Annotated in this window: 51 protein-coding genes and 1 riboswitch; of the genes, 21 read left to right on the top strand and 30 right to left on the bottom strand. The window is 66.1% G+C overall.

The window, feature by feature from the left end; genetic code table 11:
* Nucleotides 1–96 precede the first annotated feature (96 nt).
* Together ACFTR6_RS04550 and cycA are read right to left on the bottom strand one after the other, a co-directional pair.
* A complete protein-coding gene (locus ACFTR6_RS04550) occupies nt 97–816 on the bottom strand; it encodes an SAM-dependent methyltransferase (protein ID WP_377957029.1) in 720 nt (239 codons plus the stop codon).
* A 177-nt stretch (nt 817–993) separates the two neighbouring features.
* Nucleotides 994–2490, bottom strand: coding sequence for a D-serine/D-alanine/glycine transporter (gene cycA, locus ACFTR6_RS04555; RefSeq protein ID WP_377957030.1), 1497 nt, complete (start codon nt 2488–2490; stop codon nt 994–996).
* A gap of 697 nt (nt 2491–3187) precedes the next feature.
* Between cycA and ACFTR6_RS04560 the strand changes: the two genes are divergently transcribed.
* The gene (locus ACFTR6_RS04560; protein WP_377957031.1) at nt 3188–5074 is read left to right on the top strand and encodes a DEAD/DEAH box helicase; all 1887 of its coding nucleotides are present in this window, start codon (nt 3188–3190) and stop codon (nt 5072–5074) included.
* Between the two features lie 84 nt (nt 5075–5158).
* On the opposite strand, the gene ACFTR6_RS04565 is transcribed toward ACFTR6_RS04560, so the two are convergent.
* From ACFTR6_RS04565 to ACFTR6_RS04585, 5 genes are all read right to left on the bottom strand, one after another.
* Nucleotides 5159–5809, bottom strand: coding sequence for an MBL fold metallo-hydrolase (locus tag ACFTR6_RS04565; protein WP_377957032.1), 651 nt, complete (start codon nt 5807–5809; stop codon nt 5159–5161).
* Nucleotides 5810–5836: 27 nt separating this feature from the next.
* On the bottom strand, nt 5837–6205 hold the full coding sequence (locus ACFTR6_RS04570) for a DMT family transporter (protein ID WP_377957195.1): 369 nt from the start codon (nt 6203–6205) through the stop codon (nt 5837–5839).
* The gene (locus ACFTR6_RS04575) at nt 6205–6528 is read right to left on the bottom strand and encodes a DMT family transporter (RefSeq protein WP_377957033.1); all 324 of its coding nucleotides are present in this window, start codon (nt 6526–6528) and stop codon (nt 6205–6207) included. The genes ACFTR6_RS04570 and ACFTR6_RS04575 overlap by 1 nt, the downstream gene beginning before the upstream one ends.
* Nucleotides 6529–6537: 9 nt before the next feature.
* A riboswitch (guanidine-III (ykkC-III) riboswitch) is annotated at nt 6538–6603 on the bottom strand.
* 116 nt (nt 6604–6719) lie between these two features.
* Nucleotides 6720–7250: a ferritin gene (locus tag ACFTR6_RS04580; RefSeq protein ID WP_076799833.1), complete on the bottom strand. Its 531-nt coding sequence runs from the start codon at nt 7248–7250 to the stop codon at nt 6720–6722.
* Nucleotides 7251–7292: 42 nt separating this feature from the next.
* Nucleotides 7293–7868: a HutD family protein gene (locus ACFTR6_RS04585; RefSeq protein ID WP_087874059.1), complete on the bottom strand. Its 576-nt coding sequence runs from the start codon at nt 7866–7868 to the stop codon at nt 7293–7295.
* Nucleotides 7869–7973: 105 nt separating this feature from the next.
* Between ACFTR6_RS04585 and ACFTR6_RS04590 the strand changes: the two genes are divergently transcribed.
* The 3 genes from ACFTR6_RS04590 (at nt 7974) to ACFTR6_RS04600 (ending at nt 10242) form a co-directional block, all read left to right on the top strand.
* Nucleotides 7974–8570, top strand: coding sequence for a phosphoribosylanthranilate isomerase (locus tag ACFTR6_RS04590; protein ID WP_377957034.1), 597 nt, complete (start codon nt 7974–7976; stop codon nt 8568–8570).
* Between the two features lie 20 nt (nt 8571–8590).
* Nucleotides 8591–9766 (top strand): MFS transporter, encoded by a 1176-nt coding sequence (locus ACFTR6_RS04595; protein WP_377957196.1) that lies wholly within the window; start codon nt 8591–8593, stop codon nt 9764–9766.
* A gap of 74 nt (nt 9767–9840) precedes the next feature.
* On the top strand, nt 9841–10242 hold the full coding sequence (locus ACFTR6_RS04600) for a YccF domain-containing protein (RefSeq protein WP_076799840.1): 402 nt from the start codon (nt 9841–9843) through the stop codon (nt 10240–10242).
* A gap of 24 nt (nt 10243–10266) precedes the next feature.
* On the opposite strand, the gene ACFTR6_RS04605 is transcribed toward ACFTR6_RS04600, so the two are convergent.
* From ACFTR6_RS04605 to ACFTR6_RS04640, 8 genes are all read right to left on the bottom strand, one after another.
* Nucleotides 10267–11136 carry a DUF4031 domain-containing protein gene (locus ACFTR6_RS04605; protein WP_377957035.1) on the bottom strand — a complete coding sequence of 290 codons (870 nt, stop codon included), beginning with the start codon at nt 11134–11136 and terminating at the stop codon, nt 10267–10269.
* A 148-nt stretch (nt 11137–11284) separates the two neighbouring features.
* Nucleotides 11285–11455 carry a hypothetical protein gene (locus ACFTR6_RS04610; protein WP_172411802.1) on the bottom strand — a complete coding sequence of 57 codons (171 nt, stop codon included), beginning with the start codon at nt 11453–11455 and terminating at the stop codon, nt 11285–11287.
* A complete protein-coding gene (locus ACFTR6_RS04615) occupies nt 11452–11859 on the bottom strand; it encodes a hypothetical protein (RefSeq protein ID WP_377957036.1) in 408 nt (135 codons plus the stop codon). The genes ACFTR6_RS04610 and ACFTR6_RS04615 overlap by 4 nt, the downstream gene beginning before the upstream one ends.
* A complete protein-coding gene (locus ACFTR6_RS04620; RefSeq protein ID WP_377957037.1) occupies nt 11849–13774 on the bottom strand; it encodes a hypothetical protein in 1926 nt (641 codons plus the stop codon). The genes ACFTR6_RS04615 and ACFTR6_RS04620 overlap by 11 nt, the downstream gene beginning before the upstream one ends.
* Nucleotides 13771–15891, bottom strand: a complete 2121-nt coding sequence (locus ACFTR6_RS04625) for a glycosyltransferase (RefSeq protein ID WP_076799845.1) — start codon at nt 15889–15891, stop codon at nt 13771–13773. Before ACFTR6_RS04625 ends, ACFTR6_RS04620 begins: the two co-directional genes overlap by 4 nt.
* Nucleotide 15892: 1 nt before the next feature.
* The gene (locus ACFTR6_RS04630) at nt 15893–16993 is read right to left on the bottom strand and encodes a hypothetical protein (protein WP_076799847.1); all 1101 of its coding nucleotides are present in this window, start codon (nt 16991–16993) and stop codon (nt 15893–15895) included.
* A gap of 70 nt (nt 16994–17063) precedes the next feature.
* The gene (locus ACFTR6_RS04635; protein ID WP_076799848.1) at nt 17064–18062 is read right to left on the bottom strand and encodes a glycosyltransferase; all 999 of its coding nucleotides are present in this window, start codon (nt 18060–18062) and stop codon (nt 17064–17066) included.
* 1 nt (nt 18063) lies between these two features.
* Nucleotides 18064–18927: a glycosyltransferase family 2 protein gene (locus ACFTR6_RS04640; RefSeq protein WP_335633060.1), complete on the bottom strand. Its 864-nt coding sequence runs from the start codon at nt 18925–18927 to the stop codon at nt 18064–18066.
* Nucleotides 18928–19151: 224 nt separating this feature from the next.
* Between ACFTR6_RS04640 and ACFTR6_RS04645 the strand changes: the two genes are divergently transcribed.
* Together ACFTR6_RS04645 and ACFTR6_RS04650 are read left to right on the top strand one after the other, a co-directional pair.
* The gene (locus ACFTR6_RS04645; protein ID WP_377957038.1) at nt 19152–20306 is read left to right on the top strand and encodes a family 16 glycosylhydrolase; all 1155 of its coding nucleotides are present in this window, start codon (nt 19152–19154) and stop codon (nt 20304–20306) included.
* A gap of 130 nt (nt 20307–20436) precedes the next feature.
* Nucleotides 20437–21216 carry a S1 family peptidase gene (locus ACFTR6_RS04650; protein ID WP_377957039.1) on the top strand — a complete coding sequence of 260 codons (780 nt, stop codon included), beginning with the start codon at nt 20437–20439 and terminating at the stop codon, nt 21214–21216.
* 86 nt (nt 21217–21302) lie between these two features.
* Here the strand turns inward: ACFTR6_RS04650 and ACFTR6_RS04655 are convergent, their stop codons facing one another.
* Nucleotides 21303–21638 carry a YciI family protein gene (locus tag ACFTR6_RS04655; protein ID WP_087874051.1) on the bottom strand — a complete coding sequence of 112 codons (336 nt, stop codon included), beginning with the start codon at nt 21636–21638 and terminating at the stop codon, nt 21303–21305.
* Between the two features lie 297 nt (nt 21639–21935).
* On the opposite strand from ACFTR6_RS04655, the gene clpB reads away from it, so the two are divergent.
* Nucleotides 21936–24593 (top strand): ATP-dependent chaperone ClpB, encoded by a 2658-nt coding sequence (gene clpB / locus ACFTR6_RS04660; RefSeq protein ID WP_377957040.1) that lies wholly within the window; start codon nt 21936–21938, stop codon nt 24591–24593.
* A 29-nt stretch (nt 24594–24622) separates the two neighbouring features.
* Here the strand turns inward: clpB and ACFTR6_RS04665 are convergent, their stop codons facing one another.
* Complete coding sequence (locus ACFTR6_RS04665) at nt 24623–25390, bottom strand: septum formation family protein (RefSeq protein WP_377957041.1); 768 nt, start codon at nt 25388–25390, stop codon at nt 24623–24625.
* 324 nt (nt 25391–25714) lie between these two features.
* Between ACFTR6_RS04665 and ACFTR6_RS04670 the strand changes: the two genes are divergently transcribed.
* On the top strand, nt 25715–25948 hold the full coding sequence (locus ACFTR6_RS04670) for a DUF3073 domain-containing protein (RefSeq protein WP_076799856.1): 234 nt from the start codon (nt 25715–25717) through the stop codon (nt 25946–25948).
* A gap of 294 nt (nt 25949–26242) precedes the next feature.
* A complete protein-coding gene (locus tag ACFTR6_RS04675) occupies nt 26243–27037 on the top strand; it encodes a VOC family protein (RefSeq protein ID WP_377957042.1) in 795 nt (264 codons plus the stop codon).
* Between the two features lie 74 nt (nt 27038–27111).
* Here the strand turns inward: ACFTR6_RS04675 and purM are convergent, their stop codons facing one another.
* Genes purM through uraD form a run of 6 tightly spaced genes read right to left on the bottom strand, consistent with a single transcriptional unit; the run spans nt 27112 to nt 32174 of the window.
* Nucleotides 27112–28275 (bottom strand): phosphoribosylformylglycinamidine cyclo-ligase, encoded by a 1164-nt coding sequence (gene purM, locus ACFTR6_RS04680; RefSeq protein ID WP_377957043.1) that lies wholly within the window; start codon nt 28273–28275, stop codon nt 27112–27114.
* On the bottom strand, nt 28272–30035 hold the full coding sequence (gene purF / locus ACFTR6_RS04685; RefSeq protein WP_076799861.1) for an amidophosphoribosyltransferase: 1764 nt from the start codon (nt 30033–30035) through the stop codon (nt 28272–28274). The genes purM and purF overlap by 4 nt, the downstream gene beginning before the upstream one ends.
* Before the next feature lie 47 nt (nt 30036–30082).
* A complete protein-coding gene (locus tag ACFTR6_RS04690; RefSeq protein WP_377957044.1) occupies nt 30083–30439 on the bottom strand; it encodes a hypothetical protein in 357 nt (118 codons plus the stop codon).
* Between the two features lie 45 nt (nt 30440–30484).
* Nucleotides 30485–31330: a fumarylacetoacetate hydrolase family protein gene (locus ACFTR6_RS04695; protein WP_377957045.1), complete on the bottom strand. Its 846-nt coding sequence runs from the start codon at nt 31328–31330 to the stop codon at nt 30485–30487.
* An 11-nt stretch (nt 31331–31341) separates the two neighbouring features.
* Nucleotides 31342–31680, bottom strand: a complete 339-nt coding sequence (gene uraH, locus ACFTR6_RS04700) for a hydroxyisourate hydrolase (RefSeq protein ID WP_377957046.1) — start codon at nt 31678–31680, stop codon at nt 31342–31344.
* Entirely contained in the window at nt 31677–32174 is a 498-nt protein-coding gene (gene uraD, locus ACFTR6_RS04705) for a 2-oxo-4-hydroxy-4-carboxy-5-ureidoimidazoline decarboxylase (RefSeq protein ID WP_076799867.1), read from the bottom strand. The genes uraH and uraD overlap by 4 nt, the downstream gene beginning before the upstream one ends.
* 524 nt (nt 32175–32698) lie before the next feature.
* On the opposite strand from uraD, the gene ACFTR6_RS04710 reads away from it, so the two are divergent.
* The 7 genes from ACFTR6_RS04710 (at nt 32699) to ACFTR6_RS04740 (ending at nt 43467) form a co-directional block, all read left to right on the top strand.
* A complete protein-coding gene (locus ACFTR6_RS04710) occupies nt 32699–33382 on the top strand; it encodes a response regulator transcription factor (protein ID WP_087874041.1) in 684 nt (227 codons plus the stop codon).
* Complete coding sequence (locus ACFTR6_RS04715; RefSeq protein WP_377957047.1) at nt 33379–34779, top strand: ATP-binding protein; 1401 nt, start codon at nt 33379–33381, stop codon at nt 34777–34779. Before ACFTR6_RS04710 ends, ACFTR6_RS04715 begins: the two co-directional genes overlap by 4 nt.
* Nucleotides 34780–35053: 274 nt before the next feature.
* Nucleotides 35054–36190 (top strand): S-(hydroxymethyl)mycothiol dehydrogenase, encoded by a 1137-nt coding sequence (locus tag ACFTR6_RS04720; RefSeq protein ID WP_076799872.1) that lies wholly within the window; start codon nt 35054–35056, stop codon nt 36188–36190.
* Entirely contained in the window at nt 36187–36807 is a 621-nt protein-coding gene (locus ACFTR6_RS04725; RefSeq protein ID WP_377957048.1) for an MBL fold metallo-hydrolase, read from the top strand. The genes ACFTR6_RS04720 and ACFTR6_RS04725 overlap by 4 nt, the downstream gene beginning before the upstream one ends.
* A 102-nt stretch (nt 36808–36909) precedes the next feature.
* On the top strand, nt 36910–39270 hold the full coding sequence (locus ACFTR6_RS04730; RefSeq protein WP_377957049.1) for an FdhF/YdeP family oxidoreductase: 2361 nt from the start codon (nt 36910–36912) through the stop codon (nt 39268–39270).
* Between the two features lie 195 nt (nt 39271–39465).
* The gene (locus ACFTR6_RS04735) at nt 39466–41286 is read left to right on the top strand and encodes a calcineurin-like phosphoesterase C-terminal domain-containing protein (protein ID WP_377957050.1); all 1821 of its coding nucleotides are present in this window, start codon (nt 39466–39468) and stop codon (nt 41284–41286) included.
* A gap of 231 nt (nt 41287–41517) precedes the next feature.
* Nucleotides 41518–43467 carry a BCCT family transporter gene (locus tag ACFTR6_RS04740; protein WP_377957051.1) on the top strand — a complete coding sequence of 650 codons (1950 nt, stop codon included), beginning with the start codon at nt 41518–41520 and terminating at the stop codon, nt 43465–43467.
* 266 nt (nt 43468–43733) lie between these two features.
* Here the strand turns inward: ACFTR6_RS04740 and ACFTR6_RS04745 are convergent, their stop codons facing one another.
* Both ACFTR6_RS04745 and ACFTR6_RS04750 read right to left on the bottom strand, forming a co-directional pair.
* Entirely contained in the window at nt 43734–44858 is a 1125-nt protein-coding gene (locus ACFTR6_RS04745) for a mandelate racemase/muconate lactonizing enzyme family protein (RefSeq protein WP_377957052.1), read from the bottom strand.
* 34 nt (nt 44859–44892) lie between these two features.
* Nucleotides 44893–46044, bottom strand: coding sequence for an alcohol dehydrogenase family protein (locus ACFTR6_RS04750; protein ID WP_377957053.1), 1152 nt, complete (start codon nt 46042–46044; stop codon nt 44893–44895).
* Between the two features lie 266 nt (nt 46045–46310).
* Between ACFTR6_RS04750 and ACFTR6_RS04755 the strand changes: the two genes are divergently transcribed.
* Together ACFTR6_RS04755 and ACFTR6_RS04760 are read left to right on the top strand one after the other, a co-directional pair.
* Entirely contained in the window at nt 46311–48032 is a 1722-nt protein-coding gene (locus ACFTR6_RS04755) for a dihydroxy-acid dehydratase (RefSeq protein ID WP_377957054.1), read from the top strand.
* Nucleotides 48033–48081: 49 nt separating this feature from the next.
* Nucleotides 48082–48396 (top strand): hypothetical protein, encoded by a 315-nt coding sequence (locus tag ACFTR6_RS04760; protein ID WP_377957055.1) that lies wholly within the window; start codon nt 48082–48084, stop codon nt 48394–48396.
* A 23-nt stretch (nt 48397–48419) separates the two neighbouring features.
* On the opposite strand, the gene ACFTR6_RS04765 is transcribed toward ACFTR6_RS04760, so the two are convergent.
* Nucleotides 48420–49202, bottom strand: coding sequence for a FadR/GntR family transcriptional regulator (locus ACFTR6_RS04765; RefSeq protein WP_377957056.1), 783 nt, complete (start codon nt 49200–49202; stop codon nt 48420–48422).
* Between the two features lie 378 nt (nt 49203–49580).
* Here ACFTR6_RS04765 and ACFTR6_RS04770 point away from each other — a divergent pair, with 378 nt between their 5' ends.
* Nucleotides 49581–49790, top strand: coding sequence for a hypothetical protein (locus ACFTR6_RS04770; protein ID WP_076799888.1), 210 nt, complete (start codon nt 49581–49583; stop codon nt 49788–49790).
* Here the strand turns inward: ACFTR6_RS04770 and ACFTR6_RS04775 are convergent.
* The 4 genes from ACFTR6_RS04775 to ACFTR6_RS04790 form a co-directional block, all read right to left on the bottom strand.
* Nucleotides 49780–50517: a cache domain-containing protein gene (locus tag ACFTR6_RS04775; protein ID WP_377957057.1), complete on the bottom strand. Its 738-nt coding sequence runs from the start codon at nt 50515–50517 to the stop codon at nt 49780–49782. The genes ACFTR6_RS04770 and ACFTR6_RS04775 overlap by 11 nt on opposite strands.
* 45 nt (nt 50518–50562) lie before the next feature.
* Nucleotides 50563–51150 carry a TetR/AcrR family transcriptional regulator gene (locus tag ACFTR6_RS04780; protein WP_377957058.1) on the bottom strand — a complete coding sequence of 196 codons (588 nt, stop codon included), beginning with the start codon at nt 51148–51150 and terminating at the stop codon, nt 50563–50565.
* A gap of 232 nt (nt 51151–51382) precedes the next feature.
* Nucleotides 51383–52801 (bottom strand): NAD(P)-binding domain-containing protein, encoded by a 1419-nt coding sequence (locus tag ACFTR6_RS04785; protein WP_377957059.1) that lies wholly within the window; start codon nt 52799–52801, stop codon nt 51383–51385.
* Nucleotides 52802–52874: 73 nt separating this feature from the next.
* Nucleotides 52875–53252, bottom strand: coding sequence for a cupin domain-containing protein (locus ACFTR6_RS04790; protein WP_377957060.1), 378 nt, complete (start codon nt 53250–53252; stop codon nt 52875–52877).
* 508 nt (nt 53253–53760) lie between these two features.
* Here ACFTR6_RS04790 and ACFTR6_RS04795 point away from each other — a divergent pair.
* Nucleotides 53761–54099, top strand: coding sequence for a cupin domain-containing protein (locus ACFTR6_RS04795; RefSeq protein ID WP_377957061.1), 339 nt, complete (start codon nt 53761–53763; stop codon nt 54097–54099).
* Nucleotides 54100–54359: 260 nt separating this feature from the next.
* Entirely contained in the window at nt 54360–55856 is a 1497-nt protein-coding gene (locus tag ACFTR6_RS04800) for an APC family permease (RefSeq protein WP_377957062.1), read from the top strand.
* The last annotated feature ends 122 nt before the right edge of the window (nt 55857–55978 follow it).

Here is a 55978-nt window from a genome sequence, read left to right on the forward strand (position 1 = left end):
GTGGAATTGGACTCTAGACAAGCCCCACTCCACCCGGAGGTCTTCTTCATGTCACCGAACCACGCCGAGCGTCACTAACGTCCGTGGTCAATACATCTAGGCGGGTGGGGGCTGCAGGCGGGTGGCGCGCAGGACGGCATCTGCGAGTACGGCCGTCTGCCCGTCCGGGCCCGTGGCCTCCCGTTCCCGGCTGGCCGCCACCTCTATCCGCCATTCGGGCGGCGCGATGCCGAGTTCGGCTGCTGCCTGCTCCGCCGTGAAGAGCATCTCCGGGCCACTGTGTGCACCGCCGCCGGCGTTGGCGCCTCCGTCAGCGTGGCCGGTTCCGTGCGAGTGGCTGCCCTGGCCAGACATGCTCCGCCACGGCGGCAGCCCCTCGGGATGGTGGCCGACGATCAGCAGCGTCCCGCCAGGCCGCACCGCGGCAGCGGCCACCCGGTGCGGCCTTTGCCATGGCGCGTCAGTGGAGTGCAGAAACTGGGCGGACACGAGGTCGAACTGCTCCTCAGGCGCCCACGCGTCAAGGTCGCGCTGCAGCCAGGTGATGCGGTCCCGGACCGCCGAGCCGGCGGCATGCTGCTCGGCCCGTTCCAGCGCGACGGCGGAGACATCCACCGCGGTCACCGTCCAGCCCTGCTCCGCGAGCCAGAGGGCATCGGCGCCCTCGCCGCAGCCCAGGTCCAGGGCAGTGCCGGGCTGCAGCCCGCTTGCTTCGGCCACCAGTTGCGGGTTGGGCCGGCCGCTCCACACCCGCGGGCGGCTCCGGTACATTTCGTCCCAATGGCGTGCGGCGCCGTCGTGCCCCTCGTGGTCCATGGGGAATACCCTGCCACAGAATACAGGGGGCAACTAGGGCGTGCGACGCCACAGAAAAGGCATCAGGCACAGAAAAAGCATCAGGCACAGAAAAACCGCGCTGCGGCCACCGGGGTGGCCGCAGCGCGGTTTCTGGTTCGCGCGGCTTTTGTCGTGCGGAACTAGGAGTTGGCCGAACTAGGAGTTGGCGGAGCTGACGGCAGCAGCCGGGCTGGTGCTGTTCGCGGCCTTCCATTCCTCGATCCGGGCCTGCTGCAGCGGCGTCTGGCGGTTGAAGTACCAGGCGGCACCCAGGAGCAGGAACCACAGCGGGGCAACCACCAGTGCGAGGCGCGTGTCCTCGGCCTGGGCCAGGGCCACAAGCATGAACACGAAAAAGCCCAGGACCACGTACGGCATGAAGGCCGAGCCCGGCATCTTGAAGGCGGACGCCTCGTGCAGCTCCGGCCGGCGGCGGCGGAACACGATGTAGCTGATGAGGATCATCGACCAGACGAACATGGTCAGCACCGAAGCCACGGACGTGACGATGGTGAATGCGCCGATCACGGAATCACCCGCATACAGCAGGACCAGGCCGGCCAGCAGGAAGATGCAGGAGAACAGGAGCGCGTTCTGCGGAACCTTGCGGACGCTCAGCTTGCCGAAGGCCTTCGGTGCGTTGCCGTCCTGCGCGAGCCCGTAGACCATGCGGGAGGTGGAGTAGATGCCGGAGTTGGCGCTGGAGGCGGCCGAGGTGAGGACCACAAGGTTGATCACGACGGCGGCGATGCCCAGGCCGGCGAGGGTGAACATGCCGATGAACGGGCTGCTCGCGGGATCGATGCTGCGCCACGGGTTGACGGCCATGATGACCACCAGGGCGCCCACGTAGAAGAGCAGGACGCGGACCGGGATGGAGTTGATGGCCCGGGGGAGGTTCTTTTCCGGATCCTTGGTTTCGGCGGCCGCCGTGCCCACGAGTTCGATGCCGGCGAAGGCGAAGATGGCGATCTGGAAGCCGAGGATGAAGCCGAACAGGCCGTGCGGGAACATGCCGCCGTCGTTCCACATGTTGGCCAGGTTGGCCACTGCGCCGCTCGGCGAGGTGAAGTTGGTGGCGATCATGACGATGCCGGTGACGATCAGGGCGATGATGGCCACCACCTTGATGATGGCGAACCAGAATTCAGCCTCACCGAAGGCCTTGACGGTGGGCAGGTTCAGCAGGATCAGGACCACGGGCGTGATCAGGGCGGGAATCCAGAGGGGAGTGCCCGGTGCCAGCTTGTCCACGTAGCCGGCGATGGCTACGATGTCGGCCACGCCCGTCACCACCCAGAAGAACCAGTAGGACCAGCCGGTGAAGAAGCCTGCCCACGGGCCAAGGATGTCGCCGGCGAAGTCGCTGAACGACTTGTAGTTCAGGTTGGAGAGCAGGATCTCGCCCATGGCGCGCATGACGAAGAACAGCATGAAGCCGATGATCATGTACACGAAGATGACGGACGGGCCGGCGAGGGAGATGGTCTTGCCGGAGCCCATGAACAGGCCGGTGCCGATGGCTCCGCCGATGGCCAGGAGCTGGATGTGGCGGTTGCCAAGCCCGCGGGTGAGGTGCGGTTCCCTGCTCTGGCCGGGGTCGGCATGCTCTGTGGACGGTGGAACGGAAATGCTGGTGGTGCGTTCAGACATCAAGTCTTCTTCCTTGTCACAGGTGCCGGCACATGCGGATAGGTGGCGTGCCGGCCGCGTCGTTCCGCAGCAGATGTGACGGAACTAACAGTTGGGATGGTGTTAAGACTAAGAGCGGCGGAAGGCGGCCGGTGCGCGCAGCCGGCCGTGCCGCCTCAAGTGGGGCTGCGGGAATGCCTGTCCGACGGGCGCGGTGGAGCGGCCGGAAAAGCGCGTTCCCCCAGCCCCGGCGGGAATCCGGCCGCGTCAGCAGGAAATTCGCAGTGACCACGAAACGCCGCAATAGTCTTCGACATATGTCCAGTTTGCCAGCCCCAAATGTCGTCCATTGTTGTCCGTGAGCTGCGTCACGCACTTTTCGGCGGGTTGGACGTGCAGCAGAGTCCTCCGGCTGCCGCCCAAATGAGCTGCGCGGAAGCTGCTCCGGAAACCGGGACGGGCGTGCAAGGCCCGGATGGTAGACTGGTGGCACTTGATGTGCAGTGATGCCCGCTTTGCTCTGTAATTTGGAGGCGGGCTTTTTTCATGTGAGAGGCACATCCTGCGTCGATGAACGCTATTGGTCCCGGCGGCCGTTGCCTGAACACGGGCAGCAGCCCGGTTGACCACCTGACTTTTCTTCGGCGACCCCCTGAGCCAACCGGCGTCGGGGGCCGATATCCGCTGGATACCGCCTGAAAGACCCTGATAAACCAATATGACTACTTTTGCTGCCCTCGGTACGCCCAAGGCACTCTCCGAAACCCTGGCCGCCCAGGGCATCGAATTCCCGTTCCCCATCCAGGTCAAGACGCTGCCCGACACCCTCGCCGGCCGCGATGTCCTGGGCCGTGGCCGCACCGGTTCCGGCAAGACCATCGCCTTCTCCATCCCCCTCGTGGCACGCCTCGCCGAGCGCGAAGCCGCCTACTTCCGCAAGCCCGGCCGCCCGCTGGGCCTGGTCCTGGCGCCCACCCGTGAACTGGCCACCCAGATCAACGCCACGATCGAGCCGCTGGCCAAGGCCATGGGCCTGAACACCACGGTGATCTACGGCGGCATCTCGCAGGCGCGCCAGGAAAAGGCGCTGCGCGCCGGCGTCGACATTGTCATTGCCTGCCCCGGCCGCCTGGAGGACCTGATCCGCCAGCGCATCCTGACGCTCGAGGCCGTCGAGGTGACGGTCCTGGACGAGGCAGACCACATGGCCGATCTCGGCTTCCTGCCCGTGGTCAAGAAGCTCATGGACATGACCCCGAGCCAGGGCCAGCGCCTGCTGTTCTCCGCCACCCTGGACAACGGCGTGGACAAGATCGTCCAGCGCTACCTGTCCAACCCGCTGACCCACTCCGTGGACGATCCGCAGGCGGCGGTGACCACCATGGAGCACCACGTGCTGGTGGTCAACGACCAGACCGTCAAGAAGCAGCTGATTGTTGAACTGGCTTCCGGCGCAGGCCGCCGCGTGCTGTTTATGCGCACCAAGCACCATGCCCGCAAGCTGGCGAAAACCCTGACCGACGCCGGGATCCCCGCCGTCGACCTGCACGGCAACCTGTCGCAGAACGCCCGCGACCGCAACCTTGCCGAGTTCTCCTCCGGTGACGTCCGCGTCCTGGTGGCCACCGACGTCGCCGCCCGCGGTGTGCACGTCGACGACGTCGAGCTGGTCATCCACGTCGACCCGCCCACCGAGCACAAGGCTTACCTGCACCGCTCCGGCCGCACCGCCCGTGCCGGCTCCGACGGCACCGTGGTGACGCTGACCCTGCCCGAGCAGCAGACGGACGTCAAGAAGCTGATGAAGGCTGCCGGCGTCGACGTCACCTTCGAGCGGGTCACCGCAAACTCACCGGTTGTGGCTGAGCTGGTGGGCGAGATCGCGGAGAAGGTGGATCCCCGGACCCGCGCCGCGCTGCTTGCGGCCAAGCTGCCGCAGCAGGGCGGCGGCAAGTCCACCGGCGCCAACGCCGAGCGCAAGCGTGCACGCCGCCAGGCATCGCCCACGGCCGGCGGCCGGGGCGGGCGCGGCGGCCGTGGGCGGGTTTCCGCCGAGGCTCCGCGCACGGACCTGCCCCGCGCCGAGCGCCGTGCCGCGGCCTACGAGGGCCGCGCTGCTGCCCGTGACGCCGCAGAGCGCGTGATCGAGGAGCGGCAGGACCGCGCGGATGCCGAGCGCGCCGCACGCCGCAACTCCCGGGGCCGGGGCCGCCCCACCGCCTATGCGCACCACAACGACGTTCCGTCCGCCGGCGGCCGTGCCTCGGCCGGACGCGGTTCCGACGGCCGCACCGCCGAAGGCCGCGGTGCCGGGCGCCCGGCAGGCACGGGCCGTCCCGCGTCAGGTGCCGGCCGCTCCGCAGCAGCCGGCGGAGGCCAGCGCAGCGGACGTCCGGCCACCGGCCAGCGCGCCGCGGGCGGCCAGGGCAACGGGGGCTCAAGGGCTGTCTGGTCCTCCACCACCGGCGGCACGTCCGGCGGCTCGTACGGTTCCTCCACGGGCGGCGGCAACGGCGGCAGCGGCCGCTCGGGCGACGGACGTCCGGCCCGTAAGGCCCCGCGCCGCGCATCGGCTCCGGCCTCGAACGAACGCCGCGGCCGCTAAAACAGACATCGAGTGCTCCGAAAACGCCGTTATGAACGCTCATAACGGCAGTTACGGAGCACTCGATGTGTTTTTAACGGGAATTCACCAGCCGCGGGCGCGCCACTCCTCAAGGTGCGGGCGTTCGGCGCCCAGGGTGGTGGGCTTGCCGTGGCCCGGGTGCACCACGGTGTCGTCCGGATAGACGCTGAAGATCCGCTCGGTGACATCCGTGATCAGCTGGTTGAACCGCTCCGGGTCCTTCTGCGTGTTGCCGACCCCGCCCGGGAACAGGGAGTCGCCGGAAAAGATGTGCGCCGGGCCCTCGGGGTCCTGGTAAACCAGCGCCACCGAACCGGGGGTGTGGCCACGGAGGTGGACCGCCGTGACGTCGAACCCGTCGAAATTGCCGACGTCGCCGTGGTCCAGCAGCACGTCCACCGGCACGGGAAGCTCCGGGGCATCATCGGTGCCGGCAGCCGTCTTGGCCCCGGTGGCTTCAACGAGGCCCGGCAGCGCGCGGACATGGTCCCAGTGCTGGTGCGTCGTGGCGATGAGTGCCAGCTTCGGCTCGCCCGAGGTGTCGCCGGCGGCATCCGCCAGCAGGCCCTGGATGGCCGGCAGGTCGTCCGCGGCGTCGATCAGCAGCTGCGCCCCGGACTCCCTGGCCGTCAGCAGATACACGTTGTTGTCCATCTCGCTGACCGAGATGCGGCGGATGGTGATGTCCCGAAGTGAATGAATGAGCGTGTCCATGGGCCCAGTCTAGGGAGCGGAACCAGTCTAGGGAGCCGAATCAGCCCCGCGCCGGTCCCGGCCGGCCGGCAGCATCTTCAGCCCCGCCGCGCATCCCACAATGCCCGCGATGAACAGCACCTTGAGCGGGCTGAAGGGCTCGACGCCGGTGGCCATCGCCCAGCCGACCGTCAGTGCCGCTCCGATCCCCACCCAGACGGCGTAGGCCGTGCCGAGCGGGATGTGCTTCACCGCCATGCCCAGGCCCTGCATGCTGAGCGCGGCCGTCACGATGAAAACTACCGTGGGCAGCGGGCGGGTCAGGCCGTCTGAGAGGCCCAGCGCCGTGGCCCATACGGCTTCCAGGATTGCCGAGGCGAGCAGGATGATCCACGCTGTGGCGGGCTTTGCGAGCATCACGCCACCGCCTTCAGGCCAACCACGCACGCGGCGATTCCCGCGAGCAGCAGCAGCCGCACCGCCGTCGGCCGTTCAACTCTGGCGGCGATGGCGTAAGCCGATGTCAGCACCACGCCCACGCCGACCCACACCGCGTAGGCGGTGCCGGTGGGAATGGACTGCATCGCGATGCCAAGACCCGCGGTGCTGGCCACGACGGCGACGAGGAAGAGGGCCCCGGCCGCGAGCCGGCGCCGGCCGGTCGACTGGGACGCCCGGTGCAGCGCTGCCGCCCACACCGCCTCAAGGGCGCCGGAAAGAATGAGGATGAACCACGACATGACAGATCCTTTGGCCAGTCTTGTCGCGCACCGGGTACTGAACCGTCGTCCGGAGGTCCGGAAGGGGGACCTTGGTTTTTACCATAGCAACGCCCGACGGCGGTGGCCACCGTTGGTGGCAAGAGTCACCGCCGGCGGGCGCCGGGGTTAGGGTGCCGCCGTCAACGTGCGCTGCGGTTCAAAGGTTCCGGTCAGAGCCTGCCTCCGGCTGCCTCCGGCGCCGCGGCGTCACGGCCGCCGTCGCCGATGGTTTCACGGGCAACGAAGTTTTCGATGTCGAAGGTGTTGTCCGCGCGTTCGGCGATGTTCAGGAGGGTGGTCATCGAGGCGACTTCCTCAACCTGCTCCTTGAGGAACCAGAGCATGAACTGCTCACCGAGGGCGTCGTCCTCGGCCCTGGCCGCCCGGAAGAGGCTTTCGATGCTGCGGGTGACTTCCTTTTCCTGCTGCAGCGCGAGGGACAACGGGTCGGTTACGGAGGTGAAGTCGTTGCGGACGGCGGGCACGCCCGGGATGCTGACGGAAACGCCGCGGTCCACCATGTACTGGACCATCATCATGGCGTGGTTGCGTTCCTCCACCGACTGCCGGTAGAAGTACTTGGCCAGCTGGGGGAGGTCCTGGTTGGCGAACCAGACCGCCACGGCAATGTACTGCTGGGAGGCCGCGAATTCGTTGCCTATCTGCAGCAGCAGGAGGTCACTGAATTTTGACTTGCTCATGGCCCCGAGTCTAGGTTCCGGCGCGGGGTGTGGCTAGAGCCGTTAACTAGTCACCGGATCGATTGACACTACGGCCAGGAACCCGCGGCCCAGGATCTCCGGCGTCTGGGTGTCCGAACCCACCACCACGTCGTAGCGGTCGAGTGCGGTGGGAGTTTCCGCCGGATCAGCATCGCCGGGGGTGACGCTGGCCTGCCCCTGCAGCAGGATCCCCAACTGGCCCTTGAACACCGGATGGGCACGCTTCTTGGACAGCTCCACGATGGAGGTGTACGCCTTGAAGGTGCCCTCCCTGGTGATGACGTTGAGGTTGCGGATATCCCCGGTGGGCAGCGCAGAGAAGGATTCCGCGCCGCCGGGGAACCGGAAGGGACGGTACTTTTCCAGCGGGTGCTCGGTTCCCTCCACTGAAAGCAACAGCAGTTCGCCTTCGATGACGGTCAGCAGGCGTTCCATTCCCGGGAAAGCGGAGTACGCCCCGGCCTTGGTGACGTCGGCAATGCTGACCCGCCAGTCCCATTCGCCCTCTTCGGGGGAGTGGCTGGCCAGTTCGCGGGTGACGCCGCCGCCGTTGCGCCAGGGCTGGGGTTTGATGTCGGCGAAGCGGATGATCTGCATCAGCCCAGCCTATCCGCGCGTTGCCCGCACACTCCCTCCCCGCGTAAAGTCGGCGACGGATCGCTGCGGTCAGGGGCGACGCTTTCAACAACAAGGAGCCGGTCAATGTTCGTCAAAGTCTGCGGCCTGAGCACGCCAGAATCAATCCGGGAGGCCGTGGAAGCCGGAGCGGACGCGGTCGGCTTTGTCCTGACGGCCAGTCCCCGGGTGGTTTCACCGCACCAGGTTACCCAGCTCGTAAAGTCCGTACCTGAGGGCGTCGCCGCGGTAGGCGTCTTCCGTGCGGAACCGGCTGCCGACGCGGTGGCCATCGCCCGCGCGGCGGGGTTGAGCTGGATACAGCTTCATGGGGAACGCACCCCGGACGATGTGAAAACAGCGCACGACGCCGGCATGAAGGTCATCCGTGCCGTCACCATGGGTGACGCGCCGGACGCGTTTGCCGACTGGGGAGAGGAACTGCTGCTGATCGACGCTGCGGTTCCCGGTTCCGGTGAAGCCTGGGACTACGGTTCCGTACGCGAGAAAGGCCTGGAAGGACGGCAGTGGCTCCTGGCGGGCGGGCTTGACTCCGAGAACGTGTCCCAGGCCGCGCGCGATGCCGGGGCGTGGGGCGTGGACGTGTCATCCGGCGTCGAGCAAAGCAGGGGAGTGAAGGATCTGGCCAAGATCAGGGCGTTTGTGACGGCAGCCAAGGGCTGAAACTGCCCGTGACTTCGTCGATGACAGTCCACGGCGCCAAGACGCCCGCCGCACCCCTCTATGCCGCCGGATTCGTGACGGCATTCGGTGCCCACAGCATTGCCGCCGGCATGGGCGCGCAGAGTGGCAACATCGGACTGACCCTGCTCAACCTGGGAATCCTGCTGGCGGTCTACGACATCTCCGAAGTGTTCCTCAAGCCGGTCTTCGGGGCGCTGAGCGACCGGATCGGGGCCAAGCCGGTGATCGTTGGAGGACTCATCGGCTTCGCCGCCCTGTCCCTGATCGGCCTGTGGGGCGCCAATCCGCTGATGCTGGGCATGGCCCGCCTTGGCCAGGGTGCCGCCGCCTCGGCCTTCTCCCCGGCGTCCTCGGCGATGGTGGCGCGGCTCTCGGCAGGGAAGAACGCCGGGACCTTCTTCGGCAGGTACGGATCCTGGAAGAGCCTCGGATACGTGATCGGCCCGCTGCTCGGTGCCGGGCTGATCGCCGCCGGCGGCTTCGCGCTGCTGTTCGGGGTGCTGTCAGCGCTTGCCGCGGCCACCGCCCTGTGGGTCCTTCTCGCCGTGCCGCACCTGCCGCCGCTTCCGCGCCAGCGGTACACCGTGCTGGACCTGGCACGCCAGGTGGCCGAGCGCAGGTTCCTGGTCCCCACCCTGGTGCTGGCCGCATCGATGGCGGCCATGGGGGCGGCCATCGGTTTCCTGCCGGCCCTTGCCGTGCAGCACGGCCTGGACCCGGTGGGCGCCACCGCCGCGGTGAGTGTACTGGCCGTCGCCTCCCTGCTGGTCCAGCCGCGCGTCGGGGCGATGCGCGACAGGCACGGCATCGGTGACGCCGGCGGGATGCGCACCGGTCTGCTCCTCACCGCCGCCGGGGTCGCCCTCGTGGCGGTGGCACCGGGTCCGGCCACTATCTTCATCGCGGCTGCGGTGATTGGCGCGGGCGTCGGCGCGGCCACGCCGCTGGGCTTTGCGCACCTGGCGGACGGCACGCCCAAGGAAAGGATGGGGCGGACCATGGGCTCGGCCGAGCTGGGACGCGAACTCGGCGACGCCGGCGGCCCGCTCGCGGTGGGAGCCGTCGCCACGGCCGCCTCGCTGCCGCTGGGCCTCGGGCTGCTCGCGCTCCTGGTCGCCGCGGCCGCGGTCCCGCGCCTCACCCCCATCGTCAAGGTGCCAGAGCCTGAAGGCTAAGCGGCTGGGGATTAAGGGTTAAATCAGGGCACATCCCGGGTCATGTCAGGCTCCCCGACCGGCAGAATGGACGGATGAAGACACTCCTGAACATCATCTGGCTGGTTTTCGGCGGTTTCTGGCTGGCGCTCGGTTACTTCGCCGCGGGCGTCGTCTGCTGCCTGCTCATCGTGACCATCCCGTGGGGGATTGCCTCCTTCCGGATCGCGTCCTACACCCTCTGGCCTTTTGGACGGATGGTGGTGGACAAGCCGGGCGGGAACGGGGTGTTCTCGCTGCTCGGCAACGTGATCTGGCTGCTGGTGGCCGGCATCTGGATCGCAGTGGGCCACGTGGTCACGGCGGTGGCCATGGCGCTCACCGTCATCGGCATCCCGCTTGCCATTGCCAACCTGAAGCTGATCCCGGTTTCCCTGATGCCGCTCGGCAAGCAGATTGTCCCCACCGACAGGCCGTTCATCACCGCCTACCGCTGACCGGCGCTGCACGCGGCCAGCTCGTCAGGCCAGTTCGCCCTGCAGATTCCGCCGTGCGGCTTCCTGCCACAGCTGCCGGGCCCGCTCGGTGTGGAAGAGCGGGTCCAGTGCCAGCAACTGGCGGACGACGGCGGCCCGTCCGGCCGCGAAATCGGCGTCGCCGATGTGCGCATAATCTTTCCGGACGGCCGCCACATACCGGGCGTAGGGCTCCGGTTCCCCGCCCAGAACGGACAGGTCGGCGTCGCAGAGGAGGGCGCCGTCGTCGTCCCCTTCTTCCGGCCGGTGATCGGAGGTGAGCCGGACCAGCCGGGCCACTTCCTCGACCTCCGCGTCCGGGAGGCCGGTCTGGCTGAGCCGCATTTCGGCGAGCCGGGCGGATTCCTCCTCGTCCTGGCCCGCGGTTCCCCGGTAGACGGCGTCGTGGAACCAGGCCGCCAGCACCACTGTGCGCGGCGGCCTGGCGGGTTCGGTGAGCAGGTCCAGTGCCTCCAGCACCGCGAGCAGGTGCGTGCAGCCGTGGTATTTGCGGTGGCTCTCGCTCCAGCGGTCCAGCAGGTCCAGGAACAGGGCGTCGTGGCCCGGCATCACCGTATTCCAGCGGTTGAAGAGCGGAGTCTTGAGGGACTTTGTGCGGCTGCGCGCCGGAATCCGCAGCCCGCTGGCGATGAGTTTCCGGACCAGGACGCGGGCCTCCACCGGAATGGCACCGGCGGCAACCAGATCGTCATAGCGGCGCTGCGGGACGTCGTAGTGGTCGCCGTCGAAGGCCCGCTCCGGGATGCCAGCCGCGGCGGCGAACGCGTGCAGCTCCGCCAGGGAGGTGTCCGAAATCAGGTGCGAAAACAGTGTTTCGTGGGCAGGCCACAGCGGCGGATCGAGGTAGATGGCCATGGGGAGAGTCTAGTGCGCGCCGGCACAGCACGGCGTAGCAGCACGGCGCAGCCCTGCCGTGCTGCCTACGGCACGGCAGGCGTACTACCGGCCACCGTCTGCCGTGCCGTAAGACCGGATTCAGCTGTGACGAAGGAGCGAAACAACGTCAAAGCAGCTGGGTGAGCCTGGTCGCAATGGAAACACACACTATGGCAAGGAGGGCCGCTGCGGTGTACACCGCAACCTTCGGCACGCGGGCATCCGGTCGAGCTATGCGCATGGCATCGCACGTCACCACTGCTACGACGGTGGCAACACCGGTCAGAAAGACGATCATGACGCACCTGCCGTCGAAGCCTGGGTCCTCCTGGCGCCAAGGACCAGAAGGAGGAGCGTGATCAGGGACAGCACGAGCACGGCCACGGGCGGGGACCACACCCGGGCAAAGACCATGGCTGTGGACACGATCGTGGAGAGGGCCAGGCTTGCTGCCACGGCGATGGAGACGGCCAGCGGAAGGGTGCCGTGCCCGCCCGAGCGGTGGGCGCGGGCGCCGTCCGCGACGTCTGCGTCTCCGGCGCCGAGCCGGAGGCAGAGAACCAGGGCTGTTCCGGGCCCGGCGAGCATCAGGAGGCCGATGACCACCATCCGCAGTCCCTCCGGACCGAAATATGACAGCGGCACCGCTGCGACGGCAATGGCCGCCGCAGCCCATGCGATGTATCTGCGATCAATTGACATTGCCTACTCCTTGGATATGGAAGACCACGCCGCCGGCATTCTCAAACAGTTTCGACCAGTGCGGCAAACTGCCACAGGTGGCGATGAAGCGGTCAAGATCCCCCGGTGGCGTTGTTTCGAGAAGGTCCGAGGCCAGTTTCTGGCTTGTGGTGACGATCAGATAGGCGCCGGACTTCTCGGCGATCTTGTCGGGCACGTCGCAACTCAGTGGCTGCGGGTCGGGCATGGGCTCGGACGGCAGCAGGGCACGGTAGTCGTAATCGGCGTACTTCCGGAACTGCCAGGGCGTGTTGCCGACCGCCTCGATGAGGATTGAGCCGTTCGGTGCTGTCGCGTAGAGCTGATTGACCAGTGCGATTTCATCGGTCGTGAACTTTTCCATGCTGGTGTTGCCGTAGCGGCTGACCACGGTGGCGGACGCCAGGACGGATCCCACCGCCAGCAGGGCCAGCGCGCGCTTCCAGCCGGGGGCGCCGCGATGATCCGGCAGGAATGTCAGCACTGCCAGGCAGGCGGCGAACGGCAGGCTGAACAGGTAGAGGCGCATCAGCAGCTCGCCCCCGTATGGCTGGCCCGGGATCAGAAGCAGCGGGGCCAGGGCGCCGAGTGCGGCGGTAAGCCAGGCGGTGCGCCTCCGATGAGCCAGGAATGCCCCCAGGGCGGCGAGGAGCCATACCAGTGCCACTTCGGCCATTCGGATGGCGACGACCAGCACGTGCGGAGGGCTGCCGGCCACCCGCTCGGAAAGCGCGCCGAGGGTATGCGCCTCGATGTCGCCGAAGGATCCGAACAGGTGGGTCAGGTGGCCATCGGTGAAATCGCTTGCCACGAACACCAGCCACCCGACGGGCAGCACCAGGGCGAGGATCGGTAACGATGGCATCCGGAGCCGCCCGCTCAGGAGGAACAGGGCCAGAATCGGGATGGCGGCGAACGGCGTGAGCTGGTGGGACGCCGTCGTGGCCACGAGAAGTCCTACGCTGACCACGAGCAGGATGACCGCGTCCAGCGGCTGCGGGCTCGACATGCCCTGGTGGGGCACAGTGGGATCAAGACGGGTGGCGGTCCGGGCCAGGAACCGGGTCAGCGGGTTGCTGCCTGTCGGCCAGGCCCAGCCGCTGAAGGCGCTCAGCAGGCATGCCAGCAGGGTGACCAGGAGCAGGAAGCCGTACGCCTGGGGCGCGAGGTAGTCCTGCCCCACCCAGCTGGTCAGGTAGAAGAGCCAGACGGCCGCCCACGCCTGCCGCGGCTGCGACGTCAGCCTCCGGGCCAGCGCCAGGAGCGGTGCCAGCAGCAGCAGATTCGTTGCCAGCGGTGCCCAGGTGGCGAGGCCCATCAGGTCACTGACGCCGGTGGCGCCGGACAGCAGGACCAGCAGGTTGAAGAACCCGGGCCAGTTGAAGTAGGCGTCGATGGTGGTGTCCAGCTGACCGGACTGCGAGATGTAGTCGGCTATGCCAAGATGCCGGTAGCTGGCCTGCAGCCGGGGCAGGCCGTGGATGATCGGATCGGCGGCATGCAGGATCACCACCAGCACCAGTACCTGGGTGGCCAGCAGCGCGGGCGTATGCCGGCGCAGGTTGAGAGTGGCGACGAACGCGGTCAGGCTCAGGAGGATGGCAATGAAGAAGGCCGGGGGCACCGCTTCCACGAGCCCGGTCCCGCCGATCCGCGCGGGATCGACGGCGAGCAGGCTCCAGATCCCAAGGGTAAGGGCTGCTGCCGCCATCGCGGCCAGGGTGATCAGCTTCCAGCGCGGCGTGGGGCCGTGGTGTACGACGGCGGGGGGTTCTGTCCCGCCGTGCCTGGCACCGCTGTGCTTGGGCTCGGCGTGTTCGCCGTGCCTGGGCTCGGCGTGCCGGTGCGGGGTATGTGACGGCGGCGCCGACGCCGTGGACGTAGGTTCTGGTGTCATGGCTTCTCGATTCCGGTCGGCTGGTGAAGGGGCAGTGCAACCTGGACTACGTGGGCGGTGGGCCTGGCGGAGGTCAGCATCCTGAGGCGCCAGACGGCCATCAGGGCAGCAGTGGCCTGCGCGGCGGAGCAGAGAACGGAGACGCCGGTGAGGCCGAACTGTTGGGCGGTGAAGGCGGCCGGGGCGACGATGAGGACAGCGGCGGACACCGCCACTGCCGTAGCTTCGGCGATGCGGCCCTCGGCCCGGCACAGGCCGAAGTAGATCTGGGTGACGCAACTCAGCAGCAGAGCCGGCACCAGGATGGGGAGCAGGATCGCCGCCGCGGCGTACTCCGGTCCAAGGACACGAAGAAGGAACGGGCCGACGGCCAGCAGCAGCACTCCGGTTACCAGCGTGAGGCCGAGGCTGGCCTTGAGCGCCGTGGAGATAAGCCCCGACCGGGACCTGCCGCTGGCCAGTGCGGTCTGCAGGGAGAGCCCTGCCGACTGCGGTACAAAGAACACTGCGGAGGCCATCATCCACACCATGTACCAGGAAGCCGTTGCGGCATGGCCGAGGACGGCGGCGACGATCAGCGGGAGGAGGTAGCCGGGGGCATGGTCGGCGAGCATCAGCGCATGGTTGGGCAGGCCCGGCTTCAGCAGCCGCAGGGCCGGACCGGGTCTGAGCCCGTGTTTCCAGTCCGGCGCCACCCCGGCACGCCTGAGCTGGCGCAGGCCGAGGATCACGCTGGCTGCGGCGCCGGCGCCAACTGCTCCGACCACCACGGCTACTTCCCGGATTCCGGTGGCCAGCGCAAAACCCAGTACTGCCAGCTGCACCACGCTCTGGGCAAGGCTCCTGACGAGAGCGCGGTCGGCACGTTCCTGTGCCACGCCCACATGATCCAGCTGGTACGCGAATGCGGCGAACAAGGCAGTCGTGGCGAACAACGGCGTCATGAGCGGATCATGCCAGGCCAGCCCCAGGCCGGACCCCAGCACATAGGTCACGCCAATGATGGCGCCGGCCAGAACAAGTGTGGAAACCCCGACGCTGAGAAAACTGCCGGCAATCAGCCGCCGGCCGCCGTCGGACTGTTCAGGAAGCAGGGTCAGGGTGGCCTGCCCTACTCCCAGCATTCCCAGCTGCACCGTCAGGTGCGCCGCAGCCGCAACGGCGGAACCCATGCCGAGCTGCTCGGGAGGCAACATGAGGGCTGCCACTGCCCAAAACAGGAACCCGATGGCCATCGGTGCCACCCGCGCCGCGGTCAGCCAGGCCGCGTTCCCGCCCACGGAGAGACCGGTGCCGGGCGGGCGCAGGAGTTCCCCGAACATCGATCTGTAGTTGTACACGAGGAAGCAGACCCAGTAGGCGAGGAAACGGGGTGCCTGCAGCAGCGACAAGCCGACGCCCCGGATCGTGGCCAGCAGCGGCAACACCAACAGCCAGCCGGCGCGGCCGGGGTGCTTGCGGATGGTGCGTGCGAGCCCGGCTCCGTCCTGGAGCCACTGGTCACGCGCGGTGTCGAAGGAGTCCGTGAACCGGTGCCGCACAGCTGTGGTGCTGGAAACGCCGAGCCGGTAGCCGGCATCTTCAAGCCGGATCCTGAGCTCGATGTCCTCGCCGGAGCGGAAGGCGTCGTCGAATGGCACGGACAGCAGCACGTTCTTCCGCATGAGCGTGGCGGAGACGCCGAACCACGAGCGGACCCGGCTGTGGATGTGGTGCCAGGCCAGGGCAGCGCCCCAGTACCCGGGCCCATCTGCCTCGCTCACCAGGCCGAACTGCAGGCCGTCGTAGCCGCAGGCCTTGAACTCGTCCAGAAGCCCGGCCAGGGCACCAGGGGGAAGAATGACATCGGCGTCGATCAGCGCAACCAGGTCAGAGCGTGCGCTCTGGACGCCGAGCATCCGTGCTGCCGGAAGCCCGCGGCCCCCGTCAGAGATGACCCGGGCGTCCATGGACTGCGCGATCTCCACCGTATCGTCCGTGGAACAGCCGTCCACCACGATGATCTCCCGCGGATTTTGGGCGCGGATCGATTCCAGGCAATCGCCGATCCAGTGGGCCGCATTGCGCGCGGGAACCACAACGGACACCTCGAGGTTGCTGACGTGGGCACCGCCCATGTCACTCCTCCAGTTTGGAGCCGATCAGGCCCGCAACGTAGTCAGACGTCCGGTCGGCGGACCACGCGGCGGGGATCCTGAGAAGGGAGCACGGCACGCCCTCCAGGGCCCGGCGCACCACGGCTGCCTTCTGGCTGAAGAATTCGTCCAGCGGAACCAGGCCGGTTGCGCCGAGGGCCTCGATCAGCCGCCGCGAGACTACCGGGAGCTCCGAATGGAAGTTTCCGACGATGCGGGAGGTCATCCATTCACGGCTGCGCGTCTCCAGCCGGGCTTCGGATCCGTCGTAGCGTTCCAGGAAGATTGCCAGCCGGGTGGGCGCCGCCGGCGAGATGCCGGCCTGCCCGAAGACGAGTTCCGGATGGACCATCCGGTGTTCGGGGGACCAGCGGCGCGTGAAGGCGGCTGTCTTCGGATAGCGGACGATCACCGGATGGACGGCCGTCGCGAGGTGGGCCACCGTATTCGTGAGCCAGCCCGGGGCGAGGGGTTTGCGGGCACCGCTGAACACCTCGGGGTAGATCCTGCGGTGGTGCGGCTTGAGGAACATCGGCTTCGCATAGCCCAGGAGCATGCCGTCGGCGTCAAGGAACGCCCAGTCATCTGCCATGAACCGCACGCCGGGCATGGCCACAAGTTTGGCAACCGTGCTGGTCTTGCCTACGCCGCCCCACGCGGGAAGGAGGACTCCCGAGCCACGGAAATCCACCACCGCCGCGTGGATCATGGCGGCGTTCTGCGTGATGCAGAGCCGGTCCAGCAGGGGGATGACGGCCGTGAGCAGTTCGCCGCGGCCCCGGACAGAGTAGCCGTCACCGGTTTCCTGCACCTGGACGCGGTCCGCCGGAATGTAGAGCGACTCCGCTGTGAAACGGTAGGCATCCTCTGCGTGCGACTGTTCGGCCACGTCGGCCGCTTCGGCGCTGACGTGGAGCCGGAGCGGCGCACGGGAGGGTCCCAGGAACGGAGCGAGCATGTCCCGCAGCTGTGCTTCGCCGGGTGTTTCGGCGGCCACATCGATGCCAACGAGGCCATGGACATCAAAGCTGGCGCCGGTGGACGGGATCGCGTCCCTCAGCATGTCTTTCTCTGACTGGCTCATGCCCGGTGGCCTCCCGAGGTCTCGGCGGCCCTGGCCGTAGAGGCAGGTGTGTAGTGCGGGTATATCCGGATCATTTGACTTCCCTCCAGCTGGCGTGTGGCTCGTGCGGCGCGAGTTCCGCGTCCGCCGGAACAAGGGGCAGGCGGCGTCCCCGGATGTACCCGCAGGTAGTGACGGCCAGCACGGCGACCGTGGCCATGGCGCGGCGGAAACCCGCGGGGTCCGTTCCCCGGATCCTGCCTGCTATGCCCGAGGCCACGGCACGCGGCAGCACACCGCGGACGTACCGGCGCTCGGGGCCAAGGGCACGCTTGTGGCCGACGATCTTGCTGACCAGTGCTTTGGATATCCCCTCAGACCAGCCACGCCGCAGCATGTAGCTCAGCGTGCCCCGCTGGGCGGGAACGTAATGGTTCACCAGGGCCGCCGGTTCGTACACCACGCGGCCGCCCGGCGAACCAATGACCGCCCGGATGCAGATCTCCGTTTCCTCGCAGCCCAGGGGCAGCGAGTTCTGGCGGCCAAGGGCAGTGTTGAAGCCACCCACAACCTGCAGGACCTGGGACCGAAAGGACATGTTGGCACCGATGACGTTGCGCACCTCGGCCGCCACCTTGGGCATGCCGCGGTGCGTGCAGCCGACAATCCAGTCCAGCTCCTGGCCGAAATAATCCGGCCGGCCGGTTTCCCAGTCCGGCACCACGCGGCCGCCCACGGCGAGCACGTCGGGGTCGTCGTACAGGGACCCCAGCCGCTCCAGCCAGTCAGGGGCAGCCACTGCATCGTCATCGAGAAAGGCAACCACACCGGCCGTCGCCGCAGCGGCGCCTGTGTTCCGTGCTCCGGAGAGGCCCTTGGGCCCGGTGTTCTCCAGGATCACCACGTCGTCGACGTTGAAGATGAGCCGCTTGTAGAGGTCCACGTTGTAGTCCACCACCACAATGGTCTGCTGGGGCGGCAGCGTCTGGGCGCGGACGGATTCGACGGCGGCCATCAGCCTGTCCCAGCGGTCTTCCGTGTAGGAGCAGATCACAACCGAAATTGCCGGAAGCCCTTCAGAATGGTTCACCTTATTCACCCGCTACCAGGCCAAGGACGGTTGCCGGATCCGTCGGAATGTGGGGGAAAAACATGCTGGGATATCTGTATTTCACGCGTCTTAGTGATTCGGGCCGGGCGCCGGCTGTGGGTGCTTCCCAGCCCACGCATTCACGCGCCAGGGTCCGCAGGACGCGCCATCCGTCACGGAAAGTATGAAGATTCGAGTTGCCGGAGATCCGGGTCAGCTCGTTGCTGGGGACCTCGGCAATCCGCAGGCCCGCCCTTGCGGCGCGGACGATCAGTTCGGTTTCGATTTCGAACCCTTCCGATTCCAGCTCGAGGATCTGCAGGCATTCGCGCCGCATGGCGATATAGCCGTAGCAAAGATCGGAATAGTTGCTGTGCAGGACCAGGTTGGCGAGGCCGGTCAGGGCGCGGTTACCTGCGCTGCGGAGCAGCGTGATGTCCTCGGAACCGCCGCCCGTCACATACCTGGAGCCCTTGACGAAGTCGAACTCATGCTGGAGCGGCGAGACGAACCAGCCGATTTCCTGCGGATCCATGCTCCCGTCGGCGTCCAGCATGACGATGATGTCGCCGGATGCTGCGGACAGTCCGGCCCGTACGGCGAAGCCTTTTCCGGCGTGCGGTTCGGAGACCACCACGACGTCCAGGCGCAGCGCGCGGGCGACCTCAACGGTGCTGTCCAGGGAACGTCCGTCGACGATCACAACCTCGTCCACATACGAGGGCATGCGTCGCAGGACCCATGGAAGGTTCATGGCCTCATTGAGGGTGGGAATTACCACGCTGATGGAGGCCAGGGGTACCGGTAGAGCATTTGGTGCACGGACAGATGAAACTTGTATTGGGATGGTCACTAGCCTCACCACTCATCGGAGTCGTATGCCTATGCCCCTCCCGCGCAGCCCTCCCGGCTGGGTACGGGAAAATTGAAGCGCCTGCTGCTGCGGTATTGGCAACTTTGCTTGCACTCCCCCTCGGAACATGTTGGGCTGAGCAACTTGTAAAAAGCTTGGGAATTCTTCAACCGGGCCCAGTTTTAGGGGTATAGGAACCCTAGGAAACCCCCAAGCTCCTATGCCACACTGTCCCCATGGCCGAGCCATCGCGCAGTCCCCGCCAAAAACATCGCATGCGCTTCGGTGTGCTCGCCGCGGCGGCGACGCTCACGGCCTGCGGCATTTTGGCCGGACCGGTGGGCATGGAAGCACAGAGGGTGCCATCGGACCGCCCTTCGTCGGCGGAACCGTCCGAAGCATCTGCAGCACTCCCCACAGTGAGTCCATCAGTGCGGGCGTCCTCTGCGGCGCGCGAGGCAGCAACACCACGCCGCGCACCATCATCCCCGGCGGCGGAATCCCGGGAAACAGCGCAGTCGGCAGCACCGCGTCCCGCGCCGGAACTCAAGGCGGCGGAACAGCCAGCGGCGGAACGGCCGGCGCCGGAACAGCCGGCGGCGGCGGGGCCTGTGGAGGCGCCGCCGCCTTCCACCGAATCGATCCACAAAGTGCCAATAGGCGACCTTCCGGGCTGGAAGCAGGTATTTCGGGAGGAGTTCAACAAGGGCAATGTGCCGATCGGCGCTTTTCCAGGTCCGGCTTACTCTGCGAAATGGAGTGCAGGATATAAAGACGGAACGCCGGATACCGCAGGTCAGAAGGGGATGAAGTCCGGCTACTACCCGTCCAAAGTGCTGAGCGTTAAGAACGGCATGCTGGACTGGTATCTCCATTCGGAGAAGGGGATCTCCATGGGAGCGGCGCCTGCGCCCAAGATTCCGAATGACAGTAATCGTGACAAAAGCCTGCTACCGCGGCACAACAGCCTGATGTACGGGAGGATTTCGGTGCGGTTCAAGGCCGACTCCCTCCGCGGCTATAAGGTTGCATGGCTCCTTTGGCCGGATAGCGGTGTATGGCCCCGGGACGGAGAGATAAATTTCCCGGAGGGGGACCTCGCCAAGACCTTCTACGGCGCTGCCCATTACCGGGGGAATGACCCTGCGGCGTCTGACATGTTCCAGTCGCACACCACTTTCACGGATTGGCACGTCGCCACGATTGAGTGGACTCCGGGCAAGGTCGAATTTATCCTTGACGGCCGGTCGCTGGGAGCCAGTACAACACTGACGCCTAATACACCCATGCACTACATTCTCCAGTCCGAGTCATGCCTTCCCCGGTGTCCTGCACCACAGACAGCAGGGCATCTCTACCTGGACTGGATCGCAATCTGGAAGCCGGCCTAGAAGCCGGACCCGGGCACATACTCCTAGCGTCGTGCGGAGTTACTGACAGATGCGGTAATGTATATGACAAAATCTGTCATCGACAGGTAGGCTCGCGGTCGGACCCGCACCGACGTTTAGGAGCCTCCCGTTGAAGATCTCGAAAATCCTGGTTAAGGCCGCGGCCAGCACGGCATTGCTGGCCCCCGTTCTGTGCGGTCCGGCCCAGGCGGCTGGAGTGCCGGAAGCGCCGGCCCCAATCGATGACCGCACCTTCAGTAAGGACATCGCCGGTGGCGCCACCACCACCGTTTCAGCCGCCCCTTACGTGGCGCAAGTTTCCTTCGACGCCGCCGGCACCAATGTGGGGTGCACCGGCAGCCAGATCGCGGCCACCTGGGTCATCACAGCGAAGCACTGCAACTCCACGAGCCTGAAGTCGGTCCGGCTCGGCACAAGCTATCTCGGATCCGGTGGTGCCATCCGTTCCGTTGCTGCCCGCTATCCGGCCCCGGCCGGGGACGTCCTGCTGCTGAAGCTGTCCACGCCGTACTACGGGGCCTTCGTAGGCTTGTCCAACGCCTTTCCTGCCACCGGAACGCGCGCAAAGGTATACGGCTGGGGCGATCAGTCCGAGGGATCCGGCGCCATGTCCTACTACCTCAAGGCGGCGGACGTCTCAGTGGTGTGGCAGGGGCTCGACAACTATGGCGGTCCGTCTGTCCGGACCCGGTCGGAGAGCGGCCACACGCTCAGCGGCGACTCGGGCGGCCCGCTGATCGTTAACGGCAAGCTGGCGGGCGTCCTGTCCGCATCGGACATCCTGCCGGCCCGGAACCCCGCCAATTTCACCGGCTACTACAACGACCACGCCTCTGTGGTGCGGAACCTCGCCTGGATCACCAGCGTCTCAGGAGTCCGGGGCTCCTAGGAGCAGGCGTGCCCGGCCGGCAGCCAGGGGCCGGCCGGCAGCCGGGGCCCGCCCGGCAGGCGGCCCGCCAGGCGCGCCTGGGCGTGTTACATCCCGGGCAGGTCGAGCGTCTCGTAGACCTGGATGCTCGCGCCGGGCATCATGAGGTGCGGGTGCCCCTCGACCAGGGCCAAAGCGCCGTCCATGTCCTCGGCCTGCAGGATGCCGTATCCGCCCACGTTCGTATTCGTGTCCGAGGTGCCTGCCTGGCTGACCTCCTTGCCGGCGCCCAGCGGCAGGCCCATGTCAACAATCCCGCTGCCTGCCCGGGTGGCCCACTCCATCCACGCCTTCATGCCCTCCTGCGCGGCCTCCGGGGTGCTTTCCGCCATCTGGGATTGTGCCGACTGCGGAGCGTTGTAAAGCACTACGAACTTCTTCATTGCCGGTCCTGTCTCTGAGGTAGTGGTCGCTGGGATCGTGGCCTGGCAGCTCTGGGCTGAGGGTCCCCAAGCTGATGCTCCTGGACCAGCCGCACCGGGGCTTCCCCCGGCAGCCACAGGTCGATCCTAGGGGGATTCGGGCGACGGCGATACAGTTCAAGGGCCACCGTTCTCGGAAATTTGCATGCCCACACCAATGGCATTTCGCTGTGGGAAAACTTGGCCGTGAAGAGCGGAAAAGCAAACTTGAGCGTAGTAGACTCAACTTAGCTAAACCGCCCTCGAAAGGAGCTCTCTTTGGACGTCAAATTCACCACCAAGAGCCAGGAGGCTCTTTCGGCTGCCGCCATGAACGCCTCCACGGCAGGGAACCCGCAGGTGGAACCGGCCCACCTGCTCAAGGCGCTGATGGATCAGCGGGAGGGTGTCGCCGTCGCCCTTCTGCGCGCCACCGGGGCGGATCCGGACGCCGTCAGTGTGCAGGCCAGCACCGCCATCAAGGCCCTTCCCGCCAGCTCCGGAAGCTCGGTCCAGCAGGCCCAGCTGTCCCGGCCGTCCCTGCAGGCGATCCAGAACGCCCAAAACGAGGCTGACAAGCTGGGTGATTCCTTTGTCTCCACCGAGCACCTGCTGCTAGGTCTCTCGGCCGGCAGCGACGGCGTGGGCAGGCTGCTGCGCGACGCCGGCGTGTCCCACGAGGCCCTGGCTGCGGCGCTTCCGGGCGTACGCGGCGACCGCAAGGTCAACTCGCCCGACCCCGAGAACACCTTCCAGGCCTTGGAAAAGTTCGGCACCGACCTCACCGCCGTGGCCCGTTCCGGGAAGCTTGATCCGGTGATCGGCCGTGACAGTGAAATCCGGCGCGTGGTACAGGTGCTCAGCCGCCGCACCAAGAACAATCCGGTCCTGATCGGCGAACCCGGCGTGGGCAAGACCGCCGTCGTGGAGGGCCTGGCCCAGCGGATGGTGGCCGGCGACGTGCCGGAAAGCCTGCGCGGCAAGACCCTGATCGCCCTGGACCTGGCCTCCATGGTGGCAGGCGCCAAGTACCGCGGCGAGTTTGAAGAGCGGCTCAAGGCCGTCCTCGAGGAGATCAAGAACTCCGATGGCCGCATTGTCACGTTCATCGACGAGCTGCACACCGTGGTGGGGGCCGGGGCCAGCGGTGAAAGCGCCATGGACGCCGGCAACATGCTCAAGCCGATGCTGGCCCGGGGCGAGCTGCGGCTGATCGGCGCCACCACCCTCGACGAATACCGCGAGAACATCGAGAAGGATCCCGCCCTGGAGCGCCGCTTCCAGCAGGTGTTTGTCGGGGAGCCCAGCGTGGACGACACCATCGGCATCCTCCGCGGCCTCAAGGAACGGTACGAGGCCCACCACAAGGTTGCCATCGCCGACTCCGCGCTGGTGGCCGCCGCAACGCTGTCCAACCGCTACATCTCCGGCCGCCAGCTGCCGGACAAGGCCATCGACCTCGTGGACGAGGCCGCCTCCCGCCTGCGCATGGAGATCGACTCCGCTCCGGAGGAGATTGACCAGCTCCGCCGTGCGGTGGACCGGCTCACCATGGAGGAGCTTGCCCTGCAGGGCGAGACGGACGCCGCCTCCGTGGAGCGCCTTGCTGCCCTCCGCGCGGACATGGCGGACAAGAAGGAGCAGCTGGCCGGACTGAATGCCCGGTGGGAGGCGGAGAAGGCCGGCCTGAACCGGGTGGGCGACCTGAAGGCGAAGCTGGACGAGCTGCGGTCCACCGCGGACAAGGCGCAGCGCGAGGGCGACCTGGAAACGGCGTCCCGCATCCTCTACGGCGAAATCCCAGCGCTGGAGCGCGAACTGAACGATGCCGCGGAGGCCGAGGCCGCCGTCGCCGACAAGGCCGCCCTGATGGTGGCCGAGGAGGTCACTGCCAACGACATCGCCGAGGTCATCGCGGCCTGGACGGGCATTCCGGCCGGCCGCATGCTCCAGGGGGAAAGCCAGAAACTGCTGCACATGGAGGAGGAACTCGGCCGGCGTCTGATCGGCCAGTCCAAGGCCGTCACCGCAGTGTCCGACGCGGTCCGCCGTGCCCGGGCTGGCATCAGCGACCCCAACCGGCCTACCGGCTCCTTCCTGTTCCTCGGCCCCACAGGCGTCGGCAAAACCGAGCTCGCCAAGGCGCTCGCGGACTTCCTGTTCGACGACGAACGCGCCATGGTCCGGATCGACATGTCCGAATACAGCGAGAAGCACTCCGTTGCCCGCCTCGTCGGTGCGCCTCCGGGCTACGTCGGCTACGAGGAGGGCGGCCAGCTCACCGAGGCGGTCCGCCGCCGGCCCTACTCCGTGGTGCTGCTGGACGAGGTGGAGAAGGCCCACCCCGAGGTGTTCGACATCCTGCTGCAGGTGCTCGACGACGGCCGCCTCACCGACGGCCAGGGCCGCACCGTGGACTTCCGCAACGTGATCCTGGTGCTTACCTCCAACCTGGGCAGCCAGTTCCTCGTGGACCCCACTTTGGATGCGCAGGCCAAGCGCAACGCAGTGATGGCCACGGTGAACGCCAGCTTCAAGCCGGAGTTCCTCAACCGGCTGGACGAGGTGGTGCTGTTCGATCCGCTGTCCGTCGAGGAGCTGGCCCGGATCGTCGAGCTGCAGGTGGCCGAGCTGGCCAAGCGCCTGCACGAACGGCGGCTCTCGCTCGAGGTCACCGAAGGTGCACGCGCCTGGCTGGCGATGTCCGGCTTTGACTCCGCGTACGGCGCCCGGCCGCTGCGCCGCCTCGTCCAGCGTGAAATCGGCGACAGGCTGGCCAAGGCCATCCTCGCCGGCGAAATCTCCGACGGCGACACCGTCCTGGTGGACACGGCCGCTGACCTCGGCGAACTCACCGTCGAAGGCCTGGAGGCGCTGTCAGGGTCCGACGGCGGTGCGCCGCTGGGCAGCGGGCTCACCGTCCGCCGCCGGGACTAGCAGGCGGGATTAGCCGCGCGAGGACATCATCAGGGCAGCAGGCTTGCCTTGATGATGTTCCCGGATGCGGTGACGTAGCAGTCCACGCGGCGGTCACCCTTGGCCCAGCTGGACGTGCTCGGATAGGCGAGGCGGTAGTTCAGGTTGTAGGCATTGGACTTCTCCGTCAGGGCCGCCGTCTGGCACGTCTCCCTGGCCTTGGTCTTCATGGCCTCACGGCCCGGGTATGCGTCACCGTCCGCGTACTGCGTGACCGCCACCAGTTGGGCCGAGTGGTCGGTGGTGCAGGCAACCACCGTGGATTTTGCCGCCTCGGGGTCGAAGTCCTTGAAGCAGTCGCCCACCCGGAAATCCAGCGGACTGACGCTGGCCAGGGGCAGGCTGGGCCTTGGTGAGGCGGCCGGTGCCGGCGGCGCGGCGGCGGTGGGATCCGCCGCCGCGGCAGGCCGGTTGGCGGACTGCATCGTGGCGGTGGCCAGGAGCGAGGTCAGAAGCCATACGAGCAGGCCGCCCACCACGAGCAGCGCGAGGACAAAGCCGATCTTCGGCAGCGTTTGCCGCATTCCAGGCTGCCTGAGCCGGGACTGGATTGAGCCGGCGAGGCTTGTGAGCCTTGGTGCCGTGGGTACTGATGTGGGTTCTGCTGCGGGATTGGCAGGTTCGGGCCGGGCAGGTTGCCCGGACTGTGCAGGTTCGGGCCGGGCAGGTTGCCCGGACTGCGCAGGTTGCTGGGAGTGCACGGCGACGGCATGGGCCGGCCCGCGTTCCCCGTCGTGGTTGGGATCGTTGTCATTCATATGGGGCGGCACCCCTTCCTGGCGTTCGCTTGGCGGTGAGCATCCGGCGCTCTGCGTTTCCGCGGTGCGGCCCCGGCGGCCAACAGCCGGATCTCCATGCCCGCTTAATTCAGTCGTTCAGGAGACTCTATCGAACAAAAAATCCCTGCACGCCTCGAATTGCCGCGGAGATGCGGGCCACGGCGGCCACCCAAGGTCCCCGTGGCAAGCAGATGCCGCCGAAAGCATGTAATCTAGGGGTACGACAAATTGACCAATCATTCCGGGGCCTCACCATCGCCAAAGGTGACCACCTCCGGTCCAAGTACAAAAGGGGGTCACGCCATGGGGCGCGGCCGTCAAAAGGCAAAAGCTACTAAGCAGGCTCGGGACATCAAGTACTACTCCCCGAACACCGATTATTCGGCCCTACAGCGCGAGCTCACGGGTCCGGGCAGTCGTGCCACGAGCCATTTCGCGAATGAACCGGCCGAGCCGGACTATTCAGCTTACGTGGATAAGTACGCGGACGATTTGGATGAAGACGACGACGAGGTAGACAGCCGTCGCATCGGTTAGTTGCTGCCGCTGACCTGCCGCAAGGCAGTACGCTGCACGCCGCCGTCGTGCACCTCCCGGGCAATTCCCGCATTCGGGCTGCCCGCTTCCCTCCCTGACCCGGATATCTGGCCTTAGCCAGAAACCTGGGGCAGTGGGATCCGTCCGGTGTCACCACAGCTACTAAGGCCCGCCGGGCTCGCCAGTCTTTGGCGGCCCCGGCGGGCCTTTGGCATCGGCCGTGAATCCCGTCGAAACCGCGCCCCTGAGGAATTAGGCTGGGAGGAATTCAGCCAACGAAAGGGGCACGGACACATGGTGCAGCGCAACGGGTACGGCCTCGGAGAGCTCTGCTGGGCGGACGTCCAGACACCCGACGTGGCGGCTGCGAAGGCCTTCTACGCCGCCGTCTTCGGATGGCGCTACGAGGACTTTCCCACCCCCGGTGGACGCAGCTACGCCAAGGCGTTCCTCGATGACGACCTCGTGGCTAGTGTGGCGCCCCAGCCGCACCAGGGCGGCGCAGCGCTGCCTGCGCACTGGAACGTCTACTTCGCCGCAGTCGATGCCCGGGCCGCCGCAGAGGAAGCCCAGCATGCCGGCGGCACTGTCCAGTTTGGGCCGGAGGATATCGGGGACACCGGAACCATGGTGTTCGTGGAACCGCCGGGCGGTGGTGCCACGGGCATCTGGCAGGCCGGAACACACCCGGGCAGCGGCCGGCACAATGAGCCCGGCGCGTTCGCTTGGGCCGAACTGCTCACGCCCGAGCCGCAGGCCGCCGTCGGATTTTTCCAGCAGCTGTTCGGGCATGAGGTGACCGAGTACCCGCAGGACGACGGCGGCACCTACACCACGCTGATGGTGAACGGCACCGAGGTGGCCGGCATCGCCCCTGTCCCGGAAGAGGATGAAGACGACGCAGGTGGCGAGTCCGGCAGTCGCGGGTGGCAGGTGTACTTCGGCGTCTCCAGCGTCAAGGAAGCCGTGCTGGCCGCCGTGGCGGCCGGAGCCGAGGTGCTGGTGGAGCCGGAATTCTCCGAGGACGGCGGCACCATCGCCACCCTGAAGGACCCGCAGGGCGGCGTGTTCAGCGTCCTGGAGGTTTAAAAACCATCGAGTGCTCCGTAGATGCCCTTATGAACCTTCATAAGGGCAGTTACGGAGCACTCGATGTGCTTACGCTACGCGTAGGCGTTGACCAGCTGGACTGCGCCGCCGTCCACGCCCTTGGCGCCCTGCACGTAGTCCGGTCCGGTCTTCACCACGGCGTCGGAATCGGCGCTGACGGAGCCCATGATCCAGGACGGCAGGCCGCGCTCGTTCAGGCGGGCCACGGCGGCGTCTGCGGCCTCGGGGGAGACCACGGCCACCATGCCGACGCCGAGGTTCAGCGTGCGCTCCAGATCGGCCAGCGGCACGCGGCCCAGTTCGGAGACGAGCTTGAAGATGGCGGGCAGCTCCCAGGTGGAGCGGTCAACGGTGGCCACGAGGCCCTGCGGCAGGACTCGGGCCAGGTTGGCGGCGAGCCCGCCGCCGGTGACGTGGCTGAAGCCGTGCACGGCCTTTTCGGCGGTGACGGGGAAGGCCCGCGCCAGGTCCAGGCAGTCGGCGGCGTAGACACGGGTGGGTTCCAGCAGTTCCTCGCCCAGCGTGCGGCCGAGTTCGGAAACCTGGCGGTCCAGGGCCCAGCCGGCGTGGTTGATGACGCGGCGGACCAGCGAGTAGCCGTTGGAGTGAAGTCCGGAGGAGGCCATGCCGATCACCACGTCGCCGGCACGGACGCGGTCCGGGCCGAGCAGTGCGTCGGCTTCCACAACGCCGGTGGCGGCTCCGGCGACGTCGTATTCGTGTTCGCCCAGCAGGCCGGGGTGCTCGGCGGTTTCGCCGCCCACCAGCGCGGTGCCGGCCACGGAGCAGGCGGCCGCGATGCCGCGGACGATGTCCGCGATGCGCTCCGGAACCACCTTGCCGCAGGCGATGTAGTCGGTCATGTACAGCGGCTCGGCGCCCACCACCACGATGTCGTCAACCACCATGCCCACGAGGTCGTAGCCGATGGTGTCGTGGATGTCCATGGCCTGGGCAATGGCCACCTTGGTGCCCACGCCGTCCGTGGACGTGGCCAGCAGGGGCTTCTTGTAGGTCAGGAGCTTCGAGACGTCGTACAGGCCTGCGAAACCCCCGACGCCGCCAATCACCGACGCGTTGTGGGTCGCCTTGACGGCGTCCTTCATGAGCTCGACGGCGCGGTCGCCTGCCTCAACGTCCACACCGGCGGCCGCGTAGGTGATGCCGGTGTTGTTCTGGGCAGCATTCATGTCAGCAGTGGAGGAAGCGGAAGTCATAGGGACTCTTTCTTGTCAGCGCCAACGGTCGCAGCGTCGGGGTGGAGATCGGGCACGCGGTCGGCGTCGGTGAGCAGGTTCTCGAGCTCGGAATCCGGTCCCGGATCACAGCCAGTGGCCCCCGGCTTTTCGGCGGGGTCCTCGGTGACCGGGATGTTCTCCGGGTTGCCGGGGGTGGCGGCGGCCGGTTCGATGGCGGCTTCCGCCGCGGCCTCGGCCGGGGCACCGGCGGTTGCTGCTGTTGAACCGGCAGCCGCACTGGTGGTGCTGGCGGAGGTGGCAGGCAGGCCGCCCAGGTCCGTGCGCTCCAGCAGGTTCTTGCCGAGCTTGTCGGCGCCGGGCAGTTCGATGGGGTACTTGCCCGTGAAGCAGGCGGTGCAGAGCCGCTCGCGCGGCTGCTGGGTGGCGCCGATCATGCCGTCTTCGGAGATGTAGGCCAGGGAATCGGCGCCGATGGCCTGGGAGATCTCCTCGATGGTGGCGCCATTGGCGATGAGCTCCGCCCGGGAGGCGAAATCAATGCCGTAGAAGCAGGGCCACTGGACCGGCGGGGAGGAAATCTTGACGTGGACGGCGGCGGCGCCGGCTTCCCGCAGCATCCGGACGATGGCGCGCTGGGTGTTGCCGCGGACGATCGAGTCATCCACCACCACCACGCGCTTGCCGCGGATTACTGATTCCAGGGCGTTGAGCTTCAGCCTGATGCCCAGCTGGCGCAGCGTCTGCGAAGGCTGGATGAAGGTGCGGCCCACATAGGAGTTCTTGACGAAGCCGTGCGCGAACGGGATGCCGGATTCCTCGGCGTAGCCCACGGCCGCGGGGGTGCCGGATTCGGGGACCGGGATGACGATGTCGGCCTCGTGCGTGTTCTCACGCGCCAGCTGGCGGCCCATCTCCACACGGGATTCGTAGACGGAGCGTCCGCCAATGGCGGCGTCGGGGCGGGCGAGGTAGACGTATTCGAAAACGCAACCGGCCGGCGTCGGATCCGCGAAGCGGCGGGACCGCACGCCCTGTTCGTCGATGGCGATGAACTCGCCGGGCTCGATCTCCCGGATGAAGCTGGCGCCGACGGTGGCGAGGGCGGACTGTTCGGACGCCACCACCCAGCCGCGCTCCAGCCGGCCCAGGCAGAGCGGGCGGATGCCGAAGGTGTCGCGGGCCGCGTACAGCGTGCCTTCATCCATGAAGACGAAGCAGAAGCCGCCGCGGATCTTGGGCAGCAGTTCGAGGGCGGTCTCCTCGAGGGTCTTGCCCTCTTCGCCTTCCAGCAGCGCCGTCACGAGCGCGGTGTCGGAGGTGTTGCCCTGCTTCATTTCGCCGCTGAGCTGGCCGCCGTTGCGCTCGTGGATCATGGCGTTGAGTTCGGCGGTGTTGGTGAGGTTGCCGTTGTGCGCCAAGGCCACCGTGCCCGTGGCGGTCGCGCCGAGCGTGGGCTGCGCGTTGGCCCAGTGGCTCGCGCCGGTGGTGGAGTAGCGGCAATGGCCGACGGCCAGGTGCCCGGTCAGGGTGTTGAGCGTGGTCTCGTCGAAGACCTGGGATACGAGGCCCATGTCCTTGTAGACGTTGATCCGCTTGCCGTCGCTGGTGGCTATACCAGCCGACTCCTGACCGCGGTGCTGTAGTGCATACAGCCCGTAGTAGGTAAGTTTTGCTACTTCTTCACCTGGTGCCCAGACCCCGAAGACACCGCAAGCGTCCTGTGGGCCCTTTTCGCCAGGGAGAAGATCATGAGAAAGTTTTCCATCGCCGCGTGCCACTGGTCGATTATCTCACGTCATGAGGTATGGAATTTCCGGTGGCCGGATTATGACCGAGGTCCCGCGATACCGCCGTCGTCGTCTCCGGCGTCCCCGGCAGCGTCCGGAACGGCTTCAACGACGCCGCGGCGGGAGCGGCGGACGCTGGCCCGGTCCAGCACCAGGGCAGTAACTGCGCCGAGAATCACACCGGCCGCCGCGCACGGCACCATGAAGAAGCCGTACACGGTGCCGCGGTCGTAACTGACATCGCCGGGCAGGGCGAAGGCGATGACCGCCGCCGCGGCGAAGCCCAGCAGCCCGCCCACGATCAGGAAGGGAACATACTTGGGGGCACGCCGGACGGTGATTTCGCGCCGTTCAGGAAGTTCGTGCCGTTCAGGGGTGGGCTGGTCGGAAGACATGCCATCTAGCCTACTGTCATCCCGGCCGCCGGGCCCGCCCCGGTTTCAGGCCTGCACCAGCCGCTGCCGCTGCTCGCCCAGGAGGTCCCCGCCGGACAGCCGCATGACGTCCCCGGCTTCCAGATACGGGAAGCGCCCGGACAGGGCTACGCCCTCCGGGGTTCCGGTGGTGATCAGGTCGCCGGGTTCGAGCACCATGTACTGCGAGAGCCGGCGGACCAGTTCCGCGGGGCCGAAGACCATGTCCGCCGTCGAGCTGTCCTGCCGGACCTCGTCGTTGACCCAGGACGCAAGCCGGATGTCGTCCGCCTCGACGGCCGCCGCCGGTACCAGCCACGGACCCACCGGGTTGAAGGTGGGGCAGGACTTGCCGAGCGACCATTGCGGGCCGGAGTGCTCCAGCTGGTACTCGCGCTCGGAGACATCGTTGGACAGAACGTAGCCGGCAATGCACCCGGCTGCCTCGGCATCGGATGACAGGTAGCTGGCCCGCCGGCCGATCACCACGCCCAGCTCCACCTCCCAGTCCACGCGCTGCGCCCCGGGCGGGATGACGACGTCGTCGTCCGGGCCCACCACGGTGTTGGGGTGTTTGAAGAAGATAATGGGTCGCTCCGGCACGGGAAGGCCGGATTCGGCGGCGTGCGCGGCGTAGTTCAGCCCCACGCCGATCACGGCGCCGGGCCTGGCGATCGGCGCTCCGATCCGCTTGCCGTCGACCGTTACCCGGGGCAGGCCCGTCAGGTCCAGGTCGGGCAGTTGGCCGGCCCAGGTCTCCAGGAAGTTCCCGTCAATGTCCTGGGTGACCGGCCGCAGGTCGTAAGCCTGGCCGTCGTCGTCGATGACCACCGGAACTTCATTGCCCGCCGGGCCAATGCGCATCAGCCGCATGCTGTCTCCTTTCAGCTGCCGCGGTAGGTGGAGTAGGCGAACGGGCTCAGCAGCAGCGGCACGTGGTAGTGCTCGGTGCCGGTGACCTCGAAGACCAGGTCCACCTCCGGGAAGAACGTTGTGCCGCCCTGCTGGGCGTAGTAATCGCCCGTGGCGAAGTTGAGCCGGTAGTTTCCGGGGGCCAGGACCTCCGGACCCAGGTCCTTCGCGCGGCCGTCTGCATCGGTGATGCCGCTTGCCAGCTCTGTCCACTTGCCGCCGTCGTTCGTGTAAAGCACGACGGCGACACCCGCCGCCGGGCGTCCGGCGCCAGTATCCAGGACGTGGGTTGTCACGTGGGAAACGCTCATTCGCTGATCACTCCTTCCAGACGCAGCAGGGCGATTTCCCGCAGCTGCTGTGCAACGATGGCGTCTTCCTGCGCCGGGGTGTTGGCCAGGCGCTCGTTGAGCGCTGCCAGGATTTCGGGGGCGGTGCGGCCTGCGGCGCGGATCAGGAAGACCCGGCCGAACTTTTCCTCGTACGCGCGGTTGCCGCGTGCGAGGGCGTCGGCCACCTCGGTGTCAGCGGGGTCCACGCCGGCCTGTTCGGACCTGGACATGGCCGCCTCGGTGGTCTGGGCCTTGGGGCGTTCGCCGATCCGGGGATGGTGTGCCATGGCGCCCTCCACCTCTTCGGGGGTGAACGGTGCGGCGGCGGCGCGGGCTCCGTCAAGGAGCTCCTGGCGCGAGGCGAACGGGCGCGCTGCGGCGACCTGGTCCACCCAGCGCGGGACGTCGATGCAGGGGCGCAGGACCGCGCTGGCGGCATCCCTGTCCGCGGCATTGAATTCGGCAAGCTTCACGTTGTGATCCTCAAGCAGATGCTGGCATCCATGGTGACGGCTATGCGGAGGTCCGGGTCCTCTCCCGGTGCTCACGGTCCCTTTCATCGCAGACCATGAGTTCCGCATCATGGAACTGTTATTTCAGCATACGTAATAGTGAAGCCGAGCATGCGCGCCGGTGTCAAGAGACTACAGCAGGGGCCGAGCATGGCGGATAGCGCAATGCAACCGTGTATATAGATGCTTCCTCACCTTTCGCCGGGTCTTTCCCCGACCCTCTATCACTTGCTGCCGAATACTTCCGCACGCTCTCTCAGTTGTCGTGTCCTTTTGACCGACGCTCTTTCACCCGGTGAGAGAGGGTCTGCGTTTTTCCTGCGCGTAGTGAGAGAGCGTCGCTGGCTTAGGGGGCAGGCTCTGGGGCGGTGCGGGATGGGGGAGGGGGCCCTCGATGGCCCAAGAATTGCCAAAGCTGTGAGAACTAGCCTGTCCACGCCGTGGCTATCCACCGCGGCACCGTACTGGCCGGAAGATAATCGGATATGCAGATCCTGGTGGTTGAAGACGACGAATCGGTGGCGGCCGGAGTGCTGGAGGGCCTGACGAGGGCCGGGTTCCAGGCGCGGCACGTCGCCGACGGTGCTGGGGCGCTCAACGAGGTCCGCTCCGCCAGTCCCGATTTCGTGCTGCTGGACCTCGGCCTGCCGGACATGGATGGCACGGACGTCTGCCGGTCCATCCGCTCGCTGACCAGGACGCCAATCATCGTCGTCAGTGCCCGCGACGAGGAAATCGACCGGGTGCTGGCCCTGGAGCTGGGGGCGGACGACTACCTGGTGAAGCCGTTCGGAATGCGCGAGCTCATCGCACGGATCCGGGCCGTGGCCCGCCGCACGGCCGATCCGCAAAGCGATGCCACTCCGCCCGCCGACGGCACCCGCACCATCGGCAGCCTGAGTATCAACCAGCGCTCGCGCAGGGTCCTGGTGGCCGGCAACGAAATCCACCTCACCGCCAAGGAGTTCGAGCTCCTGTACTACCTCGCGGAGGACCCGGGCGCAGTCTGCCAGCGCACCGACATCCTGCGCGCGGTGTGGGACGGCACCTGGTACGGAACCACCAAGACCCTGGATGCGCATGTGGCCGCGATCCGGAAAAAGCTCGGCGACCCCCGCTGGATCGAGGCGGTGCGCGGCGTAGGGTTCAGGCTGGACGTGCCCGGATGAGGTGGCGGCTGATTTCCGCGTTCATGGCCATCACGCTGCTGGTGGTGCTGGTGCAGGACATTCCGCTGGGCAGCTATCTGGTCCGGGTGGAACGCGACCGGCTGGCCACCTCCCTGGAACGCGACGCCTTCCTGCTCAGCGGGCGGGCACAGCAGCTGCTCGAAACGGGCGGCACTGCCGCCGGGACGGTGGCCGTCGCCGTCCGTGATTACGGCCGCGCCAGCGGCGCCCGCGTCGTCGTCGTGGACCGCTCAGGTACCGCAGTGGCAACGTCCGACGACGACCAGTCATCCACTGGTTCCTCTTACCTTTCGCGCCCCGAAATTTCCGCCGCGCTCGCCGGCCGGATCACCTCCGGACAGCGGCATTCGGACACGCTGGGGTTCGACCTGGTGTACGTCACGGTTCCCGTCCTCAGCGGAGAGAACATCACCGGCGCCGTCCGACTGACCTACCCGGCGTCCGTGGTGGAGGACCGCGTGACCGGGCAGCTGAGGGTGATGTGGGCCGTTGCGGGCACCACCGTGCTGCTTGCCGGACTGCTGGCCTACCTGATGGCCGGTGCCGTGACCAGGCGCATCAAGCGGTTGCAGAAGGCCACGGAACTGCTGGCGGAAGGCAACCTCGCCACCCGCACCGAGGAGGAGCAGGGGCCGCCCGAGCTGCGCACCCTGGCCCGGTCCTTCAACCAGATGGCGGACCGGCTGGAGCACGTGCTGCAGCAGCAGCGGGGCTTTGCCAGCGACGCCTCCCACCAGCTGCGCACCCCGCTGACAGGACTCCGGCTGCGGCTGGAGAACGCCGTGGACGCGGTCGGCAACGATCCCGACGGCGCACGCGTCATGGTGGCCGACTCGCTGGAGGAGACGTACCGGCTGCAGCGCATCATTGACGGCCTGCTCCTCCTCAGCCGGGCGGATGGGCGCAATGTGGAGCGTGAGGAAGTGGATCTCAGCGAGATCGCCCGGACCCGCGTGGAGCAGTGGGAGGCGCTGGCCGAGGAAAGCGGAGTGCGGACGGTACTGGACGCGGTTCCGGGGGCGAGGGTCATGGCGATGCCGGGAGCTGCGGAGCAGATCATCGACAACCTCATTGACAACGCGCTGGCCGTGGCACCGCCGGACTCGGAGATCCGCCTGCTGATCCGGCCGGACGGCACCTCCACAGGGTATGCGCTTCACGTGCTCGACGACGGTCCAGGGCTTTCCGAGGAGGACCGGCAAAAGGCTTTCAACCGGTTTTGGCGCGGCCAGTCGACGTCGGAGGGCAGCGGACTGGGCCTGGCCATCGTCCAGCAGCTTGCCGGGGCAAGCGGCGCGACCGCATCCCTGGAGGCCCGGCCCGGTGCCAGGGGACTGGATGCACGCGTCCTGTTCAAAGCTGCTTCGCGTCCATGACGCGACTTGCGCGCTTCATGGACTTACGGATATGTGTGAGGCCTGTCATACTGGTTGAAGACGCGTTATGTGCGCCGTGTTGTGTAATACGCAATTAGGCACTCCATGGCGAAGAAGAAACCTGAAGATCGGCGCCGCCGCCCGCATCCACGTCGAACATACCGAACTGAGTGTCCGGTCTGCGGGACGGGGATTTCGAACCATGGCCGGTCAGTTACATTTGGCTGAGGTGCCGCAGCCAAAGAGCCCTGCGCTCAGGAAGGAACGTGAACTCGTGGTTCATAAAGTCAAGGCAGTTGTCGTCCGGGAAAAGGACGCCCCGGTATCGGTGGAGACGATCCTGGTACCGGATCCGGGCCCGGGCGAGGCCCTCGTGGACATCCTGACGTGCGGGGTGTGCCACACGGATCTGCATTACAAGCTGGGCGGCATCGGGAACGACTTCCCGTACCTGCTCGGCCACGAGGCCACCGGTGTGGTGTCCGCGGTCGGCGAGGGCGTCACCGAGGTCGCCGTCGGTGACCGGGTGATCCTGAACTGGCGCGCGGTGTGCGGGCAGTGCCGGGCGTGTGCGAAGGGCCAGCCGCAGTACTGCTTCAACACGGCCAACGCGACGCAGAAAATGACCCTGGAGGACGGCACTGAGCTGTCCCCGGCGCTGGGCATCGGAGCCTTCGCCGAGAAGACCCTGGTGGCTGCCGGGCAGTGCACCAAGGTCGACGAGGACGCCGATCCGGCCGCTGTGGGGCTGCTGGGCTGTGGTGTGATGGCCGGCATCGGTGCCGCGATCAACACCGGCGAGGTCAAGCGCGGCGAGTCGGTGGCCGTGATCGGCTGCGGCGGCGTGGGCATCGCCGCGATCGCCGGCGCGAAGCTGGCGGGTGCGACGACGATCATCGCCGTCGACATCGACGACAACAAGATTGAGATGGCCAAGTCCCTGGGTGCGACGCACGGGGTGAACTCCCGTGCCGGTGATCCGGTTGAGGCCATCCGGGCGCTCACGAACGGCAACGGCGCCGACGTCGTGATCGAGGCCGTCGGCCGTCCCGAGACGTACAAGCAGGCGTTCTACGCCCGCGACCTCGCCGGACGGGTGGTCCTGGTGGGTGTCCCAACGCCGGAGATGCAGCTGGAACTGCCGCTGCTGGATGTGTTTGGCCGGGGCGGGTCGCTGAAGTCCTCCTGGTACGGGGACTGCCTGCCCTCCCGCGACTTCCCGATGCTGGTCTCGCACTACAAGCAGGGCAACCTGGACCTGGATGCGTTCGTGTCCGAACGGATCACCATTGACCAGGTCGAGGAAGCCTTCGACAAGATGCACGAAGGCAAGGTCCTGCGCTCCGTCGTCGAAATCCAGCCCGCCGCCGAAACCCGCACCGTCACCGCAACCGAAGGAGCATCAGTATGAGTGTCACCATCGAAAACCTCGTCACCTCCGGTACGTTCTCGCTCGACGGCGGGACCTGGGATGTGGACAACAATGTCTGGATCGTCGGCAACGATGAGGAATGCGTGATCATCGATTCGCCGCATGACGCGGCCGCGATCATCAGCCAGGTCAAGGGCCGCACGGTCAAGGCCATCCTGCTGACCCACGCGCACAACGACCACATCGGCGCCGCCCGTGAGGTCTCGGAGGCCGTCGGTGCCCCGATCTACCTGAACCCGGAGGACAAGGTCCTCTGGGAGCAGGTCTACCCGGACTTTGAACCGCAGCGGCAGCACGCCGACGGCGACGAATTCCAGGTGGGCGGAGCAACGCTGAAGGCCATCCACACGCCGGGCCACTCTCCGGGGTCCACCTGCTTCTACCTGGAAAGCGAGGGGACCGTGTTCACCGGGGACACCCTGTTCAACGGCGGACCCGGCGCGACCGGCCGCTCGTACAGCGACTACCCGACCATCCTGACCTCCATCCGCGAACGCCTGCTCACGCTCCCCGCGGAAACGGTCGTCCGGACCGGGCACGGAGACAACACCACCATCGCCGCCGAACGCGAAACCCTCGCCAAGGTGGCCCAGTAAGAAAAAACCATGACCGCTGAACGCATGGCGTACCGGGAACGTCCGGTGCGCCATGCGTGGCGGTCAGACAGGCACAAAAGCAGCCATAAGGAAGTTGGAACAATGAAGTTCGGGAAGCAGCCCGCCCCCGTCGCGGACATCAACGAGGACAAGCTTGAAGTCCACAAGCCGAAGACAGAGGCCGCCGGCGTCAAGGCCGTGATGGTGGCGCTGGAACGCGCCGTGGCGCAGGCGGGTGTGACCCGCACGGCACATTCGCTGCTTCGGCTGAACCAGCGCGGCGGCTTCGACTGCCCCGGCTGCGCCTGGCCGGAATCGGACAAGAAGCGCAAGACCGCCGAATTCTGCGAGAACGGCGCCAAGGCCGTGGCCGAGGAGAACACCCTCCGCACCGTGGGGGCGGAGTTCTGGGCCAAGCACTCCATTGCCGAGCTGTCGGAGAAGACCGAGTACTGGCTGGGCAACCAGGGCCGCCTCAGCGAACCGGTGGTCATCAGGGAGGGTGAGACGCACTACTCGCCGATCTCCTGGGCCGACGCGTTCGAGCTGATCGGCGAGCACATCCGGGCCAGCACGCCGGACCGCTGCGTCTTCTACACCTCGGGCCGCACGGCGAACGAGACGGCGTTCATGTACCAGCTGTTCGCCCGGTCCCTGGGTACCAACAATCTGCCGGACTGCTCCAACATGTGCCATGAGTCCTCGGGTTCGGCGCTGAACCCGACCATCGGCATCGGCAAGGGCACCGTCTCGCTGGATGACATCCACGATGCCGAACTCATCTTCGTCGTCGGGCAGAACCCCGGCACCAACCACCCCCGCATGCTGTCCGCGCTGAAGGAATGCAAGGACAAGGGCGGCAAGGTGGTGGCCGTGAACCCGCTGCCCGAGGCGGGGCTGTTCAACTTCCGGGACCCGCAGACGATCTCCGGCGTGGTGGGCGGCGGCACGCCGCTGGCCGACGAGTACCTGCAGATCAAGGTGGGCGGCGACCTCGCGCTGTTCCAGGCACTGGGCCACCTGCTCCTGAAAGCCGAAGAGCAGAACCCGGGGACCGTCGTCGACCGTTCCTTCATTGAGGCGCAGACGGACGGCTTTGAGGCGTACGTCGAGGCGCGCCAGGAGCTCGACTGGGAGGAGACGGAGCGGGCCACCGGCCTGAGCCGGGAGCAGATCGAGACCGTGGCGGGCATGCTGGTCAAGTCCAAGGCCAGCATCTTCTGCTGGGCGCTCGGCGTTACCCAGCAGCCGCATTCCGTGGACACCATCAAGGAGATGGTCAACGTCCTGCTGCTGCAGGGCAACTTCGGCAAGCCCGGCGCCGGCGCTTGCCCGGTGCGGGGACACTCCAACGTCCAGGGCGACCGGACCATGGGGATCTGGGAGAAGCCCAAGGAATGGCTGCTCGAAGCCCTCGACAACGAGTTCGGCATCCAGTCGCCGCGGCACCACGGCCATGACGCCGTGGAGTCCATGGAGGCGTTCGAGCGCGATGAGGTGGACGTGTTCGTGTCCATGGGCGGGAACTTCTCGCTGGCGTGCTCGGACACCGAGACCCTGGAAGCCGGAATGCAGCGGATCGGGCTCACCGTCCACATCTCCACCAAGCCCAACCGCTCGCACATCGTGCACGGCCGCACCTCCCTGATCCTGCCCACGCTGGGACGGACGGACAAGGACGACAAGCACCCTAGGGGCGCCCAGTTCCTGTCCGTGGAGGACTCCATGTCCGTGGTCCACTCCACCCAGGGCAGGCTGCAGCCGGTGTCGGACCACCTGCTCGCCGAGCCCGTGATCGTGGCACGGATGGCCGAGGCCACGTTCGGGCCGGACCACTCCGTGAACTGGCGGGCCATGGCCGAGGACTACGATGTGGTCCGCGACCACATCGCCCGCGTCCTGCCCGGATTCGAGGACTTCAACGCGCGGGTCCGGACCAAGAACGGCTTCGTGCTGCCCAACCCGCCGCGCGACACCCGGTCCTTCGCAACGGACATCGGCCGCGGCCGCTTCACGGTCAGCCCGCTGGAGTACCTGACGCCGCCGGCCGGCCACCTGGTGCTGCAGACCATCCGCAGCCACGACCAGTACAACACCACGTTCTACGGCCTGGATGACCGGTACCGCGGCATCTCCGACGGCCGCCGCGTGATCCTGGTGCACCCGGAGGACCTGGCCGAGCAGGGCTTCAAGGACCGCGACCTTGTGGACGTGGTCAGCACGTTCCAGGGCACGGACCGCCGGGCCGAGAAGTTCCGGCTGGTGGCGTACCCGACGGCGAAGGGCTGCGCCGCGGCGTACTTCCCCGAGGCCAATGCCCTGGTCCACAAGGAAAACGTGGCCCGGGTGTCCAACACCCCCGGGTTCAAGGCCATGTTCGTCCGCTTCGAACCGCACGCGGACGGGATTACGACGGCGGAGGCCGGCGCTGCTGCGGACCTCGAGACCGCTACGGCTGGCTAGCAGACCCGCACAACGGCCCCGCTTCCTTTCGGAAGCGGGGCCGTTGTGCTTTGCGTGCTCCCTGCCGGACGGCGAGTGGTTACGTATACGTCCGCTTTCCGTGACCTACCCGTGGGTAACCGTTCACCCGGTCCTGTGAGGGTGGGTGCTGCCGGTCGAAATGGCCGGCAGCATTCACTCGACCGGAGGATCTTCGTGTACCTGACCGCCAGACCGTTTAAGTTACGCCCCGCCCGGCCTTTGGCCCTGACCGCCAGCACCCTGGCCGTCATTGCCGCCGGGTCCCTGCTGAACCCCGCCGCCGGCAACGCCGCCGAGGCAACTGACTGGACGGCCACGGCCTACCGCGGAAGCGTCAACGTCGTCGAAGGACCTGACGAAGACCAGCAGGTTGTGGACGGCGTCGCCTTTGTCGACTCGGACCAGGACTCCGTGCAGGACGGCAACGAGAACGGCCTTCCCGGGGTGACGGTGTCCAACGGGCGTGACGTCACCAGGACGGACAGCCAGGGCCGTTACCAGCTGCCGGCGTTCGACAACATGACGGTGTTCGTGACCCAGCCGCGCGGCTACCAGGTCCCGGTGGACTCGGACAACGTGGCGCAGTTCTTCTACCATCACCTGCCCGAGGGCTCCCCGGATCTGAAGTTCGGCGGCATCGACCCCACCGGCCCGCTGCCGGACCAGGTGAACTTCCCGCTCGCCAAGAGCAGCCTGACGCAGTCGCCTGAACAGCACTGTGTAATCGGCGGAGATGTCCAGACTTACGATCAGGACGAAGTGGAGTACGCCCGCACGGGCGCCTTCGCCGACCTGACGGCCCGCAACGACTACGCAGGCTGCGGCGCCCTGTTCATCGGCGATGTCGTGGGCGACGACCTCTCGCTGTACCCGCAGACCCGGGAACTGGCCGGCATGCTGAACGGCCCCGCCCGCTTCCTGCCCGGCAACCATGACCTGGACTTCGATGCCGTCAGCAGCGAGCACACGTTCGACACCTTCAGGGCCAACCTGGGCCCGGAGTACTACTCGTACGACGCCGGCAAGGCCCACGTCGTGGCGCTGAACACCGTGGAGTTCCCCACCAAGCTTCCGGCCGCCAAGGGCGACTACACCGGCTCGCTGGATGAGCAGCAGCTCGAGTGGCTGCGCAGGGACATCGCCCAGGTGCCGCGGAACCAGCTGATCGTGCTGGCAGCGCACATTCCGCTGCTCGACTATGCCGACCAGGGCAGCAGCAAGCACCAGGTGGAGCAGGTCAAGGAGATCTACAGGATCCTCGAAGGCCGGAAGGTTGTCGCCCTGGGCGGACACACCCACAGCATCGAGAACCTCCGGGAAGGCGACTCCCTGGCAGGCTGGTCCGAGGTCTTCGGGGTGGACAAGCTGCCGTTCACGCACATCACCGCCGGCGCCATCTCCGGCGACTGGTACTCCGGGCGCCAGACCTCCGAAGGGTACCCGCTCGCTTTCCAGCGCGACGGCGGCCTGCCGGGCGTGCTGACACTGGACATCAAGAACACAGAGTTCCGGGAGCGCTTCACGGTCCGCGGTGAGGATGAATCCCTGCAGATGTCCCTCGGCCTGAACACCCCGCGCTACCGCGAGTGGTATGCGGAGAACGTGGACAACAAGGGCGAGGCCCCCGAGTTCACGGACCCGCTCACCGTTTCCCGCGAGGACCTGGCCAACACCACCTGGCTGACAACCAACTTCTGGATGGGCAGCACCGGATCCACCGTCAAGGTACAGATCGACGGCGGCCAGGCCGTCGAGGCGGTCCGCACCCAGCAGATGCAGGGCGAAGGCCAGCTGGCCGGCGCTGAATACTCCGATCCGGTGGCCGTGCAGGAACAGCTGGTCAACGGCGGCAGCCTGGCCGACCGCATGATGCACCTGTGGCGGCTGCAGCTGCCCGCCGACCTGGCGGCCGGCCAGCACACCGCCACCGTCACCTCCACCGACGTGTACGGCCAAACGTTCACGGAGACCCTGACCTTCGAGGTCGCCGGATAACAACAGGCGCACTGCCCGCATCCGGCAAGCCCCGGCACGACTCATCGTGCCGGGGCTTTACCGTTGCGGAAGAGCGCGTAGGCGTTCGATAAATGAACGTCATGCTTAAAAAATAACCGCGAAAGTCTTGTCGGCTGTATGTGATCCACGGCACAATGAACATCGCGTTCAATTCGTTTGGGAGGGACGACGTCGTCCTTGCCCCTAGTGAAGACAGTCGAAAGAGGTTTCATGAGTACGGGAAGTTCCACATCAGAACCGCCGGTTATCGAGGTGGCAGACGAGTCTCCAGTAGATGACACTGCCCACCTGCACCATGCCGAGGCGGAGGAGGTAAAAATCCTCGAAGAGCTCAGGGACGGGGCGGAAAAGCGCCGCAGTTTCCTGAAGCGGGGCTTTGAAGGCCTGGACAAGACAATCTTCGCGGTCACGGGCGCCCTCGTGATCGCCTTCGTCATCTGGGGCTTTGCCGACACGGCCAGCTTGTCCACCGTGTCCCAGGCCGCGCTCGACTGGGTCCTGGCAAGCACCGGGTGGGTCTTCGTGCTTCTCAGCCTCCTGTTCCTCGTCTATGTGCTGTGGCTGGCCGCCGGACGCTTCGGCCACATCTCCCTCGGCAGGGACGGGGAACGCCCGGAATTCCGGACCTCCTCCTGGATCGCGATGATGTTCGCCTGCGGCATGGGAATCGGGCTGATGTTCTACGGCGTCGCCGAACCCCTTTACCACTACATCTCCCCGCCCCCTGCCACCGTGGATGGCCAGACGGCCGAAGCGGTCGAGACCGCCATGGCCACCACGCTGTTCCACTGGACGCTGCACCCATGGGCCATTTATGCCGTCGTCGGTCTCGCCATGGCCTACAGCACGTTCCGCATGGGGCGCAAGAACCTGGTCTCTGAGGCCTTCGTGTCCCTCTTCGGGCGCCGCGCCATGAATGGCGCCGGCGGCAAATTCATCAACATCCTGGCCATCTTCTCCACCCTCTTTGGCTCCGCGACGTCACTGGGGCTTGGCGCCCTGCAGATCGGCAGCGGCCTGCAGTTCAACGGGGTGGTGGAGGAAGTCGGCACGCCACTGCTCGTCGTCATTATCGCGGTGCTCACCATCTGCTTCGTGGTCTCGGCCGTCTCCGGGATCGAGCGCGGCATCCAGTACCTGGCCAACACCAACATGGTCCTCGCAGTCCTGATGGCTGTCGTCATTTTTGTCATCGGCCCCACCCTCTTCATCCTCAATCTCCTGCCCTCGGCGCTCGGCTCCTTCGCCGAGCAGTTCCCGTCCATGGCTGCCCGCACCGAGGCTTCCGGGGACGAGGCAATGCGCCAGTGGCTGTCCGGATGGACCGTCTTCTACTGGGCCTGGTGGATCTCCTGGACGCCCTTCGTCGGCATGTTTGTGGCGCGCATTTCCCGCGGCCGCACCATCCGCCAGTTCGTCACCGGCGTCCTGGCCGTCCCCTCCCTGGTTTCACTCCTCTGGTTCGCCATCTTCGGCGGCACCGCCATCGACATCCAGCGCCAGGCAGACGCCTCAGCGGATCCCAATGACGGAATAGCAAAAGTGGTGGACGGCGCGCCCACCATCTCCTTCGACGGGGCCCTGTTCGCAATGTTCAACAACCTCAACGTGCCCCAGATTGTGACCATCGCTCTGGCCGTGCTGGCCATGGTCCTCACGTCCATCTTCTTCATCACCGGAGCTGATTCCGCGTCCATCATCATGGGCTCCATGAGCTCGCGCGGCACACTCGAACCTTCAAAGCCCGTCGTGGTGTTCTGGGGAACCCTGATGGGGGCGGTCGCAGCCGTGATGCTGCTGGCCGGCGGGGACACTCCGGCAGAAGCCCTGGCCGGTGTCCAGCGCATCACCATCGTGGCCGCCTTGCCGATTGTCCTGATGATGCTGGGCATGTGCATCGCCCTGACCCGCGACCTGCACAAAGACCCCACATATCTGCGGGAGCGCCTGTCGGAGTCCGTGATCCGGCGCTCTATCCGCAAGGCCGTGGACGAACACGGCCACAAGAAGTTCACTCTCACCACCGAGGAGAGCTCAGAACCGCTCACCGGGCAGATGCAGGCCATCGATGCCACCGCCGCCGGCCAGCCCATCTACCCCTCGGGGAAGGGCAAGAAGGACGGGGCAGAGAGGCGTCAGGCGACCGAGGTGCCTAGCTAAGCACCCCGCCCTACCCCGACCGTTCTCCAACCGGACAACAAATGGCCTCCCCTGAGGGGAGGCCATTTTTTGTACCCGGACATCAGTGCTGGCGTCCCTGAGATTCCGGAACGGACAGAGCTGTGTGGGTGAACTGCCGCCGTCGGGCTTCCGCACCCCGACGGCGGATGGCCTCCGGGTTTCTTCCGGGGAGGCTGGCAGGTCACGAAAAAACGCTTGGTTCCCCTGGCGCGGGCCAGGGGAACCAAGCGTTTAGCAGGTGACTTTTAGTTGGACCAGACGGCGACGGGCTCGCCCAGGGCGTCTTCGTTCACCTCGATGCCGAGTCCGGGGGCTTCCGGGGGAAGGATGCCGCCGTCGCGGTGAATGACGTCGAACTTTGCGGTCTCGAGGGTGACCATGTCGGCGGTGTTCAGGACGCAGCGGAGCAGCTTTTCGGGGATGGTGGCGCCGAGGTGGGCGACGCCGGCGAACGCGATGGCCGAGCCGACGGTGTCCTGGACGCTGACGGTGAGTCCGCCGCCGCGGGCGATGTCGCGCTGGCGCCGTCCGGGGGTGAGCCCGCCGGACTTGGAGACCTTGAGGTTGATTCCGTCGGCGGCGTCCTGGGCGATGGTCCAGATGACGTCCTCGTCCTGCTGGATGAGCTCATCCAGGATGATGGGGTAGTGGAACCGCTGGCGGAGCGACAGCGTTTCACGGCGGGTGGACACGGGGGCTTCGATCACGAAATCCAGGCCGGGCTTGAGCAGCGCCTGCATGCGCAGGACGGTTTCGGGCGTCATGCCGCCGTTGGCGTCGACGAAGTAAAACTCTCCCGGTTCCCGGTCCGCGAGGCAGGCGGTGATGCGCTCGGCGTCGAGGGCGGGTCCGCCCTCGCTGTCGGGGGTGCCGATCTTAATGGAGTGGCCGCGGTAGCCACGGGCGCGGTGGTCGGCGACCCGTGCGCGCATCTCTTCGGGATCTCCGGCGTGGATGGAGGACATCATGCTCATCGGGGCGCCGGTGGAGCCGCCCAGCAGTTCGTAAACCGGAAGCCTCACGGACTTGCCAAAGATGTCCCAGCAGGCGATATCCAGCGGCGCCTTTGCATGGTTGTGGCCCACGAGCGTGGCGTCCATCAGATCGTAGTTCCGGTCCACCTGGCGGGGGTCGCGGCCCAGGAGTGCCGGTGCGAGCTCGGCAATGCCGGCCCGGGCGCCCAGGGCGTGGGCGGCGACGTACGTGGCGCCGAAGGGCGTGCTTTCGCCCCAGCCTGTTGTTCCGTCGTCGGTGGTGATCTTGACGATGGAGGCGTCGAAGGACTCGTAGGTGCGCCCGCCGGAGAGATGGTAGATCCCGCCGGAGTAGGGCAGGTCCACCTGGAACAGTTCAATGCGTTCGATTTTCATGGTCAGATTTCCGTCTTGTTGGGGTTTGCGGGGTTCACGCGTGGGCAGCAGGCGGGAGGAGGACGAGCTTTCCGGTGTGCTTCTTGGACAGGAAGTCCTCCTGGGCCTGGGCAATGTTGGACAGCGGGTAGGTTTTGGAGACGACCGGGTGGATCTCATTGGCCTCGATGTAGGTGATGAGGTTTTCGAAGACCTCGTCCTCCTGGAAGGTGCAGCCGAGCAGGCTCAGGTCCTTGAGGTAAATGGTGCGCAGGTCGATCTCCGCCACGGGGCCGGAAATGGCGCCGGCGATGGCGTAGCGGCCGCCGGAGCGCAGGAGCTCGAGCAGCTGCCCGGCTTCCGGTCCGCCCACAATGTCAATAACGACGTCGAACGAGTTGCGTCCCAGCTCGGCCACCAGTTCCGTGCCGCGGTCGACGGTACGGTCGGCGCCTTCAGCCCTGACCTGGGCGGCCTTGGCGGCAGAGCAGACGGCCGTGACGGTGGCGCCGCGGCGCTTGGCCAGCTGGACGGCGGCGAGGCCGACGCCGCCGGACGCTCCGGTGATGAGGACGCGTTCGGCGCCCGCTTGGGCGCGGTGCAGCATGTTCTCCGCCGTGGAGTAGGCGCAGGGAATGGCGGCCAGGTCCGCGTCGGACCAGTCTGAGTTAACGGCGTAGGTTTCCCGGGAGGGGGCGACGGCGAACTGGGCGAAACCGCCGTCGCATTCGCTGCCAAAGGTCCAGCACTCATAGGGGCGGTACCCGACATAGGTGCGCAGCATGTTCCGCACGAGCACCCGCTCGCCGATCCGGTCAGGGGAAACGCCCTCACCGACGGCCACGATGCGTCCGGCCGCGTCGGCGCCCTGGATCCGGGGGAAGGTCAGCGCCTCGCCGGACCAGGTGGCGTCCGAATCGGTGATGTCAGCGAAACCTTCGGCGCCACCGGCGTTGGTTCCGGAATCGACGGCTTTGGAGTACCAGCCGATCCGGGTGTTGATGTCGGTGTTGTTGATCCCGGCCGCTCCGACCTCAATGAGGACCTCGCCCTCACCGGGGGCGGGAACAGGAACATTAGTGCGGTACTCCAGCTTCTCCAGCCCGCCATGCCCGGTCAGCAGCACCGCCGCCATGACCTCGGGGAGCGTACCTTGGGCAGTTGCTTCCAGACCGGAAACGGTCCCCTTTTCAGTGCCAGTGCTCACAGAACTCCTATGTTCGTCTCTGCTGTTGATCGAAGGACATCCCTGACGAGGGCTCTCCAGCGGATCACCTCACATACTTGAACGTCACGTTCATTTTCAGCCCCTAGCCTTCTCCTGTCAACGGTAAACCGTTTGCTTGACTAGCTGTGAGCTGTGCCCTAAATTGAACAAGGCGTTTACTAAATGAACGCTCTGGTTTGGATCTCCGGGCTTTCCCTGCCAAGGGTCCGAGCTGGTGTCGACACAAAAATTTGAGAGGTGGCCCGATGCGTAGCGCACAGTGGTTCGGGCGGGATGATCTCGCAGGGTTCCTGCACCGCTCGTCGCTGGCGGGCACCGGGCTCGGCCGGCACGCTCTTGATGGGCGGCCGGTCATCGGGATCTGCAACTCGTGGTCGGACCTGGTCAGCTGCAACTTCCACCTGAAGGGCCTGGCTGATGCTGTACGGCGTGGCGTCGCGCAGGCCGGCGGCGTCGCGGTGGAGCTCACCACCATGAGTCTTGGCGAGGCCCTGATGAAGCCGACCGCAATGATGTACCGCAACCTCGTGGCGATGGAGGTCGAGGAATCCATTCGCGCGTATCCGCTCGACGCCGTGGTGCTGCTTGGCGGATGCGATAAAACGGTTCCGGCGCAGCTCATGGGAGCGGCCGGCGCAGATGTACCGGCGATCGCGCTCACCGGCGGCCCGGCCAATCCCGCTGTCTTCCGCGGCCGGGAACTCGGAGTCGGAACGGACCTGTGGGCCTACGTTGACGAGCTGCGTGCCGGACGGATGAGCCAGTCCGACTTCGCCGAACTCGAGGCGGCATCCGGCCCCTCCGTGGGGCATTGCCCGGAGCTGGGCACTGCATCCACGATGGCAGCGCTCACCGAAGCACTCGGGATGGCCCTTCCGGGCAGCGCCACCGTGCCGGCCACCCACTCACGCCGCTACGCCCTGGGCGAGGCCACCGGCGAACGGGCCGTGGATCTCGCCCGCAGCGGTCTCCGGCCCTCCCGGATCCTCACCCCCGCGGCCTTCGACAACGCGATCACCGCCCTGATGGCCCTCGGGGGATCCACCAACGCTGTCATCCACCTGCTTGCGATCGCGCGGAAGGCCGGGGTGGAGCTTAGCCTGGACCGGTTCGACCAGATCTCCGCCCGGACCCCCCTGATTGCCAACCTGCGCCCCAGCGGGGAAGAGCTCTTCGCGCGGCTCAACACCATCGGCGGCATCCCCGCAGTCCTGCACCGGCTGGAGCCCCTGCTGGACACGGACACGCTGACCGTAACCGGAAAGCCCCTCCGCGAAAGCATCCGGCCGGCCGCCGTCGAGGACGTGGTGCTGTCCACGCTCGACAGCCCGTTCGCCCCCAGCGGGGGCATCGCCGTCGTCAAGGGCAACCTCGCACCCGACGGCGCGCTGATCAAGACCAGCGCCGCGACCCCGGCGCTGCTGCGCCACCGTGGCCCCGCGCTGGTCTTCGATGACCATCACGAGCTCAGCCACCGCATCGACGACCCTGACCTGGACGTCACGACCGATACCGTGCTCGTGCTCCGCAACGTCGGCCCGGTCGGGGGACCGGGAATGCCGGAATGGGGAGCGCTGCCCCTGCCCGAGAAGCTGCTCCGGCAGGGAGTCACTGACATGGTCCGCATTTCCGATGCCCGCATGAGCGGAACGTGCTTCGGCACCATGGCCGTGCACGTCGCCCCGGAAGCCGCCGTCGGCGGACCGCTGGGCAAGCTGCGCACCGGGGATCCGGTGGTGCTCGACGTCGGACAGCGGACTCTCGCCGTCGACCTCCCGGACAGCGAGTTCCTCAGCCGGCCATCCTTTACCCCTCCCCGTACCCCGCCCAAGGGATACCGCAAGCTGGTCAACGACCACATCCTCCAGGCCGACAAGGGCTGCGACTTCGACTTCATGGCCGACGGCGGGCCCGCACCGGACCTGGCCCCGGGCTCCATCCCGGTGGGATGGCACGGAGGTTGGTAACGCCACGGGGTGCCGACATCCAGAAAATAACAGGGGAAGAGGGACGAAGATGTTGACGGTATTGGCTGACATAAGTGGATGGGTAGGCGCCTTCACCACGCTTGCCGCGTATACCGCCTTTTCCATGGGCTGGATTACCAACGGACGTCTCTTCCATACAGCGAACCTGATCGGATCCGCCGCGCTGATAATCAACGGCTACCACCAGGAAGCATGGCCCTTCGTGCTCCTGAACGCCGTCTGGGGCACCATCTCCATCGCGGCCCTGGTCCGCCTGCGACGAAACAGGCCCAGCGGTAACCGCTCAACTCCGCTCACGGCCAGGGTAGCCAAGCCCGCCGCCGTCGACGTCCTGACCGACTGACACTAGGGGCATGAGGATGGCGTTTAGGCGCTCATGACTTCGCCTGCGGCGTCGTCCTGGATGGCTCGGCTGTATCCGAGTGTGAGTTTCGTGTCGATCAGGTGGAAAATGTTCCGCCGAATGTGCTCGAGGACCAGTTTCTGGGCTTTCTCGGTCTGGTCCTGGGCAACCGTCCGGACCAGCTCCAGGTGTTCAGCAGTTGCCGTTTCGGAGTCAAGTTCCCCGCCGAGGGGAGCCCACAACTGTAGGACTGACTCTTCCTGCAGCCGGATTTCGGCCGCCGCGAGCCTCGGTGACTGCGCCGAAACGGCCAACTCAATGTGGAAGCGGCTGTCAGCGGAAGCACGAACCTCCGGGCTCCTGGCCAAAATCAAGGCGCGGGCAAGTTCGCGAAGACGCTCAAGGTTATGTGCTTCCGCACGTTCACAGGCCAGGCGTATGGTGCTGGCCGCAATCGCCGAGTGTTCGTCCCCGATGTCACGGATCTCGGAAATGGATGTCGAAAGAAACCAATCACGGACCCTGTCGGTAGGGGTTTGCGGCTGACTGACCACAAAGGTACCTCCGCTCCGGCCGCGGCGAGTCTCGACGATGCCCCGGTCCCGTAACTCGGCCAAGGCTTCCCGAAGCGTCGCGCCGCCAACTCCGAACATCTCCGAGAGCGCCGCTTCAGGCGGCAGCCGCTGACCCACCTCAAGCAAACCGAGGCCGATGCCGGTGGAGATTCTTTCGACAATCGCATCCGACCTCTCGATTTCCGGCAGGGACCGATAGATCTGCGACTGCAATGACGTCGTCGAGGTCATTCTCCGCTCCCACCATGATTAAGGGTCGTAAGTATTACTGCAGCGGGTGGACCGGACCCATCCCGTTGCGAAAGCGGTGATCCGATGCGCCTCCACTTGCCCCGGCGCGCCCCGCGTCTGGAGCAAAGCTACCCTCCAGAAAACATTAAGTACAGTCTTATTTGCAGCGGGTCGATCCGGCGCGAAAGCTGGCCATAGTCCCGCCGGAGTCCAAATAAGTCTTTTCAAATTGGCCGAGTAAAAGTGCTGGACTGAATGTATTGAAGGACGTATCTTTGCTAGAGCAAAGGACGTGACCACCGTCACACCGGCAACAGCAGCCCTCCAGCCGTGGGCGGCAACAGACCACCGAAGAACGAGCAGAAAATGGAAGCCGCCATGACCGCACTCACTAACTCCATCGATATCCATGTCACGACCCGGCGCGCGCTGGACGAGCGCCTTGAGGAAGCCGTGAACAAGCTCCAGCAACTGGCCATGCACACCCGCACGCACGGCATTGTGGTGGCCCGTAACAAGCCGGGACACTATACGGCCGCGCTCTCTGACCAGGTCCCGTTCGGGGTTACGCGCGAAATTATGCGCTAACTGCTGCGGAAGCCTTCAGCGGGTCGGTGTAGATCAGCGCGAGCCCCAGGTGGGGGACATCCAGGGCCAACCGCTGCTGCTCCGCAGCTCCGGGTTTGATCCGGTCGCCCACCAGATACATCGGGGAGTTGCCGACAATGACGCGGTTGCTGGCGTTGATGAGGGCGGCGTTGCCCGGGACCACGCGCAGGTGGGGCATGATGAGGGCTTCCAGGTCCTTGATGCGGATATCGCATCCAGCGACCCCCATGAAGGTTCCGTGGACGTAAACGGGGGCTGTGAACGTCAGGATGTATTCCTCGAAGCCGAGATAGTCGATGTACGGGCCCCAGAGGGTCTGTTCACCTGTGGACGCGGCAGTCGAGAAGAAGGGCAGCTTCTCAAAGTCGTAGTACCGGTTACTGCCCGGAGTGCGGTCAAGATCAAGCCGGCCCATGGATCCGGGTTCCTTGCGGGACCACCACTCCAGGGCTTCGCTGCCCTCCGCAGCGAATTGATGGGCGAAGAACGTCCCGGCGCCGACGGCGAAAGCGTTCTTCGCCAGAAACTCGCGCGAGAGCTTCTCCAGTCCGGCCAGGGCTGTTTTGTCGATCTTGGACTTGCCGCCGGGATTTCGTTCAAGCAGCGAGGCGACGTTGCCGGCGAGTCCCTTAATCCTGGCGGAGACGCCCTTGGTCCATGAAGTGAGAGCGTTGGCAGCATGCGCGGCTTCTTTGTCGTGGTTCATGGGCCTCCTGAATTGATTCGCTGTAACCGTGGGGCAGTCTCCGGGTTAGACGCCGGCTTTGGTCAGGAGTGCGTCTACGAGTGTGAAGAACATGGTGCGGTGGTCGGTGGCTTTGGGGTTGGTGAGGTATTGGATGGCTGCGCCGTCGTAGATCATGAGGAAGGACCGGGCGAGGGTGGGGAAGTCTATGAGGCTTTTTTCGCGGTTGCTTTCGGCTGCGGTGGAGAAGATGTTGCCGAGTTCTGTTTCGTAGGCGGGGTAGATTTTGGCGGCGAGGGGGCTGGTGGGGGCGTTGCGGGTGGCCCAGAGGATGAGTTCGATTTCGGCGAGGAGGCTGGCGGGTTCTTCTTCCAGTGCCCGCCAGTAGCCTTCGGCGACTTGTTCGACGGCTTTGCGGAGGCCGAGTTCGAAGTGGATGTCGCCGGAGAAGCTGCTGAGGTTTTTGAGCCAGGCTTCGGCGGCGGCGTCCATGATTTCGTCTTTGCCGCTGAAGCAGTAGTGTGCGGTGGCCAGGGGTGCGTTGGCTTCTTTGGCGATGGCCCGGACGGTTACTGATTGGACGCCTTCGCGCCGCATCAGTTCAACGGTGGCTGCGATTAGCTGTTCTTTGCGTTCCTCTGCGGGTACCCGCATAGCTCACTCTCTCGTCTCCCGGCATCAGGCCCCGGTGGGGGCTTGTCCTAAGACTATTGCCTGGATAAATATCGCACACCATTCATGAACTATTGACTCGAACGGTTGTCCCTGTCGTGCGGAAGTCCGTTGCCCGGGTCCGGGTCTGGGTGCCGGTGCTGGCCCGGTTGCGGTGGCGCGCCACAGCCCCGCGGTCCGGTGTGGGCCGCGGGGCGGAGGCATGCGTGGTGGTTTATGTTGCGGCGAGGGTGTCGGTGAGGTCCTCGGGGGTGTCGGTGTTGATGTCCTGGCCGGTGTTGATGTCCTGGCTGGTGCCGTGGAGGTAGCGTTCGAGGGAGTCGTCCATGGCGTTGAGCCAGCGGGTGTGGTGTGGGGTGGCCATGGTCCCGGTGATGACGGAGCGGTGGGTCATGTCGCGGTAGCCGAGGATGTTCTCGTGTTTGTGGCGCATCCAGTCTTTGAAGAGTTGGGAGACGGCGTCCAGGTTGAAGGGCGGGTAGTCGGTGGCGTTGATGAGTTCGCGCAGGTAGTCGGTTTGGAAGTCGGCTTCGGCGTCGTGGTCGGGGAGGGCGGCCTGGCGGTCGAGCCAGTGCCGGATGTCGGTGTCGCGTTCGGTGAGGGAGGGCAGGTCGATGACGCCGGTCATGACGTCGCGGGCGAACCAGGCCTGGGCGTCGAACATGTTGAAGGTGTAGTACTGGTCCTGCGCGCCGAGGTAGAACAGGTTGGTGTTCTGCTGCCAGACCACGCCTTTGTAGAGGTTGCCCGGGTAGAGCACGTTCGGGGATGTCAGGGAGAGTTCGCTGGGCAGGAAGGGGTATTTGTGCTGGTAGCCGGTGCAGAGCACGACGGCGTCGAAGTCGTCGTGGGTGCCGTCGCTGAAGTAGGCGGTGCTCCCCTGGAAGTGGGTGACAAGCGGCCGCTCCACGGTGGTGTCGGGCCAGTGGTAGCCCATCGGGTTGCTGCGGTAGCTCATGGTGATGGCGGCGGCGCCCATTTTGTGGGCCTGCATGCCGATGTCTTCGGCGGAGTAGCTGCTGCCGATCATGAGGAGGCGTTTGCCGTAGAAGCGTTCGGCGCCGCGGAAGTCGTGGGCGTGCATGACTTCGCCGGGGAAGGTTTTGATGCCTTTGAATTCGGGGACGGCGGGGACGTGGAAGTGGCCGGTGGCGACGACGAGTTTGTTGAAGATGTGGGTTTCGGTGATCCCGGTTTTGAGGTCCTCGACGGTGACGGTGAATTCCCGGGTGGTTTCGTTGTAGCTGGTGTGGCGGGCGACGGTGTTGAACTGCACGTACTGGCGGACGTCGGATTTTTCGACCCGGCCCTTGATGTAGTCGAAGAGGACCTCCCGCGGCGGGAAGGAGGAAATGGGCCGGCCGAAGTGTTCGTCGAAGGAGTAGTCGGCGAATTCGAGGCATTCCTTGGGGCCGTTGGACCACAGGTGGCGGTACATGCTGGAGTGGACCGGTTCGCCGTGGCCGTCCAGGCCGATCCGCCAGCTGTTGTTCCACTGCCCGCCCCAGTCGTCCTGCTTTTCGAAGCACTTGATCTCGGGGATGGCGGCGCCTTTCTGGCGTGCTGATTCAAAGGCCCGCAGCTGGGCCAGGCCGCTGGGGCCGGCACCAATGATTCCTACTCGTAGTGTCATCTTGCTCTCCAATTCCAATGAAAATTTCGGTCACGGATCCGCGACGCAGCGGGGGTGGGGATGCCCGGGGGGATCAGGCCGGGAAGGTGCGGTCGCCGGCGAAGAAGCCGAGGCCGTAGTCGGGGGTCTCGAACCTGACGGTCGTGCCCTTCGGGAAGAACAGCACGTCGCGCTCCCTGGCGTGCGTGACCTCGCCGGTGGTTTCGTCGGTGAGGATGAACTCGCCGGCGATGACGACCTTCATCTCGTCGTAGGTGTACGTGTACACCAGGGGCTCGGAGGCCTTCAGCTCGAAGAAGCCGGCGCTCATGACCGAGCCTTCCGGGTTGTGCAGCGAGTCGCCAATCGCAGCGACCGTGCCGGGTTCGTTCATCGACGGCAGACCGGTGTAACCGCCAACGACCTTGTGGATGGATCCGGCCTTGCTCAGGGTTCCTACGAGGGTTTCCATAATCTCTCCTGGATCGATAGTGCGTGCATGATCAGCCCAGAACTGCGCCTTTGACAGAACTGGAAGCGGACGGGACCTGCGGGGCTGCACCGAAGGCAGCCGGGGAACCCGATCGGGGCTCCCGCGAGAGTCAGTTGCAGACCGGAGTTCTCCGGCTCTGCAGGGCCAACCAGGCCCCGGCTGGTGTGATGCCAGTCACGTTTGCTCGTGGCAGAAACTCTGACATGAACGAATGTATTAGTCAACCGTCCAAGTTCAGTTCTTTTGGGATTCCCGGGAAGTCAATGTGCAGTCCATGTCACTTATCTGGAACCGTTGACTAGGACCGCCGTCCGTGTCAGAGTGTTCCGCAGCGCAGTGATCTAGATCACAGCTGTGCTTCTCGTGCGATTCACCGCCCCGTGCAAAAATCCCCATTCCGAGAAAACGGGTAAAGACAATGACGACAACCCCTCAACTCGCGACACTTACGACCGGTGCCCCAATCGATTTCTGGCCGGCGAAGTCCATGACGCCCATGAGGGCCGAATGGCCGCGGTTGCGCTGCAGGTTCATCAACGCTGATCCTGTAGGCCGGTGGAGCGAGTTCATCCTCTCGGAGTGGGAGCTGGAGGCGTGTGGCTGGGAGGACTTTCATCCCCACACCGAGACGAACTTCGTCCTGGAAGGCGAACTCCACATCCAGAGTGAAGGCAAGACGGTCATCCTCAAGCCGGGCGACGCGGCGCGTGTTAATTCAGGACAACTGGGGCGGTACTGGGCGCCCGTCTACGCCCGGATGGTCACCACGTACGGCCCGAACCCGGAAGGTGCAGAGTCGCACTCCTTCCGGTACTTCGAAATCTAGTTCGGCACTCCTGCACATGCAGTTGGGGATGCAATGTGCAAGGCGGTTTTCTGCGTCTTTTACATCCAGCAATAGCTGCCGCCGACTGCCATTCTTCTTGAATCAAAACCACCCCCATTGATTCTGCGGGGCCAGCTGCAATCCTGCCTTACCCCTGTCTGCAGGCGCTATGGCTCTTTTCGCTGCCACTTTATCTTTTCAAGAATTAATTTCACTCAACTAAAAGACCGGACGGCTTCAGTCGTCTAAGGGAGACTGTTATGAGTAAAAATCTTTCGGATGGTGTTGGTTACCTGGAAAGGTCGATTGACTGGAAGCAGGGCCTGGCCATCGCTCTGGGTGTGCCTTTGCTGATTCTGCCCTCTTTGGGCTACCTGCCGATGTATCTGTCGGCCGCAGCCATCCTCATCTGGGGGCTGTCCGTCATTCAGGGCTTCTTTCAGAACGCGGCGTACGCTGAAATGGCCACCACCTTTCCCAAGGCCTCCGGTCTGCCGGGTTTCGCGCAGCAAATATTCCGCACCGAGAACTACAAGGGCAAGTATGACAAGGGCAAGCTGATCGGGGGCTTCAGCGCCTGGAGCTACTGGTTCGCCTGGAACCCGGTCCTTGCGATCTTCGCCATCCTGGTCGGCGGTTACCTGCACGGGCTCTTCCCGGCACTCGGGCAGACCTTCAGCGAGTACCAGCTTTCACTCATCTCGGGCCTGGTGATCTTCACGGGACTCTTCATAATCAACTGGTTCGGACTCAAGGAAGGCGCCATCCTGGGCTACGTCCTGGCGGCTTTTTCCCTCATCCCGCTGGTGGTCCTGACCGCGGCACCTTTTGCCACCGGACACGTCGAGCTGGCCAATATCACCGGCAACTGGCTGCCGGCCGACTGGTCCTGGGACGCGCACCACATCCTGATCCTCTTCGGCATCTTCGCAATCGCGCAGTGGAGTGCCTGCGGCTGGGAAACGGCAGCAATCTACGGCCCTGAATACAAAAACCCCGCCAAGGATGTCCCCAAGGCACTGTTTGCGTGCGGCATCATCTGCCTTTTCTCGTATGTACTCGTGCAAACTGCAGTGATCGGCGTGCTGGGTGTTGACGGTGTGGCGGCCGAAGCTGTGTCACCGCTGATTCCGGTCGCCCAGGCTACCTTTGGCCAGGCCGGCTCCGTCGTCACCATCATCATGCTGATAGCCGCCATGATCCTGATCATCCAAACGGCCTACCTCGGTTCCTCCCGTGCCCTGCACTCGATGTCGACCGAAGGCAACCTGCCCAGGTATCTCGGCAAAACAAATCGCCATGGAACCCCGTTCATTGCCCTGCTCGTTACCGCGGCATTCAACATGGTGCTGATTTCCCTGGGGTCCCTCGCCGCCATCCTTGCAGCTGCCGCGATCGGCTACACCTGCGCCAACGGCATCAGCCTGTTCGCCTACGTCAGGGCCAGGAAGCACCCGGCCCTCGCCCAACTGGAACGGCCCTTCAAGGCACCCAGGGGCTGGAAACACGTCGCCATGCTCTTCGGCCTGTTCAACCTGCCGCTGTGCCTGGTCGGCGTCGTCTACCTGAACAGCCTGGAGATCGGCTGGACCTCAACCTGGCTCGGCTTCATCGTGTTGTCCCTCTACATACCAGTCTGGCTGTATTCCCAGCACGAGACGAGGCGCAGAAACAACAGGGAACTGCCCACCACCATCCCTTCAAACAGCAAACCAGACGACGACGCCGCAGACCTGGAGAAAGTACCCAGCCTCTGACTGTCCTCGTAACCGCTATTGAACCCCGCCTCCTGCCGGGACGAACCGTTCGTTCGTCCCGGCAGGTCCGCGTGCTGGGCCGTGGGCGGACACCCTTGTCGACCCGGCCGGACCGCCGTCTT

The organism is Arthrobacter sp. NPDC057009 (assembly GCF_042673905.1).
In the GTDB taxonomy this organism is placed as follows: domain Bacteria; phylum Actinomycetota; class Actinomycetes; order Actinomycetales; family Micrococcaceae; genus Arthrobacter.

What these genes read in the sequence shown, in the direction of transcription:
- ACFTR6_RS04565 (WP_377957032.1), bottom strand. Translation starts at nt 5,809, where the DNA reads ATGGACACGCTCATTCATTCACTTCGGGACATCACCATCCGCCGCATC.
- ACFTR6_RS04785 (WP_377957059.1), bottom strand. Translation starts at nt 52,801, where the DNA reads ATGACACTACGAGTAGGAATCATTGGTGCCGGCCCCAGCGGCCTGGCC.
- ACFTR6_RS04710 (WP_087874041.1), top strand. Translation starts at nt 32,699, where the DNA reads ATGCAGATCCTGGTGGTTGAAGACGACGAATCGGTGGCGGCCGGAGTG.
- uraH (WP_377957046.1), bottom strand. Translation starts at nt 31,680, where the DNA reads ATGAGCGTTTCCCACGTGACAACCCACGTCCTGGATACTGGCGCCGGA.
- ACFTR6_RS04620 (WP_377957037.1), bottom strand. Translation starts at nt 13,774, where the DNA reads ATGACACCAGAACCTACGTCCACGGCGTCGGCGCCGCCGTCACATACC.
- ACFTR6_RS04755 (WP_377957054.1), top strand. Translation starts at nt 46,311, where the DNA reads ATGCGTAGCGCACAGTGGTTCGGGCGGGATGATCTCGCAGGGTTCCTG.
- ACFTR6_RS04790 (WP_377957060.1), bottom strand. Translation starts at nt 53,252, where the DNA reads ATGGAAACCCTCGTAGGAACCCTGAGCAAGGCCGGATCCATCCACAAG.
- ACFTR6_RS04625 (WP_076799845.1), bottom strand. Translation starts at nt 15,891, where the DNA reads ATGGGCGGTGCCCACGTCAGCAACCTCGAGGTGTCCGTTGTGGTTCCC.
- ACFTR6_RS04560 (WP_377957031.1), top strand. Translation starts at nt 3,188, where the DNA reads ATGACTACTTTTGCTGCCCTCGGTACGCCCAAGGCACTCTCCGAAACC.
- ACFTR6_RS04550 (WP_377957029.1), bottom strand. Translation starts at nt 816, where the DNA reads ATGGACCACGAGGGGCACGACGGCGCCGCACGCCATTGGGACGAAATG.
- ACFTR6_RS04800 (WP_377957062.1), top strand. Translation starts at nt 54,360, where the DNA reads ATGAGTAAAAATCTTTCGGATGGTGTTGGTTACCTGGAAAGGTCGATT.
- ACFTR6_RS04575 (WP_377957033.1), bottom strand. Translation starts at nt 6,528, where the DNA reads ATGTCGTGGTTCATCCTCATTCTTTCCGGCGCCCTTGAGGCGGTGTGG.
- ACFTR6_RS04610 (WP_172411802.1), bottom strand. Translation starts at nt 11,455, where the DNA reads ATGATCGTCTTTCTGACCGGTGTTGCCACCGTCGTAGCAGTGGTGACG.
- ACFTR6_RS04595 (WP_377957196.1), top strand. Translation starts at nt 8,591, where the DNA reads ATGACAGTCCACGGCGCCAAGACGCCCGCCGCACCCCTCTATGCCGCC.
- ACFTR6_RS04795 (WP_377957061.1), top strand. Translation starts at nt 53,761, where the DNA reads ATGACGCCCATGAGGGCCGAATGGCCGCGGTTGCGCTGCAGGTTCATC.
- ACFTR6_RS04780 (WP_377957058.1), bottom strand. Translation starts at nt 51,150, where the DNA reads ATGCGGGTACCCGCAGAGGAACGCAAAGAACAGCTAATCGCAGCCACC.
- ACFTR6_RS04605 (WP_377957035.1), bottom strand. Translation starts at nt 11,136, where the DNA reads ATGGCCATCTACCTCGATCCGCCGCTGTGGCCTGCCCACGAAACACTG.
- ACFTR6_RS04615 (WP_377957036.1), bottom strand. Translation starts at nt 11,859, where the DNA reads ATGTCAATTGATCGCAGATACATCGCATGGGCTGCGGCGGCCATTGCC.
- ACFTR6_RS04745 (WP_377957052.1), bottom strand. Translation starts at nt 44,858, where the DNA reads ATGAAAATCGAACGCATTGAACTGTTCCAGGTGGACCTGCCCTACTCC.
- ACFTR6_RS04665 (WP_377957041.1), bottom strand. Translation starts at nt 25,390, where the DNA reads ATGAATGACAACGATCCCAACCACGACGGGGAACGCGGGCCGGCCCAT.
- ACFTR6_RS04730 (WP_377957049.1), top strand. Translation starts at nt 36,910, where the DNA reads ATGAAGTTCGGGAAGCAGCCCGCCCCCGTCGCGGACATCAACGAGGAC.
- ACFTR6_RS04630 (WP_076799847.1), bottom strand. Translation starts at nt 16,993, where the DNA reads ATGAGCCAGTCAGAGAAAGACATGCTGAGGGACGCGATCCCGTCCACC.
- ACFTR6_RS04740 (WP_377957051.1), top strand. Translation starts at nt 41,518, where the DNA reads ATGAGTACGGGAAGTTCCACATCAGAACCGCCGGTTATCGAGGTGGCA.
- ACFTR6_RS04690 (WP_377957044.1), bottom strand. Translation starts at nt 30,439, where the DNA reads ATGTCTTCCGACCAGCCCACCCCTGAACGGCACGAACTTCCTGAACGG.
- ACFTR6_RS04590 (WP_377957034.1), top strand. Translation starts at nt 7,974, where the DNA reads ATGTTCGTCAAAGTCTGCGGCCTGAGCACGCCAGAATCAATCCGGGAG.
- ACFTR6_RS04760 (WP_377957055.1), top strand. Translation starts at nt 48,082, where the DNA reads ATGTTGACGGTATTGGCTGACATAAGTGGATGGGTAGGCGCCTTCACC.
- ACFTR6_RS04645 (WP_377957038.1), top strand. Translation starts at nt 19,152, where the DNA reads ATGGCCGAGCCATCGCGCAGTCCCCGCCAAAAACATCGCATGCGCTTC.
- ACFTR6_RS04655 (WP_087874051.1), bottom strand. Translation starts at nt 21,638, where the DNA reads ATGAAGAAGTTCGTAGTGCTTTACAACGCTCCGCAGTCGGCACAATCC.
- cycA (WP_377957030.1), bottom strand. Translation starts at nt 2,490, where the DNA reads ATGTCTGAACGCACCACCAGCATTTCCGTTCCACCGTCCACAGAGCAT.
- ACFTR6_RS04770 (WP_076799888.1), top strand. Translation starts at nt 49,581, where the DNA reads ATGACCGCACTCACTAACTCCATCGATATCCATGTCACGACCCGGCGC.
- purM (WP_377957043.1), bottom strand. Translation starts at nt 28,275, where the DNA reads ATGACTTCCGCTTCCTCCACTGCTGACATGAATGCTGCCCAGAACAAC.
- ACFTR6_RS04775 (WP_377957057.1), bottom strand. Translation starts at nt 50,517, where the DNA reads ATGAACCACGACAAAGAAGCCGCGCATGCTGCCAACGCTCTCACTTCA.
- ACFTR6_RS04765 (WP_377957056.1), bottom strand. Translation starts at nt 49,202, where the DNA reads ATGACCTCGACGACGTCATTGCAGTCGCAGATCTATCGGTCCCTGCCG.
- ACFTR6_RS04695 (WP_377957045.1), bottom strand. Translation starts at nt 31,330, where the DNA reads ATGCGGCTGATGCGCATTGGCCCGGCGGGCAATGAAGTTCCGGTGGTC.
- ACFTR6_RS04580 (WP_076799833.1), bottom strand. Translation starts at nt 7,250, where the DNA reads ATGAGCAAGTCAAAATTCAGTGACCTCCTGCTGCTGCAGATAGGCAAC.
- ACFTR6_RS04600 (WP_076799840.1), top strand. Translation starts at nt 9,841, where the DNA reads ATGAAGACACTCCTGAACATCATCTGGCTGGTTTTCGGCGGTTTCTGG.
- ACFTR6_RS04585 (WP_087874059.1), bottom strand. Translation starts at nt 7,868, where the DNA reads ATGCAGATCATCCGCTTCGCCGACATCAAACCCCAGCCCTGGCGCAAC.
- ACFTR6_RS04675 (WP_377957042.1), top strand. Translation starts at nt 26,243, where the DNA reads ATGGTGCAGCGCAACGGGTACGGCCTCGGAGAGCTCTGCTGGGCGGAC.
- ACFTR6_RS04670 (WP_076799856.1), top strand. Translation starts at nt 25,715, where the DNA reads ATGGGGCGCGGCCGTCAAAAGGCAAAAGCTACTAAGCAGGCTCGGGAC.
- ACFTR6_RS04570 (WP_377957195.1), bottom strand. Translation starts at nt 6,205, where the DNA reads ATGCTCGCAAAGCCCGCCACAGCGTGGATCATCCTGCTCGCCTCGGCA.
- ACFTR6_RS04715 (WP_377957047.1), top strand. Translation starts at nt 33,379, where the DNA reads ATGAGGTGGCGGCTGATTTCCGCGTTCATGGCCATCACGCTGCTGGTG.
- ACFTR6_RS04725 (WP_377957048.1), top strand. Translation starts at nt 36,187, where the DNA reads ATGAGTGTCACCATCGAAAACCTCGTCACCTCCGGTACGTTCTCGCTC.